The organism is Fischerella sp., from assembly GCF_013388695.1.
GTDB lineage: Bacteria > Cyanobacteriota > Cyanobacteriia > Cyanobacteriales > Nostocaceae > PCC9605.
In genome coordinates this window covers 1-57,671 of the sequence record NZ_JACAEU010000055.1, presented here as the reverse complement: position 1 = coordinate 57,671, position 57,671 = coordinate 1, and the positions used below count along the sequence as shown (strand labels likewise).

Below are 57,671 nucleotides of genomic sequence, written 5' to 3'. Positions count from 1 at the left end.
AATTATTTGGTCAATGCTATCGAAAACGGCAAGGCAAGACTTCGGCTATTCACCACGTTCATGTCAGCAGTGAATCAATTGCTGTTAATAACAGACCACTAATGGCAGTAAGCATTGAAGCTGGCGCTGAAAAATACAAGTTTGGTGCATTTAGTCCTGAACTCAGCGATGTTGAACGCGAATGGCTAGTTCGGGAAATTAAAGAATGGTTGGGACTCTAATCAGCACAGATTCACAACAAAGGTGGTAGTGCCAAAATTGCTTTCCATTCATCTTCAGAAAGTGGTTGCACAGTTAACTCTATACCAAAACAATCACTAGCAGCAGCTATCAAAACAGCGATCATCTGTTCAATACTTAGGTTTTGAGGAAGTTGCACATTGGTAAATGACTCAGCACCAAATACCTCAGTAAATAATTTTGTATCTGGTTGCAAACGCATAGAACCATGTTGCAAAATTGCCCCACTACGTCGCAACTGAGCGCTACCAATGAGTTTATAACCATCCACCGTCACTAAATCTGCGTCAGTAGCAGTACCAAAACAGTCAGGATTGTGGATATAACCTCGTCCAGCAGCACCGTAATGTAAGTCTACGCCAAGTTGACTCCATCCTAGAATCAAAAACTCGCAGATTTTTTGGTATGCTTCAACACGACTACCATTGAGTCCAGAGTTCACGACAGCGTAAGTCAAATCGCCTTGGTGCAAAACTGCTCTCCCACCCGTAGGACGCCTCACCAAATCTACTTTTTCACCTTGCCAAGTTAGATGCTGCCAATGTTCTGGATATTTTTTTTGATGATAGCCTAGAGAAATAGCGGGTGGCGACCAAGTATAGAACCGCAAAGTCGGGGGATGTTGTCCCGACAGATGCTGTTCTAACAACCACCGATCAACAGCCATCTGGACGTTACCAGTGGCTTCTAGTAAAGGAATTAGTCGCCAAATCTGCTTGCTATCCATTCCTATGCAGCAGACCCCATCTAAAATATCTAATCTAAAATTGCTTAAGCGGCACCAAACTCTGATTGTAAAGCTTCATCGTTGTTATCGGCGATCGTTGCCACAACGGTAATTAGGCGTGAGACTTCGCTAGCAGACAATTCTGCTAGGGCGCGTGTCGCTATCACAACTACCTGATTTTCAATAATGCCAAAACGAGACTCAAAGGTGCTAGAGCAGTTCATCTCTAATAATTTCCGCATCAGTCTGGGTTCATCTTTGGCAGGCAACTTTAGCACCGAAGACCATACTGTGATGGTATCTTCATCGGTTGTCCCCGTGAGTTGAACAAATACTTGCACCGTACCGTAGGTAAATTTCCAGAGATAACCACCCTCTGAAGGATGGCTAACCATCGCACTATCATTTTGTTCTAAAGTGTTAATAACGTTTTCGATTACTTCTACATGGTTGATACTTGTAGTACTTGCCACCATTTCATCGATTAGTTCGTCGGTAGAGATAGATTCGGTTGCGACTGTTTCTGGATCGGGTTGGTAAGTTGCCATACAGATTTTCCTCTAGATTGTGAATAACCCACCCCTACTTTATACCTTGGCAGCAAAGAGGGTGGGGAAGGTAAGGTAGATTGTTACATCCTTAATGGTCAGTAATGCCTAATAATTGCCAAATTTCACGCTTATATTCATCAGTCACTTGCAGGATATTGTGAGAGGTGACAAAAATTTATAGGAGCGATCGCATTTTCCACAAAGTAATACTGGGAACATGGTGCGATCGCTCTCTCAACCCTTTGACAAAACTTCACACATCATTATCTGGCTAGAGCAGGGCACAATAGAGACAGATATCTGTCAGTCCTCAACATGAGCTATTGCCTTAATCCCAACTGTCCCAAGCCCCAAAATACGAATGATGGAAAGTTTTGCCTAACTTGTGGTTCTAAGTTACTTCTCAAAGAACGCTACCGCGCCACCAAACCCATAGGACAGGGTGGTTTTGGCAGAACCTTTTTAGCTGTGGATGAGGATAAACCCTCTAAACCGTGTTGCGTGATTAAGCAATTTTACCCCCAAGCCCAAGGCACCAGCACCGTGCAAAAAGCGGTGGAGTTGTTCAACCAAGAAGCAATGCGCTTGGATGAACTGGGCAAACATCCACAAATACCCGAACTGCTTGCATATTTTACCCAGGATGACAGGCAGTATCTCGTACAAGAATTTATTGATGGGCAAAATCTGGCAGAGGAATTGGCAGAAAAAGGTGCTTTTAATGAATTACAGATTCGGCAACTGCTGAATGATTTATTGTCGGTGTTGCAATTTTGTCATGCTAGACAAGTCATTCACCGTGATATTAAACCAGAAAATATTATTCATCGCAGATCCCCCCTTAGTCCCCCCTTAAAAAAGGGGGAAGGAATGACAGCGCGTGAGGGGGATCTAGTTTTGGTAGACTTTGGTGCTTCTAAATTTGTAACCCACACCGCCCTCAACCGCACTGGTACAAGTATCGGTAGTCCAGAATATGTTGCACCTGAGCAAATGCGCGGACAGGCAATTTTTGCTAGTGATATTTATAGCCTGGGTGCTACTTGTGTGCGCTTATTGACTGAGCGATCGCCTTTTGATTTGTACGATATCAACAACGATACTTGGATTTGGCGACAATACGTGAAAAGTCCGGTAAGCGAAGAGTTAAGCAATATTCTGGACAAAATGCTACAAAGCATTCCCGCACAGCGTTACCAAACAACAGATGAAGTTCTTAGAGACTTGAACAAAAAATCTTCACTACCAAATAACCCAAAATTATCAGTTAAACCTATTACTACATTACCGCCTACATCTGGTTCTGCTTTTGTTAAGAACCCAATAGAGAAAGATTTAGAAGAAGTTAAAACTACATTCCTTGGTAGTAAACCCCAAAATAACCAAGCGAAGCCATCAAATCAATCAGCAGCAAGCCAATCTTCTGGTAACAGCAAAATAGATGAAGAATTAGAAGAATTAAGAGCTAAATATCTTGGTAAAAAGAATTTACCGAATTCATGAAATATTACTAATTAAGAAAAACAGCCCACAGGCTAAAGCCTAGGGCTATACGAATTCAGCGGAAGCATCCCAATTTTGCTGATGGTAAAGAGATGAGATGCACCCTACTAAGCCTGTTTACCTTTGGGAAGCCGGAGTGTCTATGCAGGCTTAGTGTGTGTAGCTGTACCCTTGCTTTAGCGTAACGATTACCGAAATTTGGACGAAAATTGACTACGACTTCTCAGTAATGGGAACCCATTCGGTATGGAAAACACCTGGTTTATCGATGCGTTCGTAGGTATGAGCACCGAAATAATCGCGTTGAGCTTGAGTGAGGTTTTGGGGCAAGCGATCGCGGCGATAGCTATCAAAGTAATCTAGAGATGCACTAAATGCTGGTGCGGGAATACCTAATTTGGCAGCAGTTGCCAATACTTCGCGCCAAGCTGCTTGGCGATCGAGAATCGTTTGCTTAAATTCCGGAGCCAACAATAGGTTAGGCAGCGCTGGATCTTCATTAAAAGCATTCTTAATCTTGTTCAAGAATCCAGCGCGAATGATGCAACCACCCTTCCAAATTCGCGCCAATTCACTCAGCTTCAAATTCCAGTTATATGTCTGTGAAGCTTTGGATAGCAGTGCCATTCCTTGAGCGTATGAACAGATTTTTGAGCAATAAAGGGCATCCCTGACCATGTTGACAAAGCCCTTAATTTGCCCATCATACTTACCAGAAGGGCCCGTGAGTACCTTGGATGCAGCCACCCGTTCTTGCTTGTAGGAAGAAATAATTCGGGCATTTACTGCTGCGGTGATTGTCGGTATAGAAACTCCCAACTCCAACGCTGTCTGCACTGTCCAGCGTCCGGTTCCCTTTTGCCCAGCTGAGTCTACAATCAACTCAACCAAAGGTAAATTGGTATCTGGGTCAATGTAGGGGAAAATATTGGCAGTGATCTCAATCAAAAATGAATTGAGTTCGTCGGTAGTGTTCCATTCCGCAAAAACTTCGTGTAGTTGTTTGTGATCTAGTCCAGCGGCATTCTTCAGCAAATCGTAGGCTTCAGCAATCAGTTGCATATCGCCGTACTCAATGCCATTGTGTACCATTTTCACATAGTGACCAGAACCACCAGGGCCGACATAAGTCACACAAGGGCCATCATCGACTTGAGCGGCAATTTTATTGAAAATTGGCGATAGATACTGATAGGAGCTTTCAGTACCTCCTGGCATTAGAGAAGGGCCGTTGAGCGCCCCTTCTTCACCACCACTCACGCCCATACCAATATACCGAAATCCAGCCGGTTCTAATTCTTGCGTGCGTCGATCCGTATCTTCAAACCAAGAGTTGCCACCATCGATAATGATGTCACCTTCATCAAGCAGAGGTTTGAGCTGGCCAATCACTGCATCCACAGGCTTACCAGCTTGCACCATAATTAAAATTCTTCTGGGACGTTCCAGAGAAGCGACAAACTCTTCCAAGGTAAAAGCAGGTTTGACGTTTCTACCCTGAGCGCGCTCCGCCATGAATTTATCGGTTTTTTCGCGTGAGCGATTGTAAACTGCGATTGGGAAGCCATTACGCTCAACGTTGAGAGCGATATTCTCCCCCATCACGGCTAACCCAATCACACCGAAGCTTTGTAGTGTCATAAAGTTTTTGGCTAACTCTTCCAGATCCTTTTATCTTTAGGGTAGTTCGAGATCATCACTTCTCCCCTAAAGAAGACATTAAAAGTTCGGGAATAGAGTATAAATACACAATCTACACAGATAATTAATTTTAATTTGTATTGAAATCAACAATGTTTGGCAAAATCTGCAAAATTAGTTAGTGGTTAGTAGTTAGTAGTTAGTGGTTGTAGAGACGTGCCATGGCACGTCTGTACATTGGTTAGTGGTTAGTAGTTGGTAACTAATGACCAATGACCAATGACCAATGACCAATGACCAATGACCAACAATCCATAGTCCAATGACATAGTAAGGAGAAACCACAAAATGCTGGCACATGTCCTGGCGTTGGCAGTCGGCCTCGGTAGTATAGCGATTTATCTAGCAGCTTTCTTTTTTCCGGAAATCCACCGCAAGAATGATTTTATCTGGAGTGGTGTAGGTCTGTTCTATGCGTTAATGTTATGGGTGTTTGCACCACGCATTACAGGGGGTCTTCTGCTGGGCCATGTGGCAAGTGTGGCGCTTTTGGGTTGGTTTGGTTGGCAAACACTTTCATTGCGTCGTCAACTCACACCAAAGGTACAACAAACCCCAGTACCCAGTGCGGAAACTGTGCAAACGGCTATTCAGGAGCAGGCTACTAAGTTATCGCTTCCACAACGGCTTGCCCAGATACAAAATAGTATTGGTGGTATCTTCTCTGGTGTGAAAGACCGGGTACAACAGACTACAAGCAAAAAGACACCTGCAACCCCTCAACCCTCAGAAAAACCAGCTGTTGAGATTGCCGATCATCGTACTTCTACAACTGAACAACTACCAGAAGCAGTCACCACTACAGAACAACCCACAGAGACACCTGCAACTACAGACACAGAAGCCAAAACCGAGAGCGTACCAGAAGCAATTCCACCCCATCCCCCATCACCTGAATTGGTAGAAGCTGCTAAAGAAGCTGCTGCTGAAGCAGAAGCAGTAGCAGAAGAAATAGAAAAAATTCCTGTGGAAGAAATTGCTCCTGATGCTGAACTTGCTCCGCCAGCGGAAGCACCGCCTGAGCAAACTGAGCAAACTGAGCAAACTGAGCAAAGACCGCACAACGATCGCACTAGTTAAATGAGTACGAAAAGGCAGAAAGCAGGAAGCAGAAGATAATAAGCTCATAAAATTGGCTTTTTGGCTTTCTGTCTCGTAGTAAAGAATGCTTGAATTGAGTTGCATCAAAATATTTGACGCTTTTAGTCAGTTGAGTCACGAGTATTTCCCCGATCGCCAGCCATAATTTTGTCGATCGATTGTTTATGCTGACATGTATCGTAAAGTGGGCAATTACAGGTTTTCGGTTTCGATGATGACTTTGAGCGTGGCAGAAACAGCAGCACAAAACCAATGACAAGCCCGACCACGATTATTGTTTCCATAATCGCAACAATTAGGTGTGAGTGACTTAATTGTTAGTCTAGCGAAAAACAGATACTTGGAAGTATTGCCGTGAAATTCGTAGACTCGATATTACTGAGTAGAGTGCGAAAAATTATTTTTCGTACAGTTAAAATACGCATGATATCAGATTGATGCAGATAAAATAGACTGCTGAGCGATCGCATTGGCGATCGTGGGTTTGTCGAGTACCACTTAGCCGTTCTGGACGCATGGATTCTATAATTATTGGAACATCCTTTGCTGCTAATTCAGGCATGAAGCTGTGACAGAAACTGGAAGCTACAAAGATACTGTAAACTTACCCAAGACGAAATTTGATATGCGGGCCAACGCCAGCAAGCGTGAACCCGAAATCCAAAAATTCTGGGAAGAGAATCAAATTTACGATCGCCTCTCAGAAAACAATCCAGGTGAATTATTTATACTGCACGACGGGCCACCCTACGCCAACGGCTCTCTGCATATTGGTCATGCTTTAAATAAAATTCTCAAAGACATTATTAATCGCTACCAATTGCTGCGCGGGCGTAAAGTTCGCTACGTACCTGGCTGGGACTGTCACGGATTGCCGATTGAACTCAAAGTTTTGCAGAACATGAAATCTGCTGAACGGCAAAACTTGACGCCTTTGCAACTGCGACAGAAAGCGAAAGAATTTGCCCTCAAAACCGTAAATGAACAGCGCGAATGTTTCAAGCGCTACGGTGTTTGGGGAGATTGGGAACACCCATATTTGACCCTAACGCCGGAATACGAAGCTGCACAAATCGGTGTGTTCGGGCAGATGGTGTTAAAAGGTTACATCTATCGCGGCTTGAAACCAGTTCACTGGAGTCCCAGTTCTAAAACCGCCCTGGCGGAAGCTGAGTTGGAATATCCAGAAGGGCACACTTCCCGCAGTATCTATACTGCTTTTGAGGTGATGAGTTTAGCGGAGACGGTAAAACCTGCACTGGGTGAATTTTTGCCGGAGTTGGGTGTCGCAGTCTGGACGACTACACCTTGGACAATTCCCGGAAATTTGGCGGTAGCACTAAACCCAGAACTGAACTACGCGGTTGTTGAGGTTGAATCCCATCCCCCGCAACCAGAAAGAGGGAGTGAGGGGGTGAAGTTCCGCTACCTCATCGTTGCTGCTGATTTGGTGGAACGCCTCTCAGCCACTTTCGGAACTCAATTAACCGTAAAAACCACATTCAAAGGGAAAGATTTAGAACATTCTACCTACCGCCATCCCTTGTACGATCGCGAAAGTCCGATTGTGATTGGCGGTGATTACGTTACCACTGAGTCTGGTACTGGGTTAGTACACACTGCCCCCGGTCACGGTCAAGAAGACTACATGGTTGGTCAGCGTTATGGTCTGCCTATCCTCGCCCCAGTGGATGACAATGGTAACTTTACTGAGGAGGCAGGACAATTTGCTGGGTTGAATGTGCTTGGTGATGGTAATCAGGGGGTAATTGATGCACTAACGGCGGCGGGTTCCTTGTTGAAAGAAGAACCCTACGTTCACAAGTACCCCTACGATTGGCGGACAAAGAAACCAACAATTTTCCGCGCGACAGAACAGTGGTTTGCTTCTGTGGAAGGATTCCGAGAACAAGCGCTAAAAGCGATCGCCACTGTCAAATGGATTCCGGCTCAAGGTGAAAATAGAATTACGCCGATGGTTGCCGATCGTTCAGATTGGTGTATCTCCCGCCAGCGCAGCTGGGGTGTGCCAATTCCTGTATTCTACGACGAAGCCAGCGGGGAACCACTGCTGAATGAGGAAACGATCGCCCACGTGCAAGCGATCATTGCCCAAAAAGGTTCTGATGCTTGGTGGGAACTTCCCGTAGCGGAGTTGTTACCAGAGAAATACCGCCACAACGGCCGCACCTACCGCAAAGGTACGGATACGATGGATGTGTGGTTTGATTCTGGCTCATCCTGGGCAGCTGTGGTCAAGCAGCGTCCAGAATTGCGCTACCCTGCGGATATGTACTTAGAAGGTTCAGATCAACATCGGGGCTGGTTCCAGTCGAGTTTGCTTACCAGTGTGGCGGTTAACGACATTGCGCCCTACAAAACCGTGTTGACACACGGCTTTGTCCTAGATGAACAAGGGCGGAAAATGAGTAAGTCGTTGGGGAATGTGGTCGATCCAGCAATTGTGATCGAGGGAGGGAAAGACCAGAAAAAAGAACCAGCTTACGGCGCTGATGTGTTGCGGTTGTGGGTGTCGTCGGTAGATTATTCCTCCGATGTGCGTTTGGGTGGCAATATCATCAAACAACTTGTCGATATCCGCAATAAGTTTCGCAACACCGCCAAAAACCTCTTGGGTAACTTGCACGATTTTGACCCAGAAAAAGACGCGATACCCTACGATCAATTGCCGCAGCTAGATCAATACATGCTGCACCGGATGACGGAAGTATTCCAGGAAGTTACAGCAGCTTTCGACAGCTTCCAATTCTTCCGCTTTTTCCAAACAGTCCAGAATTTCTGCGTGGTGGACTTATCCAACTTTTATATGGATGTCGCCAAAGACAGGCTATATATCAGTGACGCTAATGCTTTACGCCGTCGCAGTTGTCAAACAGTGTATTGGCATGCGTTGGAAAATTTGGCGAAGGCGATCGCGCCTGTGTTATGTCACTTAGCAGAAGATATCTGGCAATATCTCCCCTACAAAACTCCTTATAAATCAGTGTTTGAAGCTGGTTGGGTGCAGTTCGACCAAAAGTGGCATAATCCAGAACTAGCAGCATTCTGGCAACAACTGCGAGAAATCCGCATTGATGTCAATAAGGTGTTAGAACAGGCTAGAGTAGAAAAAATGATTGGTTCTTCTCTAGAAGCGAAAATCTTACTTTATGTAGCTGATGAGCAGTTACGTGTGGCGATAAAATCACTGGATACGGGCAGCAGCAACGGTGTAGACGAACTCCGCTACTTGTTCATCACCTCCCAGGTAGAAATTGTGGATGCACCACAAAAACTGCAAGGCTCAAAATATAACTTGCAGGCAGATGCATGGGGAATTGGTGTACTGGAAGCAGAGGGGCAAAAATGCGATCGCTGCTGGAATTACTCCACCCATGTGGGAGAGAATGCCGAACATCCCCTGATTTGCGAACGGTGCGTTGCTGCATTAGCAGGAGAGTTTTAATATTGATCGAAAAGGCTCAAGCATTTCTACTTGAGCCTATACTAGATTCAATTAAGTGCTCTTACTGATGGATCTAGAAACAGCACCTGCTCTCTTACATTGACGCAGGCATAAAGCGACAGAAATATTCTGACCGCTTGTGCCAGCAGCAAAAAGGAGCTAAAAGAGAAAAGCCTATATTCTTTTTAGTAGCGATCGCGGAAGTTGTTATTTCTGCGATTACCACCACCAAACGAACCTCTGTTTTCTCTGGGCTTAGCCTTATTTACTTTGAGATCGCGACCCATCCATTCAGCGCCATCAAGAGCTTCAATGGCAGCTGATTCTTCAGCGTCTGTACTCATTTCGACAAAACCAAAGCCGCGCAGACGACCTGTTTCACGGTCAGTGGGCAGCTGAACCCGCTTTACAGAACCATATTCTGCAAAAACAGCATTCAGAGCCTCTTCCGTAACATCATAAGAGAGATTGCCTACATAAACTGACATAAATTGTCTCCAAAATCACAAGAGTGTATAGATTTAGATTTCGGAGACAAGTCTGTAAATACCAAAAGGGAAAAGCCTGTCAATACCAAAAACAAACACATCACCGAATCAATTCTCACCTTCCATGATGACATATTAGTTAACTATCAAGTAGGGAATTTTAAAAATTGTTATAAAATGTTATAAAAAGTTATGTTAGCAATTGACAGCTAAGGACGGGGGATATCTCTAATCTTCGTCTATGGTGTGAGTCTTGGAAATTGATTTTTCTTGGTGTCTTTGTGTCTTGGTGAGTCCAGCCCCCGTCTTGGCTTCTGCCGAGATGGGGGACTGGCGAACCCGGAGGGTGGTGAAAAAAGAATGATTGAAACACTAAGACACTAAGACACTAAGACACAAAGAGGAAAATAGCCTTCTCTACTAAGATTTACGATCGTTTTTTATCCACCTTGACAGGGCTAACCCCTACACATAGTTTTACTCTGATCGCCTGCTCTAAAATAATCAAGATGCAAGGTTTCTAGCTGCACGCTATCTGTGTGATACTTGCGTAAGCCTCATATTTAATCAAACAGTATTAGAAAGTCAATGCGTAAGTTTTACCGATATACGCGGTTTTCAGGTTTTGTTTTTTATTTGTGCGTTTCTGCATTACTATTTTGTAACCAAAAACAGGTATCTGCTAGCGTTGTCTTACCCTTACGCGCGAAAAAGGGAATGGTGGTGTCTGCACATCCTCTCGCTAGCGATGCAGGATTACAAATGTTACGCAAGGGTGGTAATGCTGTTGATGCAGCGGTAGCGACGACTTTTGCCATTTCAGTGGTAGAACCGTTTTCTGCGGGAATTGGTGGGGGAGGCTTTCTGCTGCTGCGTGATTCAAAGACAGGGGAAATTAAAGCCTTAGATTTTCGTGAACGCGCACCTCTAAAAGCAAGAAAAAATATGTATTTGGATGCTAAAGGCAAGGTGCGTCCGAATGCAAGTGTGAATGGTTATTTGGCTGTGGCGACACCAGGAACAGTGGCGGGACTGTACGAAGTTCATCGTCGTTATGGTAAACTGCCGTGGCCAGAGGTGGTAAAACCGGCGATCGCCCTGGCAAAAGATGGCTTTATCCTTAGTTCTCAGGTAACTTGGCGTTCCATACCAGAGTATGAAAACCGCAGGGATGTAATTCTTAGCAACCCAGCAGCGCGAGCAATTTTCACTCGTCAGGGAGATTTATATCAACCAGGAGAAAAACTGGTGCAGCGCGATCTAGCGCGGACTTTAACAGAAATTTCTCGTAATCCGCGCAGTTTCTACACTGGAAATATTGCCCGTGCCATTGCTGCCGATATGTCCAAAAACGGTGGTTTAATTACTTTGGCAGACTTGAAGTTATATAAACCCATCTGGCGCAATCCTGTGTGTGGCAATTTTCGTCAAGCGAAAGTTTGCTCAATGCCACCTCCTTCATCGGGAGGCGTTCACCTATTAGAAATGTTAAATATTATCGGTACAACCAATTTAAAATCTTTGGGTTGGCGTCATCCAGATGCGATCCACCTGATGGTGGAAGCGATGAAAATTGCTTATGCCGATCGCTCAAAATTTTTAGGCGATCCTGATTTTATCAAAGTACCAGTACAACAACTGATCGCTCCCGCTTACGCCCGACTGCGCCGTGCAGAAATTAATATGAATCGGGCTAGGGCTGCTAGTGAAGTGAAGCCAGCAGATATAAAGATGCTACAGCAGAACCTCACCCCCCAGCCCCCTCTCCGCAAGCAGAGAGGGGGAGTAGTTTTTCCTCTACGCAAGTCTCTACACAAGCACACAGAGGGAGTAGTTTTTCCTCTACGCAAGCAAACAGAGGGAGCACTTCTTCCCCTCCCCGCCAGCGGGGAGGGGTTAGGGGTGGGGTTCTACACGCCTCGCCACGAATCTACAGAAACCAGTCATCTGAATGTAGTGGATGCACAACGCAACGCTGTAAGTCTTACCTTCACTATTAACACGGGATTTGGAGCTGGCGTTGTTGCGGATGGAACTGGAATTGTACTCAACAACGAAATGGATGATTTTGTTGCTGCGCCGGGAGTGCCGAATGCTTTTGGTTTGGTGGGTAATGAAGCTAATGCGATCGCACCACGCAAAACACCCCTATCTAGTATGACTCCGACAATTGTCACGGAACACAATCGCCTCCGTCTGGTAGTGGGTGCGCCTGGTGGTGGAACTATCATCACCCAAGTGCTGCAAATCATCCTGAATGTTCTGGAATACAAGATGGATGTTGGTGCAGCCGTTTCTGTCCCCCGCTTCCATCATCAATGGCTTCCCGATGAATTGCGACTAGAACCTTTTGCTTTCGATGCTCTGACTTTGGTAGAGTTACAGCGCCGGGGGCACAAGTTTAAACAAGAAACCGAACCTTGGGGTAATATTAATGCGATCGCACTTACACCAGAGGGAACCTTAGAAGGAGCAGCCGATCCACGTGGCGAAGGTTCTCCCAGAGGCTTTTAAAATTATGAACTATAAGTTATCAATGGCAAAGTTTTTCGGGATACATAATTTCTGACTCCATATCAAGTTTGTCTCATTACTCATCATTCAAAAACGATCGCGTTCCCAGATTAATCGCAATGATAAGTATGTAACTAAACCTGATATTACAACTCTACTGGAGCGACTGATGCAGAAAACTCATTTGCTAGTGCAGTAGGTACTAAAGTCCAACCAGCTTTCAAAAGTTTTTGGTAAGTTGCCCAGCCTTTAGAACCGCCTGGTATGTTGTAATCTGGCACTGCAAATTGGCGAAAAGTCGTATAAGGACGCCACGGTTCATTGGGTGCAGTTTGCAAATGCAAAACCTTTTCCCCATTGTCACCAGATGCAGATAACCAGCACATTCTTCGATGCATGGCAAACTCCTTTATGTTTTGCTTTAGATGCATAATAGCAGAATTTTGTCAAGCTCAACTTCACCCCAGTGGGATAGCTTTTGCTTTATTTTAGATAGATGCGTAACATCAAATACTTCTTTCCTAGGTTTGAGTAATAATCAAAACTTCTTCATAGAAAACAAGTAGCAATAACGAAACAACTATGTTCAAATCATGTTAAGTGCTGTAAAAAAACTTGGGTGTATCAACAACTACGATTTATTGATAATAGCTTTATATAAAGCTATGTGATTTTATTATCTGTTAGTTTTGAAAATGCTATGGACGCCTAAAACAGGCGGGCAGCGAGGTTAATTGGAAAGAGAAATAGCCCTTGTCGCTGCTTAAAGATATAGCTGCACTTTCAAGATGATGCAAATTCTGCCTGGAAATAACTTATGCAACTCCTAGCTTCAGTCTTCTGAATGCTGATTCAGCAAGAACTCTGTCTGCTTCAGACGCATGGCGCATAGAACTTGTCACCGACGATATCGCGAATTTCGGTTACTAACTGAGAGTAAGTGGAATCCGATAAAACTGGTTCTGCTTCTCGTATATCAATCGGTTGAGCTAAATCAATCCATGACTTACAACCTCCATATTCAGAAAGATAGGGAATTTCCTGAACTTGGGATAGTTTGTAAGCCCGCAACAACAGAATATACAATGGTTGGCGCACTTTCCATTTCAGGCGATCGCTAATAAAATGCTCGTTCCAAATATGAAACGGAAGCAAGGCGCTAACTATTGCTTCGTCATTGACAGGAAAAATATCGGTGATTTTTGCCCAACTGCCAATGCGAACTTTTTCTGGACGCCAGCCTGGTGTCACAGGATAAACAAGATTGGCATACTCAGGTTTTAGTAGAAAAGGCTGTTGATGTTCGTAAGTCGGGTAGAGCAAAATCCGATCGTGGGCAACTTTGTATGCCTTAGTCTAAACTCCAGTAATAACCTTTTAAGCTTCACGCATATAATTTCCATCTTTTTCACTTTAGAGAAAACGTGTCTACCTTCTCCCACTCTCCCACTCTCCCACTCTACCCAAATGGGTAAATTAAAAGCCTCACAGCTTACCATCATTTGCCCAGCGCCAATAATAGCGATTCCATTCGTACACGCCTTGAATTTCATATTCAGCGCCGTTATTGAAGCGGATGATGCAGTTAGTAAAGGAATCATGGCTATTTTTAACTTCATCTACCTGAATGACGACGCAGGGAAACCATTCACGAGTACACGGGCCATCGTCTTGTACCCATTCCCACAGCGCATTGCAGATTTCAATGCGATCGCCCACCTTTAGTTTTAATGTGTCCTCAAAAGAAAACCGATTAAAATGATATGGCTGAATGCGATTGAGCCATTGCAAACCGTAGCGATCGCGAATAAATTGTACCTCTTTGGAGTCATTTTCTTGTAGCCAGTCATTCAGTAACTTAACTTTCCATGAAAAATTTTTTTCCTCTTGGGCTTTGACAAAACGTAAAAATGCTTGTAACTCTTGCGATGTCAATTCATCTAGGGGATTGTTACAATCAGACACTATAGCATTGGGGTTTTTCTGAATTTGCTCAACTACTTGCAGTAATATCTGTTTCTGCATATCAGTGAGAGGGCAGCTAGCTGTTTCACAGCGATTAAACGCTGCTTGCAAGGCTACTTCAATCTCATCTGGTGTCATAAGTTAATAGCAATTGCAGGGCTATTTTTCTAATTATTACAAAATTTGTATAAACTGAAAATTGAATGTTTATACAATCGCAAAGAGGTTTAGCAGTACACTAGGGGCAAGTTTTATTGCTCATCCGTAGCTCCCAACGAGAATGTATCAGCTAAACTGCCCTTGCGATCATCTAGTTAATTCGATGGACATGATATAAATTGGTGTGAATCTAAATACAGTAAATATTATGTATTTTCCAAAACATAGAAATTACGAAAAATCCCTATTCCTCAAAAAGTATATGTCAGCTTCATAAGTCAAATCCTGACAGCCAAAATAGTATAAGCTGGGTTTTACGTTAGCTCTTGTTCTATTTATTGATGGTGTCTTTTATGCTGTTGCGATCGGTCACGGTTATTTTCTTTTCCTGCGTTTTTGGGGTATTATCGTGGGTGCTCACTCCCCCCGCTGTAGCGCTGACACAAATTAAACTATCTGACATAACTTACAAACAGTGTCCACCAGAAATCGCAAAAGGAGCTGTTACTAGTGGCACTACGATGGCAGCTAATTGCTTTCTTGTCACCGGCAAAGCTGAAAATTCCACTAATAAAATAGTCTACGACGCAGATATTTTTGGACGCATCTATGATGCTAATAATGACCCAGTTATGCAAAACCGCACCCGTCTTGGTTCAATTGCGGAAGTACCACCAGGCATTAGTGATTTTGAGTTGAGAATTTCTGTACCAGCAAATCAGCCTACTCCTTTAAAGCTGAAGCAGTTTAAAGCAGCTGGGTTTGGTGCTCAAGTTCGGAAGTAATATGAATTATGAAGTATGAATTATGAATTATGAAATTTTCAGCATTCATAATTCATAATTCATAATTCCCACCCAATTCCCAATCCCCCCTTCAGGTGAGTCTAAATATTCCATCACCAAAAAATTTTAGTAAGCATACCATCCAGCAGGAACTTGTGGTGCAGAAAAACTATTAGCAGTGGTGCCATCCATCAGCCAAACAACATCATCACCGGTTGTGTTGTTGCGCCAGAAGACATCTGTTTTACCATCACCGTTAAAATCGCCGATGCTAGGCTGCCAAGCTAAGTCAGTTGCAGGTAGAAAAGCCGCAGTACCAATTGATGTGCCATCCATCAACCAAGCGGTATTCTCACCAGTATTCTCGTTGTGCCAGAAGACATCTGTCCTACCATCGCCGTTGAAGTCGCCAATAGAAGATTTCCAAGCAGAGTCCATATTTGATAGAGAACCTCCACTGATGAAAATGCCATTCATTAGCCATACGCTATTTTCACCAGTTTCAGCATTGCGCCAGAGGATATCAGTCCTGCCATCGCCATTAAAATCACCACTGCTAAAATCCCAAGTACCTTCTAATTTTGCCAAACCGTATTCCGACGCATTTGTACCATCCATAAACCATACTTTATTTTCACCTGTGATATTGTTGCGCCAAAAAACATCGTTCTTGCCATCGCCATTAAAATCGACAATGCTGTAATTCCAAGTTGCGTCAGCTGAGGGTAAAAATGCCGCAGTCGTAACTGTTGTATCATTGATAAACCAAGTAGCATTCTCACCAGTTTGAGCATTGCGCCAAAAAATATCACTCTTACCATCGCCATTGAAATCTGCAATGCTAAAAGTCCAGGATGGATTTATTGTCTGTAATGAAGCCTGAGTGGCAATATTTGTGCCATCCATCAGCCAAATGACTGTTTCACCACTGTTTTTATTCCGCCAGAAGATATCGGTTTTGCTATCACGGTTGAAATCAGCATAAGCAAAGTCCCAGGATGCATCAACAGCAGGCAGAGAAACTGCATTGGGGTTAGTGCCATCCATCAACCAAACAGTGGTTTCACCAGTTTCCGGGTTACGCCAAAATTTATCAGTTTTACCGTCGCCATTGAAATCAGCAACAATTGCTGCATTGCTGAATCTGGTATTAGGATTGGGGTTTTTTGCAGCTGCTAAAGGCTGCTTTTCATCTATAGATTCTGAGGAACGCCCAAGGCTGAAATTAGTATTGGGGACAACCTTGTCATCAAAAGTATTTGTAGCAATTTGAGCATATTTTGATGCACTAGTATCTACAGACAAACTCAAGGAATTGTTAGAGGCAGACATAGTGTTTGTTCATGACCAGTGTTCACATAGCAATTCTCGATTGCGTCCATTAGACAATAGGGGCGCAAGGTATTGCGTCCCTACTAATATCTCTGGTCAACTCAATTTAGAACTGCTATAAATCTTTTACATTTTTTGTATTATTTTTTTTGTCAAATATTAACAAATAGTGTTTTTTTAACTGTTGTTGATGATTAACAATTGCTCTTTTTTAAGATGTAAGGGCACGTAAAAAAGTTGTAATGAATTTTTAAACACTCACTACAAATACAGATTTATGTGCATAGCATTACCAAGTTGCATTCAATTACAAATTAAAAATGACATCTTTGAAAGCAACTTGATATCTAACTGTTTATTTACGGAATAAGCGGGTGGTAGATGCACTTGTATATGCACAAAATCGCGCGATCGCTCTAGTCAAACTCGATTTGGCTTTAAGTTGTGAGATGCTTCACTACGCTGGCGCTTCGTACCCTTCGGGAAGGCTTACGCCTACAGCATGACATTTTACACTTCTCAGACATCCTCTAAACAACTACCCGCTATCAATGAAAATCCTTGGGCAGATTTGATTTTTGTTTCAGCGCTTACTGTTAATGAGTGCGACATTGGCAAGCAAATTGACAACAAATAAGGTTTATCTACACATGAAGGTACAGTTGTCGCCGATTAGCTTTATTGTCATCTTCTAGAAAGTGTACCATTCTTTACCAAGTGTTGGTAGAGTTGAAGGCTGAGGATCGGTACTATCAATCGTCACAATGGCGTTTTCACCTGTTTCGTAATTGCGCGAGAAGATGTCGGTTCTACCATCGCCATCTACATCAGCTATACTGGATTTCCAGGAAGCGCTAGGTGCATTCTTTTCAGTTTCACTGACAACATTTGCGCCATCCATTAGCCATACCTTGTTCTGACCAGTTTCCTGGTTAGACCACAAGATATCGGTCTTGCCATTGCCGTCAAAGTCACCAATCAGTGGTTTCCAACCTGCACCCTCAAGTGTAGGTAGAACAGCTTCAGTACCGACATTTCCACCATTGATTAGCCAAACTTTGTTCTCACCCGTTGTTTTATTGCGCCAGAGTACGTCAGTTTGGTAATTGAGGTCAAAATCGCCAAATGTAGCTTCCCATTCAGAACCAAGTGTCGGCAAAGCAGACGCGGTAGCGTTTGTGCCATCCATTGTCCATAAGGTATTTTCACCTGTTGCTTGATTGCGCCACAAGATGTCTGTCTTGGCGTCGCCGTTGAAATCAACGATGTTGGCTGTCCAGTTGGTATCGGTAGTTTCTAGAGAAACTGGAGTGGTAACTGTTGTGCCATCCATCAGCCAAACAGAGTTCTCTCCTGTGTTCGTGTTCCGCCAAAGGACGTCAGTTTTTTTATCTCCATTGAAATCTGCAATACTAGCTGTCCACTCCGGGCCTAATTGCGCCAATGAAGCCTCAGAGGCGATTGTTGTGCCATCCATCAGCCAAACGACGTTTTCACCTGTTGATTTATTGCGCCAGAGTACGTCAGTTTTGTTATCACCGTTGAAATCGGCAATCCTAAAATCCCAGTCTGCACCCATTGTTCGGTTGCTACCATCAGCATTCTTCACAAAATCACTAGAGCGAACTTCTCTACCGTTCATGAACCAAATGGCGACTTCACCAGTTTGAGAGTTACGCCAGAATTTATCATCTTTACCATCACCATCGAAATCTGGCGAAATAGCTGCACTGTTGAAGATGGGATTTGGATTTTCCAAACCAGGAACAGGAATTGCAACCGCAGAATCTGCTCCTGAAGAACGCCCATAGTAAGACGGAGTACTTAAATCAGTCTTGCTGGCACTGTTCTCTGTTGTTGAGATTGGAGCTGATTGGATTGCACTACTACGAGTAGAAATAGAATCCAACATGGCGTGTGTTTATGACAAGTGGTCATAAACCTTTTAACTGTTTTTTTATTGTGGATTCAAGTGTTAATTAATAACATATTTATCTTCTTAAGATTTTTTTAATATTTGTTATGCTTCCCTTACAAAAAATAGGTTTATCTAGCTATTTTTTAGGAAAAATCAAGTGCGATCTAATAACATTTTGCAGTCTTAATTATTTTTGCTTCAATCAATTTGTTAGATAAACAAACACTCATATTTTTTCAACAGCTTTTATATGGATTGCCAAAGTTGAATAAGAAACTTGTACTAAAATAATCTGAGTGATTTTACGCCTTAAATGACTTTTAAGGCACCTAATACAGAAAGTATAAAATAGGTAATAAAAAACAGTAAAAAATTATGCACAAAGAATATCAACAGCGTCGGAAAGCATTGATGTCAAAGATTGGTAATGGTACTGCGATCTTTCGTAGTGCCCCAATGGCAGTAATGCACAACGATGTGGAATACACTTTTCGCCAAGATAGTGATTTCTTTTATTTAACTGGCTTTAACGAACCGCAAGCAGTAGCGGTTCTATCGCCTCATCACCCAGAACATCAGTTTGTGCTGTTTGTGCAACCCAAGGATCGGGAACAGGAAGTTTGGAGTGGTTATCGCTGTGGAGTAGAAGCAGCGAAAGAAGTGTATGGGGCGGATGAAGCTTACCCGATTACGGAACTAGATGAAAAATTGCCTCAGTATTTGGAAAAGGCAGACCGGATCTATTATCGCTTGGGGCGCGATCGCACTTTCAACGAAAAAATCCTCGACCATTGGCAACGCTTGATGCGGACTTATCCGAAACGGGGTACAGGGCCGATTGCCATTGAAGATACTGGCCCCATCCTTCACAGTATGCGACTTATCAAAAGTGATGCAGAACTAGAGTTGATGCACAAAGCTGCTGACATCGCGGTGGAAGCACACAACCACGCGATGAAATTTACTGCACCGGGACGTTACGAGTACGAAGTGCAGGCGGAAATTGAACACATTTTCCGCAAGCGTGGTGCAATGGGGCCTGCCTATCCTTCAATTATTGCCTCTGGTGCAAACGCCTGCGTGCTGCACTACATAGAGAATAATCGCCAGATGCAAGATAACGAGTTACTGCTGATTGATGCTGGCTGTGCCTATGATTATTACAACTCGGATATTACGCGCACATTTCCGGTAGGGGGTAAGTTTACCTCCGAACAAAAAGCGCTGTACGAGATTGTTTTAGAAGCACAAAAACAAGCGATCGCCCAAGTGCAACCAGGCAATCCTTATAATTTAGTTCACGATACCGCCGTACGCGTCCTTACAGAAGGCTTGGTAGAACTTGGTATTCTCAAAGGCGAAATAGACAAATTAATAGAAGAAGAGAAATACAAGCCAGTTTACATGCACCGTACTGGCCATTGGCTAGGCTTGGATGTGCATGACGTGGGAGTTTACCAACACGGCGACAACCCGCAAGTTTTACAACCGGGTCAAGTGCTAACAGTAGAACCGGGACTTTACATAGTGCCGGGTACTAAACTAGCAGAAGACCAACCAGAAATTGCTCAACGTTGGATTGGTATTGGTATCCGCATTGAAGATGATGTTTTAGTAACACCCACAGGACATGAAGTGTTAACTGCTGGCGTTCCCAAGGAAGTAGAAGACGTGGAAAGATAAACATCTGGGTGGGTAATGCTGCCCACCCAGGTGTTCTAGTCATATGGTAGTGTAAAGTTACATAGACAAATATTGCGATAAATAACTTTTACCCTCATGACTGGAGTGCAAACCCTTGGGAATAGAACTACGCAGTTTCGTATTTCTCGACAGCTTGCAACCTCAACACGCAGCATATATAGGAACGGTAGCTCAAGGTTTCTTGCCATTACCAGGGGATACATCGCTGTGGATTGAAATCTCTCCTGGGATCGAAATTAATCGGATTACGGACGTAGCGCTTAAAGCTGCTTCTGTACGTCCTGGAGTACAGGTAGTAGAACGATTGTACGGTCTATTGGAAGTGCATTCAGGCTCCCAAGGTGAAACGCGAGCCGCTGGTCAAGCTATTTTGGCAATGATAGGAGTCAAAAAAGAGGAATGTCTCAAACCGCGTGTCGTTTCTAGCCAGATTATCCGCAACATTGATGCTTACCAAGCACAACTAATCAATCGTACGCGTCGGGGACAGCTACTATTAGCAGGACAAACACTGTATGTATTAGAAGTTGAGCCTGCTGCTTATGCTGCACTGGCTGCGAATGAAGCTGAAAAAGCGGCGGCGATTAACATTCTTGAAGTCCAAGCTGTAGGAAGCTTTGGACGGCTTTACTTAGGTGGACAAGAACGGGATATTCTGGCAGGAGCAGCGGGAGCACGGACAGCGATTGAAAGTGTAGCTGGTCGGATCAATCCTCAGAGTAAGCGTCAGGAATAAAGGAAAGCAAATGGCAAATCAAGAGCATCTGGCTTTACTAAGAGCAGGTGCGCTCACATGGATTGAGTGGAGAAGTAAAAATCCCCAGATAGAACCAGACCTCAGCACCGCCAACCTCTGTGGGGATAACCTCAAAGGCGCGAACCTCAGCGGTGCTGACCTCAGAGGTGCTAACCTCCACAGAGCAATCCTCATTGAAGCTAACCTGAGCGTAGTTAACTTCAGTCTTGCTAACTTGAGCGGTGCTAAACTGACACGGGCAGATCTGAGTCATGCTAATTTGATCGGTGCTGACTTGAGTGAGGCGAATCTCAAAGACGCGGCGATCGCTGATGCTAACCTCATTGGGGCTGACTTGAGAAGTGCTAACTTGAGAGGTGCTGATTTAGGTGCAGCAAAGCTTCACCGCACTAACCTCTGTTTTGCCAATCTCATCGAAGCTAACTTGATTGCAGCTGATCTCAGCAAAGCCAATCTGTACGACGCGGAAATGATCGGAGCTTACCTTTACAAAACTGATCTGTACAAAGCTAATCTTAGTAATGCTCATCTCAGTTGTGCATACTTGTTGCGGGCTAACCTTGTGGAGGCTGAGTTGAGCAAAGCTGACTTAAGATGGACTAACCTTACAGGAGCGAACTTGGCAGGGGCTAATCTTAGAGGGGCTAACCTCAGCGGCGCGAATCTGAGAGGAGCTAACCTTAGCGGTGCGAATCTCCAGGAGACAATTATGCCTAAATCTTGATACCGAAGACTACTTTCCTCTTTGTGTCTTAGTGACTTGGTGTTTCAAAAATTATTTTTTCACCACAAAGGCACAAAGACACTAAGTACAGCTTTGCGTACAAGCATAGCGATTTGAAACGCACCAGGTAGCAAAGGTAACGCAGAGGGGCGCGGAGTTTTAGTGCAAAAGTTTCCCGCGCGAACTATGTCTGGTATCAAACAACAAACAACTACCAACAAATTACTGGGTCTTATCTCCACCTCACGCAATGCTTTGCTAACACCGCATCAGCATGGAAACAAGACCCAGTATCAAATTTAGTTGTTTAGATTTAGGCAATCTGAGTCGTAATTTTAGCGTCTGCTACCACCACGATTAGGCACTAAGCTCATGTAATCCAGATCGGCCGCACGAATGTTTTGAGCGTAGTTGCCTTTGGCATCAATTGCAGCTGCCATGTCAGCGTATTTACGCGGATCGCCTTCTGCCAGCCGCCGTTCTTGGGATTTGCGGCTGTAGAATTTTTCCACAGTAAAGCGCCAGTCAGTTGTAACAGTGCCAGCACTTTCTTGGAAGTCTTCGCCATAGCGAGGAGTTACCAAATTGTAGGGACGATCTACTAAGCGCTTGCGCTGGTAAGGTACGGTGTTGTCGCCAAATGCCTCGGTGTATTCATCGCTGTCGATGAGGGCATCAACAAAGCCGCCAAAACCTTTGGTACCAATGACAATTGACCAAGCGATTTCTTCTTCTTTGTTGTAAGCAGAACGACCTAAAAAGCGCTTCAGACAGATGTCTACGAGACGGTAATTGTTGTTAACCGAGACAACCAACCGGTAGAAGGCTTCAGATTTTGCTAAACCACGGATGAAGTCCCGTACAGTCAGTGAGCCATTTTTCAGCTGAGATTCGATGTGCTGCTGGCGATTGAACTTGAGAATCTCATGTTCGCTGAAAACTTGACGATAAGCCGCCCAAATGACGTTTTGCATGTCAGTGAAAGAGCTGACATCTTCTAGGCGGTAAATATACGGTGTATCTTCATTCCGGTCAGCTACTCCAAAGCTTTTTACCCGATGATTTTGACTGCTAGGTTTGTATTCAAGTAATGGCAGTGCCATTTGCGATTTTCCCCTTTAATTATCAACAAATTAAAAAGAGCTAGCTCTTGAAAACTGAAGGAGGCTTGATGATTACAATCCTCTTTCATTCTTTACTTAATTTTCCCGCATTTGGTTAGAAGGCAGAAGTATTTACGAACCAATTTAGTACAAGCAAGAAAGTGACGATTCCAGAGAGTCCAACTACTACAGCTGCGATCGCTCTAGAAATTACCAAGCAAATAAATCTTGAAACCTTCTAAACTGCGTGAACTAATGTTTGGATTTAGCAGACCCACTCTTAATTTTTGGTTGTTAGTTGTTAGTTGTTAGTTGTTGGTTATTAACCACTATCTACAGCTTAACGCACAGGAAAACTCGCGCTCGGACTGATAGAAACAGGAATACCCTGCGGTTTTGCCTCCCGTGTTGTATCGGGAATTTGGATGTTAGCAGTACTAACAGGGGTGTAGGAAACTGTCTTAATTTCAATGGACTTCGCCATATCCAAGAAGTTATTAATATCACCCCACTTGTAGCGCTCAGTTTCTTGTTTATCGCGCCAGTAATTACCGTAACGAGGTGTTACCAAATTAAAGGGTCTATCTTTAAAGCGACGGCGTTGGTAGGGAACAGTATTATCACCAAAGTTGGTTTGATACTCTTCAGAGTCTATCAAAGCATCAACAAAGCCACTAAAACCTTTGGTAGCAATTGTAATTGACCAAGCAATTTCTTCGTCTTTGTTGTAAGGTGCACGACCTAAAAACCGTTTGAGGCAAAGTTCCACGACGCGGTAGTTAGAGTTTGTCTCTACAACTAGGCGACGGAATGCTTCTGATTTTGCTAAACCACGAATAAAATCGCGTGTGGTAATTGCCCGGTTCTTTAACTGGGATTCTAAATTTTTTTGGCGATAAAATTGCAGGTTTTCGTGTTCGCTGAATACTTGCCGATACCCAGCCCAAATTAATTCTTTGATTTCGCTCTCAGTTGGGGAAGCTTCTAAGCGATAGATTCTGGGAGTATCTTCGTTAGGTACTTCGTAACCAGGAACACGCTGGTTCTGGGAACTCGGTTTATATTGCAATAGAGGTATTGACATTGTTAATATCTGTCCTTTGTTATTTGTCATTTGTCATTTGTTTTTTACTAATAACTAATGACTAATGACTATTGACTAATGACTATTTAGGTTGTTTTGTTACCAGGAATGTAACGATAAGGCAATGCAACTTGTACAGGTTTCACGGTTGGGGGCGGGGTTGCAGATTCGCGGGTTGTGTCAGGAATCTGTATACTAGAAGCAATATTTCTAGCGCGATCGCTCGAACGTTGATATTCTGCCCCGCCTGGTGTTACACTCGCAGCCATTGACAGAAAGTTGGCTGGAATTGCTTGACGAACTCCTCGCTGTACTGCTTGTCCTGTGCGTACAACTTGATAGAAGGAACGGCCTCCCAAGTATGTTTCCATCAAACGACCGCGCCAGTAATCGGTGTAGCGAGGGTTAACCAAGTTAAAGGGTCGATCTTTAAAGCGGCGACGCTGGAAGGGTACAATGTCATCGCCAAAGTTCTGGCGGTACTCATCTGAGTCTACCAGAGCATCAATAAAGCCATGTAATCCTTTGGTCGCAATCACGATCGACCAGGAAATTTGCTCGTCTTTACCGTAGGTAGCGCGTCCCAAAAACCGCTTAAAGCTAATGTCTACTAAACGGTAGTTCGAGTTGGTTTCTGCTACTTCGTCGCGGTAAACGTCAGATTTGCCCAATCCCCGAATAAAATCCCGGACGTTGATTGCCCGATTGCGTAATTGTGATTCTAGGAAGGGTTGACGATATTTTTCTAAAATGAGGTGTTCGCTAAATATTTGCCGATATGCTGCCCAAATGATGGCGTCAATATCCGCATCTGAGGTAGCATCGGCCAAGCGATAAATTGTCGGTGTGTCTTCGCTAGGTACTTCGTAGCCTTCGACACGCTGATTTTGCGTGGTTGGAGTAGATTGAAGTAATGGTATGGCCATCTTTAACTTCTTACCTTTTTTAGGGTTTCGCAGAGACTGGTTAGTGGATAGTGGATAGTGGATAGTGGTCCAATAACTACTAACTACTAACTACTAACTACTAACTACTAACTACTAACCAATACTTGTCTTTGAGCTAGATGCACGCGAGCACGGATAGCGTTTTCAGCATCAGTAGCTAGTATTTCTGCAAATTTCGCCTGGATTGGCTGTTGCAGTTCAGCTATTCTCGCCAAGGCTTGCAAACCAACGACAGCAGCATAACGAATTGACCAGTCCGCATCTCGGGAAATGAACATTAGGGTTTCCAATGCTTTTGCTTGCGCTTTTTGGCGTTCTGTGATATCTAGTTTTGAAAAGCGCAAGTTTCCCAATCCTTTGGCTGCGGCACGACGAACGCTAGGGGCAAAGTCAGTAGCAGCTGATGCTAGCAACACATCTAGGGCGCGAGGATCGGCGATCGCAGCCAAGGCACGAATCGAGTAAGCTCTTGCACCATAGTTATAATCATCAATCTGTGCTAGCAGCTGTGGTACAGCTACTTCTCCTAACTGCGTCAATCCGGCGACTGCTGCCACTGCTGCGGCTGGATTGTTATAACCAAACACAGCAATTAACGTCCCAATTGCCGCCTCATCTTTTGCAGCTGCCAATTTTTGTACTGCTGCTACCATTTGCGCTGGTGAGTCTGCTTGTGCAACGTCACGAATTAATTGTTGGGTGTTGGTCATTAGGTCAAGAGTTAGTAGTTAGTAGTTAGTAGTTAGTAGTTAGTAGTTAGTAGTTAGTTAGTAACCACCAACCACTAACCACTAACCAATCACTACAACAGTGAATCCATTAAGTTCATTACCCGAAGGGCATCCTCACCAAAGGAGGAAACATCTAACTCTTGTTGAAGTTGATGTTCTAGCAGCCCTTTGAGGGCAATCAGTTTAAAACTATTTTCAACCTTGGCATTGGCGATCGCATCTGCTGCTGGCAAATACCCTATAGCACCTAAGTCCCCTAAAGCAACGCGGCGCAATTTTAAATCGCTGCTGTCCAACACTTTCACTAAACGTTCTCCATAGGAGGTGTCTTGTGTGAGTTGGTACATTGCTCTTGCGGCTGCACACTGCACTCGTGGTACTGGATGCTCAAGGAAGGGTTCTATTAGGGAAACAGCCTCAGTAGCACCAATAGCTCCTAAGGCTTCTAACACCGCTTCGTAGGGCTGGGTTAAGTGTGGGCGTCCCGGTACTGTCACCGCAGCTGCTACACCCCCACCCAGCAATTGCATTAATGCCGGGGCTGCTGTTATGTCTCCCAGCATTGCTAAGGACTGGGCAGCTGCCTCACGCACATAGAAATCAGAGCATTCCAAGCATTGGATCAAGCCTGGTACAGCGCGAGTGTCACCCAATTTCCCTAATGCTCTGGCGGCATTGCGGCGTAGAGGATAGCCTCCCATTTCGGTTGTGTCAGCTTCATCCTCTAACGCCACAATCAAGGCATCGACAACAGCCCGATCGCGGACACGAAACTTACCCAACCACCAAGCGGCATAATAGCGGAGACTTAAATCTGGAGATTGCAGGTTAGCGATCGCCTGCTCTTTTGTCAGTGGCGGCGCGTTTTCTTGTAAATATTCTTCCGCACTCGGTTCTATCATCACCAAAGCGTTAACTAGCAGCTTACTCGCCCGCAGAGACTAAAGGTTCAATTTTGACGATTCTACCGCCCATACGAGTAATCCGCTGCATTTCTTCGTTCATGCGGTTGTATGGCACGGTGATAAATACGCTGCCACTGTTGCGGATGTCGTAATTATTCTTATCGTTTTCTTCGTTTTGCCGCAAGCCTACGACTTCATAGCGAAACATCCGGCTGTTTGCACTGGAAATGCCATTAGCACCAACTGTGGTTTGACCGAACATCCTTTTAACCTCTCCTGTAAATTTAGCTTTTAGGCAGTTGTTAGGAGCTAGGAGCTAGAAGTTAAGAGTTAGGAGTTAAGAATTATGGAGTTTTGAATTTATATTTTCTTCAACCCATAACTCATAACTCATGACTCATAACTCTTAACTCATAACCCCCACTCCTAACTCTTCACTTTGTTACGCTGGTGTGATGCTGACGATTCTGCCACCTTGGCGTTTAATTTGCTCCATTTTGTCCAAAAGGCGCTCATAGGGTACAACGACCGCATAGCTGCTACGACGGACGCTGGGGAAGCCAGGGTTGCGCTGTGCGGTGACTTCGATGCGATAAACGCGATCGCTCTCTCCTACAGCATTTCCCATATTCTTTTTGGGAGTCACATCCGCACTTGCACGGTAACTCCAGTTAGGATTACTACCTGATGGGCCGACAATTGAGGAAGTGCTATTGGTTGCTAGTTCGCGGGCGAGCCGGGTTTTAGTGCCTTCTACCTGGGCGCGATCGCTATTGGCATAGCCCCGATACAAGCGGAACATCCGCGTAAAGGCGGCAGTTTTTTGTCCGGTTTGAATTTCAAAACCGCGATAATAAGGGACTATATTGTCGCCGAAGTTATTCAGGTATTCAATTGAATCTATGTAGGAGTCAATTTCAGTATCGTACCCTTGGTTCTGGTATAAATCTAGGTGAAAAATCACCTCAGACTCATCGTAAGGAGCACGACCCAACAAATGCTTGTAGTTGAGTTCAATAAACCGGGTTTGGAAGCTGTTGTAGAAAAACTTCTTCTTGTAGATCTCTGACTTGGCAACGCTACGTACAAACTCCCGCACTGTCAGGTTCCCATCTCGCAGTAGAGATTCGGCACTGACAAGGCGTTCCGATGCCATGATGTAGTCATTGCCTAAAACTTGCCTATATACGGCGCGAATCACTGCTTCTACTTCATCTCTACTGGCATTGGGACGCAGTTCAACTTTAGCTGCATTAGTGCTGCTAAAAGCTTCTGTTCCCAACCTGGATGCTGCTGCTGTAATCGGCATTTTTCTTTCCCCCTATTTATTTACACGCTCAGATTCCTTTGCGTGTTTGATAAATATTTTTTATCAATCCCCAGATAAAACTATGCCCGGAGCGAGATTCAACTGCTAGGTAATTCCATACAGCTGCATCCCTCTCCGGGCCGGAGCGCTATCTAGCTCAGAGCGTTGATTGCGTAATCAATGTAGGTGTTGGCTTCGTTAGCAGCTTGACCAGACAAACCATGATTAGCTTTGATGTATTTCAAAGCTTCTACGTACCAGCTGGGGGACAAATCAAAAGCGCTGTTGATTTCATCCAAACCAGCAATTAGATACTCATCCATTGGACCGGTGCCACCGGCAACTAGGCAGTAGGTTACCATCCGCAGGTAGTGGCCGATGTCACGAGCGCACTTGGACTTACCGCGAGAATCAGCAGCGTACTGAGGACCGCTCATTTGGGTGGTGAAGGGGAACTTTTGATATACAGCTTGAGCTGCACCATCAATCAAGCGCTGAGCGTTGGAAGTTAAAGCGCGAGCCGCTTCCATGCTAGCAGCAGCACGCTGAAAACGACCGTTAACAGCTTGCAGTTCGGTGTTGCTCAGAAAACGTCCTTGGGTATCAGCAGCTGCGATTGCTTCGGTAATGGGTGTTTTCATGGTGTAAGATCTCCTTTACGTTTCGTAAACTTTTGCCTAGATACCTATTTTTAGGTTCTGGGCTTTTTTGCTGTGTTCTTAAAATTAGGCAACTGCGGCAGCAGCGCGATCGAAGTAGCTAGCTACTTCAGACATTAACTGACTGCAATCTCCCTTGGTGATACCGTTGGGGTCGTTAGCAATATTAACCGCAGCTTCTTTCATTTTCTGAACGCCAACTGCCACGGAAGAACCAGGAGTACCCAGAGCTTGGTAGGTTTCGCGCAAGCCATTTAAGCAACGGTCATCGAGAACGCTGGCATCACCTGCGAGGATAGCGTAGGTAACATAGCGCAAGATGATTTCCATATCGCGGAGGCAAGCAGCCATGCGACGGTTGGTGTAAGCGTTACCACCAGGAGAAATCAACTGGGGCTGTTCTTCAAACAAAGCACGAGCAGCGTTGGTAACTATGGTGGAAGCATTGCTGGTGATGCGGTTTACAACATCCAGGCGCTTGTTGCCGTCTTTTACCATATTGCTCAAAGCATCGAGTTGCTCGTTGCTCAGAAATTCGCCTCTGGAGTCAGCTTGAGAAACCACCTTGGCAAATGCGTCTAACATGGAATATTCTCCTAATTCCTTAGTTGAGTGCTGTCTTGATTAAAACTGGCTATTGTTTTATCAAATTGGATGCGGTTAATAACAGACATTGAACGAGAGTGTTTCTCTATATTGTTGTTCATTTTCCTTGTTCAAAAAATTTAACAAGAAAAATGAGAAACTGGGGTGATTTTATGAGAAACTGGCAAACTTTATGAATTGATTGCCACCTTTAAGTTTTACCTGTTATTTAACCCCTCCAGCTTATGTTTATACAACGCTACAGGGGCATTATCTGTTACAAATTATGAATAAATGAGATATACCAATAAGAAAAGCCTCAAAACCTTTACATGCAAGGGCTATAACTGAGATCGGGCTGTTTTTTTTGTAACTTAACTTAACAAAAAAGCAAAATCTGACGCAACTTTTCTTTGTTTAGATTTTTTTAATTTTTCATCAAACCCATATATAACAATCTATTCAAGTTCAACATGACTTTGATCGATCAACCACTGTATGTTAAGACTTTGTAACAAAAAAAATCTAAATATTGCCGCTAGTTGCAGAAATTTATCGCCTTAGCGGGAGAGTGGGAGAGGGGGAAGTATTGTGGAGACTGATTAAGTTTTGAAAGCAGAACAAGCAGGAGGAGAGGAAGGGGTGGGCAGAAAAATAAATTCCTCTCATCCTGCTGATTTTTTTATTTCCAGTCTGTAGTTAATGTGACAAATTTTTTTCTACAGATGTTGAGATGCGCGATCGCACAACTTTATCTGCTTCTTGATTAAGCCCCACCTGCAAGGCTGCTTTAGCTTCTGGTGTGGCAATTTCTTGCAAAGAAACAGCAGCCGCGTAACGTAGTCCCCAATCTTCTGGAGTGAGTAACGCCCAAGTCAATTTTTCAATAGCATGGTGGATCGTTTCTGGGTTGTCAGTAGTAATGCCAATCTTTCCCAGTCCGCGTGCAGCAATGCGCCGGACGTTTCCCTGACAGTGATTGGCTACTGCTGTACCAACAACTTCTGCTAACACATCAAATGCTCGGTCATCGCCAATTTGGGCTAAAGCTTGAATTATATAGGCTTGCAAGCCCTGATCGGTAGAACTGCGGTAGGCAGTAATTAGTGCTTCTACGGTTGCAGGTGCTAACTTTACCAACGCTTCAACTGCTGCCGTAGCTACAGCAGCATGATGATAGCTTAAAGCTTGGATGAGGGCAGAAATTGCTGCTGTTTCCGTAATTTCACTAGCAGATATGGCCGCAATTGCAGATATCGCATCTGTTGGCGATGAGCTGCGGTTTAATTGCGAAACTAGTTGCTCGCTATCTGTAAATTTCAGTTTATTCATGATTGTTAAGGATTGCAGACATCAAAAATGACTAGGTTAGTGGTTAGTAGTTAGTGGTTAGTGGTAAAAAACCAACTACTAACCAATGTACAGACGTGCCATGGCACGTCTCTACAACTACTAACGATTCCCTAACTCAAAGCTGAATTAACAAATCATCAATTGCTTTAAAAAGTAACTCGATTGTTTCCTGGTTGGGGCGATCGCTATCTAATAAAGCTTCGAGAATACGTTTCAAATTTAACAGTTTGAGACTGTTGGGAACCCGAGCAGTGAGAATCGCATCTATTGCTTGGCGATGCCCAACAGCTCCCAAATCAAATATGGCTGCCCAGCGCAAATACATATTGTCATGATTGAGATTATTGACAATACGTTCGATGTATTGGGGTTCTTGAGTCAAAAGATACAAATACCGCGCCGCAGCACATTGCACCCGTTCAGAAGGATGCTTGAAAAAAGGTTCTATCTGAGGACGAACAGACCAGACTTGCAAAGTGGCTAGTGCTTCAATCAAGGCTTCATAGGGTTGCTGTTGGCTAGATTGCAAGAGATTTAGCAATGGCTCAACAGCCCGCTTGTCGCCAATCGCTGCTAGAGCCTGAATCACCGCTTCCCGCAGGTGCAGATCGTCATCACATGCCAGTGCAGCAATTAACGCTGGCACTGCTTGGGGATTCTTCAGTTGCCCTAAAGCCCGTGCAGCTTGACGGCGCAGGGGATACCCTCCTGATGGAATGCGATAAAGTTCATCAAACAGGGCTTCACACAACGCCATACAGCCTGCTTGCACCTGATGCTTCCCCAACCACCAAGCAGCGTAATAGCGAATTTGGTTATCTTCGCCCTTGAGTGCGGCGATCGCTGCTTGGGGAGAAAGAATTGGTTCGGCAGAATAAGCAGCAGTCATTCGATTTTGGATTTTGGATTTTGGATTTTGGATTGGGATTAGGGATTAGGGATCGGGAATTAAGCATGATTAATAACCACTAACCATTACCCTTTCCCCTATCCCCTATCCCCTTTCCCCCTTTTTCTACGAGGCTGGCGCAATCTTAACTATCTTGCCGCCACGCTTGTGAATTTCTTGGTAGGTAGCAGAGAGTCGCTCGTAGGGTACGGTGTAAACTTGTCTGCTACGACGCACCGCTACTTTCGTGTTTAGTCCACCAGCGATCGCTTCGACGATAAACATGCGAGCATCTCCCAATACCGGAGAACTGATTAAGGTTGGTGCTAGTGATGCAAAGCCAAAACCTGGCGACAATGGTGCCGTAATCATATTTGACATGTTCATCGCGATTTTCGACCGCAAGCGCGAACTTTTACCACCAAACTGGGCGTTATCACTGTTACCCCTACCACGGTAAAGCTCGAAGATGCGGTTATATCCCACTGTTTTCATGCCAGGAATTGACTGAAATCCACGGTAATAGGGAACAATGTAATTACCGAAGGCATTGTCATATTCTGAGCTGTAAATGTAGGATTCTATTTCGGCATTGTAACCACCAGAAGCGTAGAGATCTGTGTGGTATGCGATTTCGGATTGATCGTAGGGTGCGCGTCCCAGCAAATGCTTGTAGTTCAATTCAATGAACCGCACTTGTGAGTTTTTGTAAAAGAAGCATTCTCTGTAAAATTCAGATTTTGCTAAAATCTCAACAAATTGTTTAACGGTGATTTTACCGTTACGCAGCATTGCTTCGGCGCTGGTGAATTTTTGGCTGGCATACACACCTTGACGACCAAAAATTTGCTCATAGGCAGCCCGAAACACCACCTGCAAATCATCTTCATCCCAATTTTGGCGCAGTTCTACTTTTTTGCCTATCTCATCTCTAATTGCTAGGCGTTCTGCGACTGAAGTAGTCATCTTTACAATCGCTCCATTCTATTCGTTTCTTTTTAAAACATGACGAATGGCTAATCGCCAATTGCTAATTGCACTGTTGTTAGTAGTTAGTAGTTAGTAGTTAGTAGTTGTTTTTTGACCACTAACCACTAACCACTATCCACTAACCACTAACCAGTCTCGATTAGCCATTAGCCATTAGCCATTAAATAAGGACAAAAGACACTAGTTGTGTAAATTTAGCTCAATGCATTAATTGCATAGTTGATGTATGTGTTGGCTTCACCAGCAACATCACCACTCAACCCATGATTATCACGGACAAATTCTAGAGCCGCTACATACCAGCTGGGAGATAAGCCAAGAGCACCGTTGAATTCCTTTAAGCCTGCAACTACGTATTCATCCAAGGGGCCAGTGCCACCAACTACGCAGCAATAGCTAATTGTACGTAAGTAGTGGTCAATATCACGTACGCACTTAGATTTGCCTTCTGGAGTGGAAGCGTACTGAGGCCCTTGCATTTGGGTGGTGTAGGGGAATTTTTGATATACATGATTGGCTGCTGCTTCCGCCCATCTCTTACCATTGTCAGCAAATGCTTTAGCAGCTTCTAAACCAGCACGAGCGCGGTTGAAACGACCAAATACTGCTTGCAATTCGGTGTTGCTCAGGTAAGATCCGCGAACATCAGCGGCGGCGATCGCTTCAGTCAATGGGGTTTTCATAATTTACTTATTCTCCAAAAATTGCCAACAAATTACTCAAAAATGTCTTGAAAAAATTCTGCAAACATGCCATGCATTTCACTTGCATCTTTAATTTTTTTGCAATTACAAATGACCAATGACTAATGACAAAGGACATTTTTAAAAAGTGCAATGCACGACGAGCAATATATTAAGCAACAGCAGAAGCAGCGCGGTCAAAATAGCTAGCTACTTCAGACATTAACTGACTGCAATCACCTCTGGTAATGCCATTGGGATCGTTAGCAATATTGATGGCAGCTTCCTTCATTTTTTGAATTCCAGAAGCCACTGCATCACCAGGAGTACCAAGAGCTTGATAGGTTTCACGCAAACCGTTCAAACAGCGATCGTCCATAACGCTGGCATCACCTGCCAAAACTGAATAGGTGACATAACGCAGAATAAATCCTAAATCGCGGATGCAAGCAGCCTGGTTGCGATGGTGGAAGCAAGCACCACCAGGATTAAATACTTGTGGACGTTCTGCAACTAAAGCACGATAAGCATTCGCCACTATGGAGGAAGCGTTGCTGGTGAGTCGGTTAACTACATCTAGGCGCTTATTGCTATCAGCAACCATTCCCTGGAGACTGTTGATTTCGTCACCGCTTAGGTAAGCACCTTTTTTATCAGCTTGTTCAACTACTCTAGAAAAAGCGTCAAGCATTTTTTTCTCCTCGTATTCACAGCAGCAAATTCAAGCATTAATTCAGCTTATTCTGAGTTAAAAGCAATCAGATCATCATGACAAATAGGCAATATAAAACATGGCAAACATTGCACATTAAAAAATCAAAAAAAATGATTGCTACGTGCAAATATGTAGCCCGAAAAAACCTTGATTGTCTTGATTTCTTTAAATTGCTTTTTAACCTAGTTCGTATTTTATATATGGCTGGCGATCTTTTTTTATGAACTTTATTTAACAAGTGTAAAACTCTAGATAATTCAACGAAATTTATGAATAGATAAGCTTATAGTCTTCTTAATTAAATTTTCCATTTACATTGTGTTACCTTTGTTTACTTAAGTTCACAAATATGCTGCTATAAGATTATTGGTTAGAAAAGCAACATAATATTTGATCCTGTTCCGGTCAAAACAAAATTTAGTTAGCTCTCTCACAAAGAGTACAAATAAAAAATCTGTATTGTATGTAACGGTTTTATCGCCTTGCTACATTAGTCAAAATACTTAAAATCCAAATCTGCAAATTTATCTCAAACATCCTGGGTAAAAGCAGATATTTCTCGGATGTAGGGAAGCTTTGACGCATATGACTACATGAAGATATGTAAAGGTGAGTTAAGAAAATTCTGTCAAATTTCTCAGCCTTTACTTTCTTTGGGAAGATACAGTAACTCGCCGCCTCAAAACTTCAAGAAGAGTCGTAAAGGTTTGGGGAGGAGACGCAGTTACTTCAATCCACTGTCCGGAAATTGGATGCTGTAACCTTAATCGCCAAGCATGGAGTGCTTGACCAGGTAAATTCACACCAACCGAATGACCGGAACTATAAACAGGATCGCCAACAATAGGATGACCCATGTGCGCACTGTGGACACGAATTTGATGGGTGCGTCCGGTTTCTAGTTGAAAGCGCATCAATGTATAGTTGCCTAAGCGCTCTAATATTCGCCAATGAGTGACTGCTGGTCTTCCGCCTTGTTCTGTTGAGACAACAGCCATTTTTTTGCGGTCTACTGGATGGCGACCGATAGGCAAGTTAACTGTACCGCTTTCTGTTTTCGTAACACCGTAGACTACCCCTAGATATTCTCGCTGTGCGGTTTTAGCTTTAAGTTGTGCTTGTAGGTGTTGATGGGCAAATTCAGTTTTAGCAATAGCGATCGCCCCTGTTGTATCCTTATCCAATCGATGCACAATTCCCGGACGCTGCACACCGCCAATACCGGGTAGGTTGGGACAATGAGCTAAGATGGCGTTAACCAATGTGCCATCGGGATGGCCGGGTGCAGGATGGACAACTAAACCCGCAGGTTTATTGAGAATTAATAGTTGGTCATCTTCGTAGAGGATGTCTAGGGGGATATCTTCTGCTGCAAGTTCGAGAGGTTCTGCTGGGGGAATTTCTAAGGAAATGCGATCGCCCACTTTCACCCCTGTCTTTTTAGATGTGCAGACTTTGCCATTGAGTTGCACTTGGCCTTGTTCAATTAACTGCTGGATACGGGAACGGGATAGATCTGTACACTTTTCGGCTAAGTAGCGATCTAAACGTTCTGCTTGTTCTTCTACTTGTAAACTAATTTCAGTCACAGTTGCGTTGCTTTTACTTCCAGTTTTTGTAGTTTAGCTTCTATTGATAATTGCTGTAAGTTTTGTTGAGTGGTTGGCGTTACGATTTTAACAAACTGCTATCACACACAGAAGAAGATTTTATAATCCTTTCGTTCTTGTTAAGACAAATGCCCATACTTATTTGGGCATAAAAAAGTATCAAAATCTCTCTTACGTTTCCCTCATGTTTCTTGAGAGGGATGAGGGGTGACAGCAATGCTGGCATAGCACCCATTGCCATACTCAACTTTAAAAGTTTATTGTTGTTGAACAAGAGGAAATATATTTAGTCATTTTGGATGTGGATAATGTTTAATTGCTGAGTTTCACATCTTACATATCAGTTTGCCAAAAGCTATATCACAAGCTGCTAGTTAAACTTGTGCAGTTTTAGAGATGCTTACTCAAAAACAACGTGTGTAACATCTCTAGACTTTTTTTGCTTATAACAATACATGACTTTTACCATGTAATCCGGAAAAGTTTGATTTTAGAAAAACTGAGCAATATTTTTTACTTTTACATTTGTTGACTAAACATACATTATTTCTTGTGTACAAAACCTATATATATATTCTTACGGTAATAAAACAATCATTGTTAATGTACAAATTTTATCTATGAGCTTGAATCTTTTGTAGTATGTATTAGCTGGTTGGTATTTTTTGAGATATCGCTGGTGCAGATACAGCCTATACTTCAGATGCTTGTCATTTTGACCTAAACATTTCATCCGGATTAAATTCGGATTTTAAGAATATATACCTCAGTAGTCAATATCATACTAAATCAGCTCAATTAAGCTCTTTGACAAGGTTCATCGTAAGTTGATTAATGCAATGGTGAGCCTAGAAAAGCCTAATAATGTGAGTAATAGAAAGCAGTTATTCTGACTTTTGAAGCCTGATAAGAAAGTAGCCATAAATATATAAATGTATCTAAACCCACAGAATAATTTGGTATATATTGATAGAAGTATTTATAGCAATACTAGCTGCTAAAAAGCAATTAATAAACTTTATCTTAAGTGTACATTTTTTGTACACTTAAGTATCAGCAGCTAAAAAAATAAAACTTTAAATATTCCTGACATTTTTTCGCATATGCCAATAACTTTAGTTTCACATTTTCTTTACTTAGAGATAGTATTTTTCACGTTGTTTTTAACTATTATCGTGAAATTATAGTAATCTAAATGTTAGGAAGATATTTCTATTTTTTAGGTATGCAGTATACTTGTTGAATTACAGCAAAATTATTTAATTAGGCAATTGTAATTCTTCAAGATGACTACTTATCCAGATCATCAGGGCAATCTTCCAGATCATCAGGACAAAAGTTTAGAGGGTGTTTTCAGAACTTATGAAGAAATTGCCTTCTTTTGAACCAATAGCAGTTGTATCTTGTACTCCATCATTGCTGAGCCAAGCATCTCCTCAGCCACAATTGGTAGGAGTTCGCTATTACTGTCGTGTCATTAAAGATTTCGCTGTGAGCAAAAGTAGGACTTAGCAGGGAAGCATTCAACCAACTAGCGAACCTACATTAGTTTTGGTGAGTTTAGATGGTTTGCATGAAGTGCAATTCTTTCGGGAAGTTGTCACGCATCCATAGTGCTAATTGCTTGCTACAAACTAATCAAAACTAATGACATGGTTCACTAAGTTAGAGGATACAACAATAGATATGCCAGCATACTTTTGAGCGTCCGTCTTCAGCTTGCAGATGTGCGATCGCGCTCCGAGCCTTGCTAATCTGATGCGCGTTGCTCTCCTATTGGAGAGCGTTATTAGTTTTCAAGTAGCTATCCGCTTCACGTACTCTTTATATGAGTGTACCTAAAGTTTAAGCTAATGTTAAGTAAGTGCAAGATACAGGCGCTGTTTCATGGCAACAAGTAGAGCCATTTTGCTATGTGGCAATAGCAAGGATATTCACCACTTGCATTTGTAAATCTTGATTTTATCTGAGAACCATAGCCATGAAGATACTTCCTATCAATAGATACAGATTTTATCAGACACTGCAACCGCTGTTTCTGTTGAAGAAAATAACTAGTAAATCCACTACTGGTTGTTTACAAGTGTTTACCGCTTCAGCTTCTTGGTCAATTTATGTAGAGGAGGGAAGACTAGTTTATGCTTGCTGTACAGATAAAATGTTTGAGCTGCTTTACAAACACTTGCAGCGTTTGAGTCAAAAAATTCCTACTCTTCATCATGGAATTAAAGAGCAGTTGCAGGCGATCTTTGAAACTGGGATTGAGAATCAGGCGATACCGAATCCAGATTATCTAGCGATTTGCTGGTTAGTCAATCAGAAGTATATTACTTCTGGTCAAGCCGGGATATTGATAGAACACTTGGCACTAGACGTATTAGAGCCGTTTCTACACTTGAAAGAGGGGAGTTACGAGTTTAATCCTGAGAGCTTTTTGGATGAGATGCCAAAGTTCTGTCACTTGGATATACGCTTGCTAGTCGAATGTTGTCAAAAGCGATCGCGCGGTGTGTCAAGCCCAGGCAATATTGATTCTTCACCATCAAAGCAACCCGCATTAGGGCGACACCATCCAAGCGATAACCAATCAGCTTCTGGATTTGCAGTTGCTAGTCTACGGGAAACCAGCCAAAGAGCGTCTTTCCAGCAACCCGCCGATAACCACCAGGAAGCCCCCCACCACAGACGCGCAGCATCTTCCCATGAGGGTAGGGCATCTACAGCAGAAGCCTCTACAACAAACTCCTCAACTGTTTCGGGACAGCAACAGCATCTTCATGTTGTACCTCCAGTTCAGCCACAATCTGCAATACCAACTCAGCAACCATTGCCAAAGCCACATTCTCCCAAGGTATTGCCTCATCCTGTTAACGCTAGCAACAATAACCATCCACTCATTTCCCAGCCACAAACAGAGAAAAAAATCTACACAATCTTCTGCATTGATGACAGCCCAGTAGTAGTGAATGCTATCCAAAGATTTTTAGACGATCAAATGTTTTCTGTTGTGGGCATCAACGATCCATTGAAGGCTTTAATGCAAATTATTCGCCTGAAACCAGACATAATTTTACTAGACATCGAGATGCCCAATTTAGATGGTTATGAACTGTGTTCATTGGTGCGAAAACATTCTCAGTTTAAAAACACACCAGTGATTATGATTACGGGTCGAACAGGCTTTATAGATAAAGCCAAAGCTAAGATTGTGAGAGCATCAGGCTATTTGAGTAAGCCTTTTACACAAGCAGATTTACTTAAAGAAATCTTTCAACACATTCAATAGCTGGATAAAAATAAGTATGATTCAGGAATGGGAAATGGAGCGAAAAACTTCACATCCATTTACACAGTTGACTATATTTTTGCTTGCATACAACTAAGATGATCGCGCCTATGTAAATAAACTCTAAATCTGCAAATCAATGCTGAGTGTGATTTGATCGGTAACAGCGGTTACTTTGACAATGGACAGTCCAAACACTAAAATTTTCATCAACCAAAACCCAAATAAATTGGGAGATGGCTATCTCAAGTTTAAATTGAATCAATCCACCTCTGCTGTTTTACCAATACGGCACACGCAAGAAGTAATGATTGTGCCAGTTGAGTCTATAGCATCAATGCCAAATATGCCTGCTTGTGTACTGGGATTAATGAATTGGCGCAGTCGCATAATTTGGGTTATTGATTTGCCAAATATGCTCAACCTAGAATCTATAAATAATCGATCGCTACAGTACAATCTCATCATTATTCATATAAAATCAGTACTGTTAGGTATAGTTGTACCAGAGATAAAAGGCATTATCAGGTTAATCTCTGATATAATTCAATCGCCTCATTCACAAATTTCCCACAGTTTGGTTCCTTATTTAAGTGGATTGATTTGGCAAGACACAGAAATTTTATTGGTATTAGATGCACAAGCTATTGTGCAGTCTCAGATTTTTCATAATAACTACTAGTACAAGATGGCAAGAATAGCATCCTGCAAATTCGCGTGAAACAGCGAATTTGCAGAACTGCAAGAAGTAGAAAGGAATTATGCATATATCATCAGCTTATTGCTTCCTTTAGACTGTACTAGTCTGTATCAAGAAAAAATATTTCATTTTCTGAACATAGAGATAATTTGATGGTTAATAGAATTAATTCCGAGAAGACAAACAGCAATTCTCGACAGCGTACATTTATGGTTTCACCTGAAATTGAGACTGTAATACAGCGCAGAAATTACTCTGTATATTCTCCCATCAATAGCCTCACAGCATTGGTAAAACAGGCAAGCTTTCGCACCAAAGCGATCGCGTTTGCTATTGCAATTTCTACTCTACCAATCTTGGGAATTGGGGCACTAAGCTATTACTTAATCAATCAATCCCTCACTAAGGAAATTAGTAATGTTAAACAAACTAGTGCCCTGAATTTATCAAATAATATTGAGCGATTTTTACGAAAGCGATATGGAGAAATTCAGTTATTTGCCAGTCAAAATTTCCTCACTAACTCTACACTTAGACAAAATTTAGATGCACAAGAGAAAGAAGCACGAGTAAACAATTGGCAGGAAATTTATCAAGTTTATGAAAGCATCGCCGTTTTGGATCTAAATGGAGATGTCTTTTTACAAACCAAAGGACAACCAATTTCTAACCAAAAAAATCAGGAATCTTTTCAAGCAGTTCTCACCACTAATCAACCTCATATCAGCCAGCCATTCACAACAACAAATCCACAACAATCTAAAATTTACTTGGCTGCACCTGTTAAAGATAGTGTCACGGGTAAGACTATTTATATTATCCAAGCAGTCATACCCGTGCAATCTTTAGCACAAACACTCAATAAACTTTCGGCAATTAAGGATGAATACCAGCTCATAGATGCTGCGGGAAAGATTTTTTTAGCTACAGACAAAAATCACTTGGGTAAAAACGCTCAAAAAGTGATTCCGAATTGGGAACAGCTGCAAACAGCCCAACGGGTAGTGACGCGTACATTACCCGATCGAAAAGGCAATGCTGAAGACTTAACAACTTTTGTTCCTTGGCAAAGAATAGAAGGTTTGCCAAACCTGAATTGGAAATTAGTTTTGAGTACCGATAAAGCTATTGCACTGGCGACTCAAAAACAATTATTGCTGATATTGGCAATTGGAACGATTGTAACGGCGTTGCTAGTAGGTGCGATCGCCGCCATTTTAGCGAACCGTCTGACTCTGCCAATTCAAACTGCTATTACGGTGGTGAAAAAACTGGCGAGAGGTAATTTTGATACTCGCATTACTGTCCAGGGTGAAAATGAATTTGCTACCCTCGGAGCCAGTATTAACCGCATGGCAGATCAGCTACAAGACTTGCTACACAAACAAAAAGCCGAAGCTGAGCGCTTAAGGATGTTCACAAACATCTTAACGGCAATTCGCCAGTCACTCAGTTGTGAAGATTTATTTAACACTGCGGTTATAGAGGCCAGACAAGCATTAGGAGCGCATCGAGTTGTCGTCTATCACTTTAATGCTCACGGTAGGGGGCAAGTTGTAGCTGAGTCCGTTGCTCCTGGATTACCCCTAACTTTGGGGGACACTATTGAAGATAGTTCCATTGCCAGACAACTCATGGAAGCCTACACCACTGGTGGGGTGCTCATTGCCAATAACATCTTCGAGGCAGAATTAACTCCTGAGCATCTCAAGTTGATGGAAAGACTGCAAGTCAAGGCGATATTGGCAACACCAATTCTCAAAGATAATCAAATCTTTGGCTTCTTGATGGCTCATTATTGCTGGGCTCCCCATGTTTGGCAACCTTTTGAAATTAATTTCTTAAGGCAGTTGGCTGTTCAAGTCGGACTGGCTTTAGAACGAGTGAGTTTATTAGAGGTGAGCCAGGTATTGAAAGACTTTGCCATTCACTTATCCGGAACTCTCAACTCTCAGGAAATTTACAATTTGGCAGTTCAAGATATCCGTAAAGCCTTAAAGGTGGATCGAGTCGTCATCTGTAAATTTGATCAGAATTGGCAAGGTAGTATTCTCGCTGAGTCCGTAGTTGAAGGTTTACCTGGCACTTTAGAAACAAGATTTCATGAAACGAGTTTGCAAGATTACGTAGAAAGGTATCGCCAAGGTGGTGTACTGGCTACTAACAACATTTACCAAGCCGGTTTTTCGGAGTTTTACATTAAACAGCTGGAATCATTTGCAGTCAAAGCCCATTTGGAAGCACCAATTTTGTTGGGGAGCAACTTACTAGGCTTGTTAATTGCCCATCAGTGTACTAGAACTCGTGTGTGGCAACAGGCGGAAATTGATTTATTTGAGCAATTCGCCAGACTGGTAGGACTGGCTTTAGAGCGAGCTAATCTTTTAGAGCAAAGCGAAAAAGCTACCCAAGAGCAACGTCAGCAATCAGAACAACTGCAACAGGAGCTAAACAAACTCCTAGATAATGTGGCTGGAGCCAAAAGGGGTGACTTGACAGTACGTGTGGAAGTCAGTAAGGGCGAAATCGGCGCGATCGCAGACTTTTGTAACTTCATTGTTGAAAACTTGCGAGAGATTGTCATCCAAGTCAGAACAGCTGCTACCCATTTGAATACAGCGATCGCCGAAAATTCTGGGGCGATCGGTCAACTGGCAATTGACACATTCAAACAAACACAGGAAATCGACCGTTCTCTCGATGCAGTTGATCAAATCAGACTTTCCATAAAAGGTGTAGCCAAAAATGCCAGACTAGCCACAGCAGTTGCTCGCACCGCCTCTCCAACCGTCGAACTTGGCGACGCAGCAATGGATCTCACCGTCGAGAATATCTTTAGCTTGCGAGAATCAATTGGAGAAACGGCTAAAAAACTCAAGCGTTTAGGGGAACATTCCCAACAAATTTCACGTTTGGCCTCCTTAATCAATCAAATTTCTTTGCAAACCAACTTGCTAGCGATCAACGCTGGCATTGAAGGAGCACGCGCAGGTGAACACAGTCAAGGTTTAGTCTCTTTTTCTGAAGAAGTGGCTGCACTGGCAGCGCAAAGCACCACAGTCACTAGTGAAATTGAAGGAATTGCTGCCAGTATGCAACTAGAAGTTGGTGAAGTAGTTAAGACAATAGAACTGGGAAGCGTACAGGTAGTAGAAATAACTCATTTGATTGAAGATAGCAAACACAGCTTGAATCAAATGCTCAATATTTGTTGCCAACTTGACAACTTGGTACAGTCAATATCTATCGCTACAGTATCTCAGGTACAAACTTCTAAAGAAGTCATCAATTTGATGAAAGAAATCGCCAGAGTATCTGAAATGACCAGTAGTTCCTATCGCAAAGTATCCGCGTCTCTCCAAAAAACATTAGAAATTTACCAGCAATTACAAGCCAGTGTTAGTAATTTCAAAATTGGGTAACAAGTTATTGATAAAGTAAATAATAATTTATTCGGTGCGCTAATTGACATGAATGCACCGAATAAACAAGATTTTGTATGTTACAACTTACCATAGATAATATCAATTCTCAAAACTATAACTACACATTGTTAGTAGTAAGCACTTAAGTGCTTACTACAAGCCAAGAATATTTGTAGTCATTTTTCAATAAACAGTATAAGTCGCTCACACCCTAATTTAATGAGTTATTAATAGATGTATATTTTATTTCAAAGCTTTATTTTTGAAATCATCGCTTCTTGTTGTGAAATTACTAAATCCTACTTTTTCCTCCGTAGACTCTGTGTGATATATGGTTAATTAAAAAATAGCTGTTTTTAGCTGGAAAGAGAGTAATTTTATGAATCTCTAATTAAGAAGCATCAAAATTATAAATAATCAATTCTGAAAGTTAAACTACAGAATCTACGAAAATTGCTAATTTATAATTTACTAATTTATTATTAGCCATGACCTGTATGTTACAAAACAGGGTTCTAGAAAGCCAAATACAGTTTCTGCAAGAAGTAAATGATAATCTCAATACTCTGGATTCTGTATTTTTGGAACTAAAAGCAAATCATCAAATTTCTACCCAAAACATCAATTTAGCCCTCAGAGCTACTCATTTAATTAAATATGGGGCGAACATCAGAGGATTTCGCTTACTGAGTGATTTTGCTCACCGTTTGGAAGATTCTTTGAATGTTTTAAAAACACGCCTTAACTCTCTAGAAAATGACCCTGAGTTACACAGTTTACTATTAGCTGGAGTTGATTGGCTGCGTCAAATAGTGAAGTTACTGTCAGATGGCTATGTTGTGGACGAACAATGGTTAGTGACTTTTTGTTTACCAATGTTTGAGGAACTACAAAAGCATTTGGATGACTCCGTTGTGACGCCAGCAAATGCGCTGCAAGATGTAATACCATTACTATTTCAAACAGAAGTAGAAGAATATTTGCAACGCCTAGAATCTTTATTGCCTGATGGCGAAAAATCTGATTTAAAACCAGAAATTGAGATGATAGCGGCTCAGTTAAGTAGTTTGGGCGAAATACTCCAATTAAAAGATTTTATCCAACTTTGTCAGTCAATTAGGCAACACTTAGACGCTGCTGTCTCCAATACAGATGTTACAGAAATTGCTCGATTGGCATTACTAGCATGGCGGCGATCGCAAACATTGATACTCACAAGAAAAATTGATAGCTTGCCTACGAATATTGCTCTCGACTTTGATCAAAAAGTTGACTTTAACAACCAAATCAAGCCAGAAGTGTTTGCAACTAAAATATCTACATTTACATGCCTGCTGGCTTTAGCAATTGTACAATTTTGGGTAATGGTCAGGTAGTGCTGTGAGTGCTAGCGAGTTGCTGGATTGGATTGCTAGCAGTCAATTATCATCCGCAGCAATAAATATCGCCTATTAAACGAGCAAGAATCAGGACGGCATTGTTAATTTTATTTTCCGAACTACGAGAAAGCGCGATCGCTCACCTGTAGATGAGGTTACAGTCGCAACTACAACAGACGACAACCAGATAAAATCTTATGCATATTCACCACTGCACCAATCACAACGATCGCAGGCGCACCAAATCCAGACTTTTCCACTTCCTCTACAATCGTCCCCAACTCACCAATTAATTCTTCCTGATCTGGTCGCGTACCCCAACGCACCAAAGCAATGGGAGTTTCTTCACTCAATCCCGCCTTTACCAACTCTTCGACAATATAAGGCAGATTGTGAATCCCCATGTAAATTACAATCGTCTCTGAACCGTGGGCGATCGCATTCCAATTTACAGCCGGTCGATACTTACCCGCTGCCTCATGCCCTGTAACAAATGTAACAGATGAACTATACAACCGATGGGTCAAAGGAATTCCTGCATAGGCTGGTGCTGCTATTCCCGATGTAATACCGGGTACCACTTCCACAGGTACTCCCGCATTGAGCAATTCTTCCATCTCCTCGCCGCCGCGACCAAAAACAAACGGATCGCCTCCCTTTAAGCGCACAACGATCGCATTATCCTCGGCTTTCTCAATCATTAACTGCGTTGTTTCTTCCTGCATCAGCGAATGACGCCCCCGCCGCTTACCAGCATCAATTTTCTCGGCTTGGGGATTAATCATTGCTAAAATTGCCGGACTGACCAAAGCATCATAGATAACGACATCCGCACACTCCAACAACCCCTTACCCTTAAGCGTCATCAACCCCGGATCTCCAGGCCCAGCACCCACCAAATAAACCTTTCCCAAAACTTTCTTCCCCTCTTCCTCTGCTTCCTCTGCGCCTCTGCGGTTCATTACTTTATTAAATCCCAAATCAGCTCAGCTAATTCTGTACTTACTCCCAAAGGCTCTGCCAGTTGCAAATTCACCTCCAGAAACTGTAATTGTAGCTTTTCTGTTGTCTGAGCGATCGCATCAGTTATTCCACCCGCGAATAAAAAGTATGGCAGAATTGCAATTTGCTTGTACCCAGCGATAATCAACTCTTGAACTTGCGTTTCTAAACTAGGAGGTACAGACCAATAAGCAGTCACTGCGCCTAAATTCTTTGCCATTACTTCCACTGGCTGTCGCGAACCCGGACGACGACTACCATGCGCTAAAAGAATCCTCGCTGTGGCTGTTGCACTCGCGAATTGCTTTGCTAACAAGCGTTCTAAACCAGGGTGACAACCTAAATATGGTTGCAACTCTATCAAGATATCTTGACCAAGAACTTGGCTTGCCAACCCTACCTCAGTCGGAATATCTTCCATCACATGCACTCCTGGTAGCAGAAATAATGGCACGATTTTGAGGCGAAACTTCTGCAAAGGAGCTATATTCCTGGCAAACTTGATGATTTGCTCGTGTAAAGGTTCTGGACTCAATTCTAAATATGCTGTACCTACTAAAGTTTCACACCTAGCTACAGAAGCAACACCACCAATTGCGGCAATATCAGCCAAATTACCTTGTGCTTGTTCAGATACTAGTTTTGCCAACTGCTGCATAGCAATTTCTGGGCGCGGATCTCGACTTCCGTGGGATATCAGCAGATATGCAGATGGCATTGGCAAAAGTGCAACTCAAAACTTCTACTCGTGTTATTTTAGCAAATCTTAAAATTAACTTTTATTTGTTGGTTGTTGTTTGTTGATAGTTGGTTGTTCCATCAACAAACAACAAACAACAATTCTGCCTGTAAAGTAGTTATTTTTTGGGTTTTAACTACTAAGCTTCAGGCTCTTGCTTCTGTCAAAAGATATTGATTTCGCAAAAAAAACGCGTGCCATATGCTACAGCGGAGGTAATCTCCAAGGGCACACTGGCTTCCCTAATAACTACAGACAGTCAGAACAAAATATGTTTACTTATGACGACCTATCTAAAAATGCTAAACATCACAGCAAATCTTCACCTTCTCCCAAAGAAAGAATTGCTGTTTAATTATTTCTAACTAAAGCTTTATTTTATTTTTGCAGATATTCTTTTAAAATAAGAATCTATACACTTATGTCATAGTTGATAAGATGTTCACCTAAAGCACGCTCAGTATTGCTATTATTGAGAACCACCGCTCCACATGCTTGATGGCTCGACCAAAAATGCGATCGCCCAATGTTTCTGTTAACGCTGTTCAGCTTTGTAAGTATAGAACTGGTCAAAAGCTCCCACTGTCTCAAATTTATAACCGGGTGTGGAAGGCAAAACAGAATCCAGAGCAGGTAGTAAAGAGCTAAGTTTTAAATCTGTACGGTAGATACTAAAAAGTATAAAATTTTGGCGTTCGGTACTTTCTGTAATTAGTTCCCGCATTTGCGGTTGAGTTGAAACTACTACTTGCTTGCAATTGAACTGTATGACGTTTTCTAAGAATTTTGGGGTTTTTTTGCAAACATTCGTTTTGAGATATCCTGTCAGCTGTTGCACTGCATACTCTTCATATTCAACCTGACTGGGATTCGTATGTGCCATTGCCACTCCCAAAGCGGCTAGTCCTACAACTCCCACACATGCCATAATATTTGAGACTTTCATTTTCCAAACAGTCATTTGCTCTGGTCTTTAGACTCCAGATTATCTTAGTCCGTTCCTTGAAAAAAAACTCTAGATCAATTCGCCAATAAAGTGCTATAATCAGAAACACAATGGCGAGCGTAGCCAAGTGGTTAAGGCAGAGGATTGTGGTTCCTCCATCCGTGGGTTCGAATCCCATCGTTCGCCCTTTTCTAGGGATGAAGCACAATCTTACCATTTCTCAATAACGGTAAAACTAATTGAATTTAGTAGCTCTTGTGACTAATTTCTCACATCCAATTTTTTAGTCTTCATCAAGAGCAGGGAAGAATTCCTCAAATTGCCATAAATTTTCTTTATTTTCAAGGAACCAAATACGAGCTTCTGGAGTTAATTTACTCCAAATGATTTCCACAGAGATATGGGGAGATGCATATCGATACTCCTGACCAAGGGCTTTGAGATTTTCTGCCACATCATCAGGAATACCGAATTCTTGCCAATCAACTTCCCTATGAATTCCAGACACTCCTCTCGCAGGATCAAAAACTAACTGTGCAGTTCTAATCAAATCGGCAAAGTGTACTGGTTTGAGTTTGTTAATTTCCTGAATTTGTGCTGCTTCGTTATTTTCGCGAGACATTGTTACGATCGTGGTGAAGGTTAATTAATCTGTGGGACTTACTCTCAGAGATCTCCACCCCGATGCCTCTAGTTTAGCGCATAGCAGCAAATCTGAGCGATCGCCCACCCCTAAGAACGCAGTTGTGCCACCATCGCAGCAGGATTCCAGTAAGCGCGAGTCGTTTGAATTTTCCCAGAATCGTTAATCTCAAAAACTGTTATTCCCTCAAATGTAACTGACTTATCACTTTTGCTGATTCCTTGCATAGTCCACTTTACCGCTGCTTCATTGCCTGCAACAAATATATGGTCTGTTGTTGGTTCTAATTTCTCAAAAACTGCTTTTAACTGGCTGATAAATGCACGAAAATTCTCATGGACTTTTGTTGGTGGTTCTCCAACTGGATCGTGACTAACAGCATCCTCGGCAAAATTTTCGATCCAGCCTTCAGGATTCATCGCTGCAATATTAGCAAAGTAGGCAGCAATCACAGTTTCAATTGCTTCCTTTGACATGGCATTAGTCTCCTAGATGATTTAGTCAAAATTTTAACTTGTTATCAATTTGCTAAATCATCATCAGCAAGATTTTAGGTATCAAAAATAAATGTTTGTAGAGTGAAATCGGTAAAACCAGAACTGTCATAATTGCGAATACCGCATTGCAATAAATTAGGATTTATCTGCCAATCCACCGCCGCTAGAAAATCTTGTCTACTTGCTATTTTTGGCGGACAAGTTATGGAAATGCCATCGGAGAAATATAAAGTCTGATAATCATCACCTAAATTTTCTAAGCGATTCCACGAAACATCGATTCGAGACGACACGAGCCAATCAGGTGTGATGGTTTTAGCTGTGCCTCGACCATTTCCACTGAATTCTTTTACAAATGGAGCATTTGGTTTTTCTGGAAAGGTATTTGAACTTTCGACAATAACTAAAATCATTTCTAAACTGCCAGCCTTATCATACATAATGACAACACTGGTACGCCGATCTTCGTATCTAAAACCTGTCTCAAAACCAAAATTTGAATCAGATTCTATCTTTGTAGAACCCCAAGAAAAACTGTTATCTAAAAACAAGCATCTGGTAACAGGTTTTTGATAAGGCCCAAAGGTTTTTGTCTCCTTTCTGCCATCAGCGTATGTATAATGATTTTGGTGATAAATCTCACTACCATCTGTGCTAATTTGGAAACTTCTTATACAATTAAAACTCTCGATTATCTTTCGTTGGGCAGAATATCTTGTCCAAGTCCCGTTCCAGTCGCTGTTAGCATGATATCGACAAAAATTATCCCAATTTTGTAGCTGTGCTGTGATGTTATCCGTATTCATAAATATTCCATTTGCTGCTCCAGTCATTCATTGTCAACTAGAACTGTAACGGCAGCGACAGCTATCAACATTTCGTCATTTTTGTCGTTGAGTTCGGGAATTGCTCTACCTTGTACAACCATTCCCCCAGACTCAACAGTTAGAGATTTATGACCAAAGGGCAGTACAGCTAGTACTTCCTCTTCCCGCACTTGCTGTGGGTACGGTACTGCAACCTGTACTTCCACAATCATGTCATTGGGGTCACTCAAATCAGCAACTTCCCACACACCAGGCAAGGCGTTGTTAGCAATAGCATTTCTGACTGCCCTCGCTGCTGCTACTGTCGGATCTTGTCCGTGCTGGTCGATACCCATGCCCATTTCGATAATTAAGCGTTTACGTGCCACAGTCACCTCTCATCGCATTTTAGGAAGACAGGAAGGAAAATTCAGCTTTGATATTCCATCGCCTGCCGTCGTGTCGTAGTAACGTTAATTTGTCCGCTGTAAACTCAAAATACAGTTCGCGCTGTTGAAATTCTGGCCAAGCAGCTTTAAAGTTCTGCCGTGTTAAGTCTTTAAACGCCACCGTCATGTGGGGAGCAAAGGGGCGAGTTTGAGAGACTTTGTCTACTATTGCGAGTTCGCGTTGCAAGTGTGTCATTAAAGCAGCTTGCAAAGCTAACAGTTCTGGATTTCTGACCACATTAATGTATATGACGCGGGGAACAAAAGCACCATAACCGCTGAGGGTAATTGGCACTGCCTTTTGCCTACTAGCAAATTCTTGCAAACACGCTTCTAATCCTGGTACATTTTCGTCTAGCCACTCAAAGGGTGGTTGTAGGGTAATATGAGGTGGAGATTTTTGAGCGTGCCGACTGGCGTACTGGTCAGCAAAATACTGCTTAATTTGGTTGGCGTAGTCCTGAATTTCTTGTGGTGGCAGTAGGGCAATGAAAAAAAGATTTTGTGATTTTTGCAAGGGTAGTTTATAAAGCAGACGATCGCTCCGAAAATATTACAACATAAGTTTTTGATTGGATGCAAGCAAATGCCCACTTTTGTGAAGATTGAAGAAGGCAAAGTTGATAAATCTACCTTTGACCTACACGTAAGTGCCCATAAAGCTTACGTACGAGATTTGATTGCCAAAGGACACAAAGCTAGAACTGGCTACTGGGCACAGATGGAAGGCGGCATGATGGTATTTGAAGCCGCATCAATGCAAGAAGCACAGGCGATCGCAGCCAATGACCCACTGGTCAAAAACGACTGTGTCAACTACAAATTATATGAATGGCGAATTGTAGTCGAATAACACACACTATAGAAATTTAATGCTATGCTATTTCTAGACCTGGATCTATGCGACTGTAACGCCCAAATCTTGTCAGGACCGGAAGGTAGCAGCAACACGGGATGCTTACAGTAGGCGTAGTCTCCGGGTCGCCCTATTTTTAGGAGCGTAAAAGCAGTAATGCCTGGTTTTGGAGATATTGTTAAAAAAGCTTTTTACCTCGGTGTTGGATTAGCTTCTTACGCGAGCGAGAGAGCGGGCGGAACATTATCCGAAGTGCGATCGCAAGTCCAAAAGCTGGCAGACGAAATGGTGGCACGGGGCGAAATGACAACAGAGGAAGCCCGCCGTTTTGTTGAAGATATGATGAAGCAAGCTCAACAGCAATCAACATCCGATCCAACGGTTGAAACAACCCCTCCCTCTGAACCGCGTCGCATTGAAATCATCGAAGATGATGAGCAGCCAACAGCGAAAGTTGCCCAAACCGATGAAGATGTAGATCAATTACGCCAGCAAGTTCTAGAACTGCAAGACGAGTTAAAGCGCCTGCAACGCGACAAATAATTGGCAATTCGTGATGGGTTGAGATTAGTAGTGCAATACTGATATCAACCCATTACTCTATGGCTTAAAATTTTAGTTAAAACCTGTTCCTCAGGGTGTGCTTCAGTGCTTCGGTGCTAAGTAGTACTGAACATCTACGGGCATTTGGTTGCGACAAGACAATAATACCCAAAGAGAAGTTGCTGAAAGGGTGTCTACGCAATGCTTACGTACCCACCCTCCGGAAAAACGTCTACTCTCAAGAAATCCAAAACAACAGGCAATTTCTGGCAAATACACCAGTGTTCTCTATTTACATAGCCAGTAAGGCGTTAGTTTTATGGAAAATTGGCAAAAAGAAATTTGGGAAATGGTACAAATAGTGGCTGATGAAGTAGAACACTTTTTCCAAGGGATGAGTGAAATGGTAGATACTTTTTTTGAAGTCACGGAAGAAATAACCGAGCAATTGCAAAATACAATTGCTACTGAGGTTGACCAGTATTTGCAAGATTTAGCTGAACAAATTTACTGGGAACTAGAAGATGTGGTAGGAGATGATTTAGATCCGGCTTTTCCTTACCCAGTTGAACCCTCGGTAGAACAAAATCCCGCCTGTATAGGTTGTTGTCATTACCACGGTCAAGTTTATGGTGGTAATTTATTAGTCTGCGGTATGCACCCCTACGGATGGGAGGGTGAAAATTGCCCAGACTGGGAAGCAGATGAATTACCAGATTGGGAAGCAGAAGATTTATAAGTCAAAAGTCAAAAGTTTAAATTCTAATGACCAATGACCCTTGATTTGAATTTGTCTATGAGCAACTCCTCACCTGAAACTGTATCTCAGCCAAGTCAAGAAATGAAGTATGGCGAACGCAATATTGCGGAAGGAAAACTAATTACATTTCCCAATCCGCGTGTGGGACGTCGCTATAAAATTGACATATCATTGCCGGAATTTACCTGTAAATGCCCATTTTCTGGCTATCCTGACTTTGCCACAATTCACATTACCTACATACCCGATCAACTGGTAGTGGAATTAAAGGCGCTAAAGCTTTACATTAACAGTTACCGCGATCGCTATATTTCCCACGAAGAATCAGCTAATCAAATTTTGGATGATTTTGTCGCCGCTTGCGATCCTTTGGAAATTACCGTCAAAGCGGATTTTGCACCACGCGGTAACGTGCATACAGTAATTGAGGTGCATCACGTGAAATCGTAGCTAAGGTGGTTAGTGGTTAGTAGTTAGTAGTTAGTGGGCAAAAACCTCTTCTTAAGACTTGTTCACATACTTAGTACAACATTACATAAGTTCATAGCGAAATTTTTGCACCAAGACTCTGCGCCCCTCTGCGCTTACTTTGCGCCCCTCTGCGTTTCAAATTGCTACTCTTTGCCGTGACATACTAGTTCAGAATTTGAGCTAACTTGATTGGCAACAACCAAAAATACCCCTGTTTATTGGGGTGAATATTGGCTTTCAACTTGTTTGCTTATTTTTAAATTGAATAATACAGCGGAAAAGACTTAGCATCCTTCGGTTTTACATACACCTTTTGCTGCGGTTCCAACTTCAATTGATCAAAGCGATCGCGTGTTAAGTGGGCTGTCACTACTTGCCCATCATCTAAAGATAATTCTGCTTGAATTTCCCAGCCTAAATGTATCAATCGACTCACCCTTGCAGGTACGGTGGTGCCATTGGGAGAGGTTTCTATAATTACATCTTGCGGACGCAAGAACATTTCTGGGTGTGCCGAATCGAACCCGTTACCTTGGAAAATTCGCGAAGTACTAGGTAACACGTTCACAGGCCCGATAAAACTCATCACAAATGCTGTGGCGGGATGATCGTAAATTTCCGCAGGTGTCCCCACCTGTTCCACACGTCCTTTATTCATCACCACGATTTCATCGGAGACTTCCATCGCTTCTTCTTGGTCGTGGGTAACGAAAACTGTGGTAACATGCACTTCATCATGCAACCGACGCAACCAAGCGCGTAGGTCTTTACGAACTTTGGCATCCAGCGCACCAAACGGTTCATCCAGCAATAATACCTTGGGTTCTGCTGCCAGTGCCCTTGCTAAGGCTACCCTTTGCCGTTGACCGCCGGATAATTGTGATGGGTAGCGTTCGCCCAGCCCACTCAGTTGCACCAATTCCAGCAATTGTTCTACCCGCATCTTGATTTTTGCTTTTGGAACCTTGCGAATCTCCAAACCAAAAGCAATATTTTGCCGCACTGTCATGTGCTTAAATAAAGCATAGTGCTGAAATACAAACCCAATATTCCGTTCTTGCACGCTTTGATAGGTAGCATCCTTGCCAGTCAGCAAAATTTTGCCGCTATCTGGCATTTCCAAGCCAGCAATTAACCGCAACAGAGTAGACTTTCCTGAACCTGATGGTCCTAACAAAGCCACAAGCGAGCCACTTTCAATCTCCAGACTCACCCGATCAACCGCTTTGAAACTGCCAAACTGTTTGGATACGTTTTCAACTACTATGCCCACTGGTAGGAACCTCTGCAAATAATCTACGGCTTTTTGATGGGTTTTTCGTATATTATATATACCATAAGCAGCATACTCTTGGGTGTAAAAGTTTTAATACTCTGTTGTTGTAGTTAGTGTTTAGTAGTTAGTAGAGACGCGATTAATCGCGTCAGTGGTTATTTTTTTGAACACTCCTCCCCCAATCCCCGATCCCCGATCCCCACTCCCCTACTTTGCGAAACATTAAGGAATATTGCAATTCCGTGAAATCCTGAGAGTGACAGAGAAATCCGCTAAAACTCCGTGATACGATGCTTTCGGTAAATGTGAAGATTGGGAGTAGACCTTTGACACTACGGGTTGCTGTTGTTGGGTCAGGCCCAGCTGGCTCATCTGCCGCAGAGACTTTGGCGAAAGCTGGGATTGAAACCTACCTGTTTGAGCGCAAGCTAGACAATGCCAAGCCATGTGGCGGTGCAATTCCCCTGTGCATGGTCAGTGAATTTGACCTGCCCAAGGATATCATCGATCGCCAAGTGCGGAAGATGAAAATGATTTCACCCTCCAATCGTGAGGTTGATATCAATCTCGAAAAAGAAGAAGAATATATAGGAATGTGTCGTCGCGAAGTGCTAGATGGTTATCTGCGAAATCGCGCGGCAAAATTAGGCGCACATTTAATAAATGCCACCGTTCATAAACTTGATATTCCCACAAACAACACTGACCCCTATACCATCCATTATGTAGACCATACAGAAGGTGGTGCCCAGGGCATTACCAAAACCCTGAAAGTTGATTTAATTATCGGGGCGGATGGAGCCAATTCCCGTATTGCCAAGGAAATTGATGCTGGGGATTACAATTATGCGATCGCTTTTCAAGAGCGCATTCGCCTACCCCAAGAGCAAATGGTCTATTACAACGACCTAGCGGAAATGTACGTCGGTGACGACGTTTCTACCGATTTCTACGCTTGGGTTTTCCCCAAATACGACCACGTAGCTGTTGGCACCGGCACGATGCACGTTAACAAAGCCAGCATCAAACAATTGCAAGCTGGTATCCGCGCCCGTGCTGCCCGCAAGCTGATAGGCGGCCAAATTATTAAAGTAGAAGCACACCCCATTCCCGAACATCCCCGTCCCCGCCGCGTTGTCGGTCGTGTGGCTTTGGTTGGAGATGCTGCGGGCTATGTTACCAAGTCTTCTGGCGAAGGCATTTACTTTGCTGCCAAGTCCGGGCGGATGTGTGCTGACACTATTGTGGAAATGTCCAACGGCGGTACTCGCATCCCCACGGAAGCTGACCTCAAGGTTTACCTGAAGCGCTGGGATAAGAAATACGGACTCACCTACAAGGTTCTAGACCTCCTGCAAACCGTCTTTTATCGTTCCGATGCCACCCGTGAGGCATTTGTGGAAATGTGTGCTGACCTTGATGTGCAGCGGCTGACTTTTGATAGCTACCTGTATAAAACGGTTGTGCCAGCTAATCCCATCACCCAGCTCAAAATTACTGCCAAGACAATTGGTAGCTTAATTCGCGGTAATGCTCTCGCTCCGTAGTCGGAAAATACAGAGACTTAGGGAATTAGAAAAAACACAAGATGCACCTGATTCGGGGGAGTTCTCCGCTTTAGGTGCGTCTAGTTTTCAGAAGCTCCAGTTTCACTGCACTCCCACAACATCCACCTAATACCATTTCTCTAAAAGATTTTTAGACTTGACCTATTGACCTATAAATTCTATAGAGTTACAATTCTCCTTAAGAATTTGTTTATAAAACTATGTTCGTAAAGCAGCTATCTCTACAACTATTTTCTAGCCTTCTATTAGGGCTAGGGCTGCTATTGCGCCTTGGGCGCAAATAGATTTTACATGTTCTAAATAAGTTTTTGTTGATTGAAATCAGCATGTAATTCTTTTGAGGAATCGCTACTGGTGGATTAAACAGATAATGCTTAATTGCCAATGATACTAATTTAAGGATGCAAAGATTTTGGAATGCGGCAAAGTGCTTGACGCAAAAAGTTCTCTGTCATTTCAACCTTTGCTTATACCACTAAGAATACATATTGAAACAATACTTGTTGGAGATTTTTATGCAACTACATCTGCTGCTGGAGGCATTTCTACGACTACCTGTGGGTTCTCAGGTTTGGACAATGTGGCAACCTGACAGCCCAAATTTTTCTGTAATACCTTATGCCACCACGCCTCATAACAACGATCGACAACAAAGGAAAAAACGAACGTGTTGAAGAATCCTGCAACAAAATATCGCCCATTTGCACCGATTAATTTAAGCGAACGCACTTGGACAAATAAAATCATTACTCATCCTCCCATTTGGTTGAGTACCGATTTACGAGATGGGAACCAGGCGTTAATTGAACCGATGAATGTAGAGCGTAAGTTACGCCTGTTTAATCTTTTAGTAAGCATTGGTTTCAAGGAAATTGAAGTTGCTTTTCCATCCGCTTCGCAAACCGACTTTGATTTTGTTCGATACTTGATTGAGCAGGAATTAATTCCTGATGATGTCACGATTCAAGTTTTGACACAAGCTAGAGAAGACTTGATTCGTCGCACCTTTGCAGCTTTAAGAGGAGCAAAAAGTGCGATCGTGCATTTGTACAATGCAACTTCTCCTGTATTTCGTCGCACCGTTTTTGGCTTAGATCGTCTGGAAACAATCAATCTGGCAGTTTCCGCAGCCAAACTATTTACTGAATTGGCAGCAGAACAACAACAGACAAATTGGCAATTTCAGTATTCGCCCGAAACCTTTACAGCAACAGAACTTGACTTTGCCAAAGAAATTTGCGATGCAGTTTTGGATATCTGGCAACCCACACCGCAGCACAAAGCCATTATCAATCTGCCTGCAACTGTAGAGATAGCGACACCGAATATATTTGCCGATCAAGTAGAGTGGATGCACCGCAACTTACAACGGAGAGATAGCATCATTATTAGCGTGCATCCGCATAACGATCGCGGTTGTGCAGTAGCAGCAGCAGAACTAGCCCAAATGGCAGGCGCAGAGAGGGTTGAGGGTTGTTTGTTTGGCAATGGCGAACGCACTGGTAATGTCGATTTAGTCACCCTGGCTTTGAATCTCTATACCCAAGGCATCCATCCTGGTTTGGATTTTTCCAACATTAACGAAGTGGCAAGAATTATTGAAGATTGTACGCAACTACCCATTCATCCCCGTCATCCCTATGTTGGTGACTTAGTGTTCACCGCTTTCTCCGGTTCCCATCAAGATGCAATCAAAAAAGGCTTTGCCGTACAAAAACCAGATGCCTTCTGGGAAGTTCCATACCTACCGCTCGATCCAGCAGATGTCGGACGCACATATGAATCTGTGGTACGGGTAAACAGTCAGTCTGGAAAAGGCGGGATCGCCTTCTTGCTGGAACGGGACTATGATTTAGTGCTGCCTCGACGCTTGCAGATAGAGTTTAGCCAAGTAGTACAAAGGGAAATGGATGCTTCTGGCAGAGAAATGTCCTCTTGCGATCTTTGGCAGTTGTTTGAGCAAGAGTATTTACAGGCATGTGCGCCGCTGAAATATTTAACTCACCAGTTATCTGAAACTGATGATTACAGTGGAGTGCAAAACATTTCAGTAAGATTGCAACTAAATGAGAAAATTATCACAGTTCACGGTCAAGGCAATGGGCCTATTGATGCTTTTGTCAATGCTCTAGGTTTGGGTGTGCGAATTCACCATTACGAAGAGCGATCGCGCAATGGTGGTAGTAATGCAAATGCGATCGCCTACATAGAGATTGCAGCTGATTTTATTCCAGGTTCATTATACGGAGTAGGTATTCACTCTAATATCGTTACAGCCTCGCTGCTTGCAATTTTGGGTGCAGTCAATCGCGCATTGCAGCGTATGAATGCACAGATGCAAGCAGAGATACTTTTGAGGCTGGGAGCAAGCTAGAGCTGTATCTTTAGCTATCTATTTGTCAATTGAGGGCGATCGCTTATGAAGTATTGTGGCTGTTTTCCAGCCTAAAAGAGCTATCGCTTGTCCTTTACAATCAGTGGTAACATCATAAAACTCAGCCACAGATGTCTGTTCTGGTAAATATCCAGCAACATCGCTTCGTCAGAGGAGTAGATAATGAAACGGAAAGTAAGTGCGATCGCTTATCTTAGTGCCATTCATCTTGCAAACTGTACCTCACCTCAAGAATCCGCTCAAAGTCCCTCACTAACGGCAAAAAGACCATGAGTGACTATATTGCTCAAGACGAGCTTATGTTATTCATTATGAAATTATGTTTAAAAACATACCATTGAGAACAAAAATATGGCAGGAAAAGAAATCCCTGATAGCGCTATTGAATTAGTCGCAAAACATATCAATACGCGAAGCAATAAAAACTATGGTATTCCTGTAATCGGACATGAAGAAAATATAGAAACTCCTCAAATATTTGAAATTATTCCCTTTGACCAGATTGATAATAGTAATAGACGATTTTATGCAATAGATGGTAGCTACAATAGTGAGCAGTTTTATAATGGTTTGTCCATTGCGATTTATGCTGCTGGCTACATCTGCTTTCATCCAGGGTAAGCTCATCTAATTTGGTATAATTTAAGCTTGACAAATCAATTAAGATAAGCATAAGCAAAGATGTAAAAAACGCACTTGACTCAAGAGCAAGATCAATGAGATGACTTCAAT

General features: G+C 42.9%; 54 protein-coding genes, 1 tRNA gene, 1 other RNA gene and 1 pseudogene (1 of these 57 running past the window's edge). 23 read left to right on the top strand and 34 right to left on the bottom strand.

All coding sequences use genetic code 11. The features are described from left to right. Positions 1–221, top strand: partial view of a serine/threonine-protein kinase gene (locus HXY43_RS08105; protein WP_290882023.1) — the 3' portion only. 1,123 nt of this gene lie to the left of the window's left edge; 221 of the gene's 1,344 nt are visible here — the last part of the coding sequence; the start codon falls outside the window, past its left edge; it ends in the stop codon at positions 219–221. A gap of 11 nt (positions 222–232) precedes the next feature. Here HXY43_RS08105 and HXY43_RS08100 read toward each other — a convergent pair whose 3' ends face one another. Both HXY43_RS08100 and HXY43_RS08095 read right to left on the bottom strand, forming a co-directional pair. Beyond that, positions 233–967 carry a biotin/lipoate A/B protein ligase family protein gene (locus tag HXY43_RS08100; protein ID WP_290882021.1) on the bottom strand — a complete coding sequence of 245 codons (735 nt, stop codon included), beginning with the start codon at positions 965–967 and terminating at the stop codon, positions 233–235. A 44-nt stretch (positions 968–1,011) separates the two neighbouring features. After that, on the bottom strand, positions 1,012–1,515 hold the full coding sequence (locus tag HXY43_RS08095; RefSeq protein ID WP_290882019.1) for a YbjN domain-containing protein: 504 nt from the start codon (positions 1,513–1,515) through the stop codon (positions 1,012–1,014). Positions 1,516–1,833: 318 nt separating this feature from the next. On the opposite strand from HXY43_RS08095, the gene HXY43_RS08090 reads away from it, so the two are divergent. Then, complete coding sequence (locus HXY43_RS08090) at positions 1,834–3,021, top strand: serine/threonine-protein kinase (protein ID WP_290882017.1); 1,188 nt, start codon at positions 1,834–1,836, stop codon at positions 3,019–3,021. A 213-nt stretch (positions 3,022–3,234) separates the two neighbouring features. Here HXY43_RS08090 and gndA read toward each other — a convergent pair whose 3' ends face one another. Continuing rightward, the gene (gene gndA, locus HXY43_RS08085; protein ID WP_290882015.1) at positions 3,235–4,662 is read right to left on the bottom strand and encodes an NADP-dependent phosphogluconate dehydrogenase; all 1,428 of its coding nucleotides are present in this window, start codon (positions 4,660–4,662) and stop codon (positions 3,235–3,237) included. Between the two features lie 348 nt (positions 4,663–5,010). Between gndA and HXY43_RS08080 the strand changes: the two genes are divergently transcribed. Then, complete coding sequence (locus HXY43_RS08080) at positions 5,011–5,802, top strand: Ycf66 family protein (RefSeq protein WP_290882013.1); 792 nt, start codon at positions 5,011–5,013, stop codon at positions 5,800–5,802. Between the two features lie 433 nt (positions 5,803–6,235). On the opposite strand, the gene HXY43_RS08075 is transcribed toward HXY43_RS08080, so the two are convergent. After that, positions 6,236–6,385 (bottom strand): hypothetical protein, encoded by a 150-nt coding sequence (locus tag HXY43_RS08075; protein WP_290882010.1) that lies wholly within the window; start codon positions 6,383–6,385, stop codon positions 6,236–6,238. Positions 6,386–6,391: 6 nt separating this feature from the next. Between HXY43_RS08075 and ileS the strand changes: the two genes are divergently transcribed. After that, positions 6,392–9,289 (top strand): isoleucine--tRNA ligase, encoded by a 2,898-nt coding sequence (gene ileS / locus HXY43_RS08070; RefSeq protein WP_290882007.1) that lies wholly within the window; start codon positions 6,392–6,394, stop codon positions 9,287–9,289. A 185-nt stretch (positions 9,290–9,474) separates the two neighbouring features. Here the strand turns inward: ileS and HXY43_RS08065 are convergent, their stop codons facing one another. After that, a complete protein-coding gene (locus HXY43_RS08065; RefSeq protein WP_290882004.1) occupies positions 9,475–9,777 on the bottom strand; it encodes an RNA-binding protein in 303 nt (100 codons plus the stop codon). Positions 9,778–10,365: 588 nt separating this feature from the next. On the opposite strand from HXY43_RS08065, the gene HXY43_RS08060 reads away from it, so the two are divergent. Further along, entirely contained in the window at positions 10,366–12,291 is a 1,926-nt protein-coding gene (locus HXY43_RS08060) for a gamma-glutamyltransferase family protein (protein ID WP_290882002.1), read from the top strand. Positions 12,292–12,437: 146 nt separating this feature from the next. Here HXY43_RS08060 and HXY43_RS08055 read toward each other — a convergent pair whose 3' ends face one another. The 3 genes and pseudogenes from HXY43_RS08055 to HXY43_RS08045 all read right to left on the bottom strand — a co-directional run bounded on the left by HXY43_RS08055 (position 12,438) and on the right by HXY43_RS08045 (position 14,394). Then, on the bottom strand, positions 12,438–12,689 hold the full coding sequence (locus tag HXY43_RS08055; protein ID WP_290882000.1) for a hypothetical protein: 252 nt from the start codon (positions 12,687–12,689) through the stop codon (positions 12,438–12,440). A gap of 475 nt (positions 12,690–13,164) precedes the next feature. Further along, positions 13,165–13,638, bottom strand: a pseudogene (locus HXY43_RS08050) (DUF1802 family protein); the annotation flags it as partial. A gap of 138 nt (positions 13,639–13,776) precedes the next feature. Next, entirely contained in the window at positions 13,777–14,394 is a 618-nt protein-coding gene (locus HXY43_RS08045) for a hypothetical protein (RefSeq protein ID WP_290881998.1), read from the bottom strand. 374 nt (positions 14,395–14,768) lie between these two features. On the opposite strand from HXY43_RS08045, the gene HXY43_RS08040 reads away from it, so the two are divergent. After that, positions 14,769–15,200 carry a hypothetical protein gene (locus tag HXY43_RS08040; RefSeq protein WP_290881995.1) on the top strand — a complete coding sequence of 144 codons (432 nt, stop codon included), beginning with the start codon at positions 14,769–14,771 and terminating at the stop codon, positions 15,198–15,200. Between the two features lie 126 nt (positions 15,201–15,326). Here the strand turns inward: HXY43_RS08040 and HXY43_RS08035 are convergent, their stop codons facing one another. Together HXY43_RS08035 and HXY43_RS08030 are read right to left on the bottom strand one after the other, a co-directional pair. Further along, entirely contained in the window at positions 15,327–16,532 is a 1,206-nt protein-coding gene (locus HXY43_RS08035) for a VCBS repeat-containing protein (RefSeq protein WP_290881993.1), read from the bottom strand. A 691-nt stretch (positions 16,533–17,223) separates the two neighbouring features. After that, positions 17,224–18,444, bottom strand: coding sequence for a VCBS repeat-containing protein (locus HXY43_RS08030; protein ID WP_290881992.1), 1,221 nt, complete (start codon positions 18,442–18,444; stop codon positions 17,224–17,226). A gap of 381 nt (positions 18,445–18,825) precedes the next feature. Here HXY43_RS08030 and HXY43_RS08025 point away from each other — a divergent pair, with 381 nt between their 5' ends. The 3 genes from HXY43_RS08025 to HXY43_RS08015 all read left to right on the top strand — a co-directional run bounded on the left by HXY43_RS08025 (position 18,826) and on the right by HXY43_RS08015 (position 21,635). Beyond that, entirely contained in the window at positions 18,826–20,133 is a 1,308-nt protein-coding gene (locus HXY43_RS08025; RefSeq protein WP_290881989.1) for an aminopeptidase P N-terminal domain-containing protein, read from the top strand. A gap of 115 nt (positions 20,134–20,248) precedes the next feature. Then, positions 20,249–20,890, top strand: a complete 642-nt coding sequence (locus HXY43_RS08020) for a hypothetical protein (RefSeq protein WP_290881987.1) — start codon at positions 20,249–20,251, stop codon at positions 20,888–20,890. A 10-nt stretch (positions 20,891–20,900) separates the two neighbouring features. Further along, complete coding sequence (locus HXY43_RS08015) at positions 20,901–21,635, top strand: pentapeptide repeat-containing protein (RefSeq protein WP_026736675.1); 735 nt, start codon at positions 20,901–20,903, stop codon at positions 21,633–21,635. A 335-nt stretch (positions 21,636–21,970) separates the two neighbouring features. On the opposite strand, the gene HXY43_RS08010 is transcribed toward HXY43_RS08015, so the two are convergent. The 15 genes from HXY43_RS08010 to HXY43_RS07940 all read right to left on the bottom strand — a co-directional run bounded on the left by HXY43_RS08010 (position 21,971) and on the right by HXY43_RS07940 (position 35,177). Further along, positions 21,971–22,738, bottom strand: a complete 768-nt coding sequence (locus HXY43_RS08010; protein ID WP_026736674.1) for a phycobilisome rod-core linker polypeptide — start codon at positions 22,736–22,738, stop codon at positions 21,971–21,973. A gap of 340 nt (positions 22,739–23,078) precedes the next feature. Beyond that, positions 23,079–23,822, bottom strand: a complete 744-nt coding sequence (locus HXY43_RS08005) for a phycobilisome rod-core linker polypeptide (protein WP_290882039.1) — start codon at positions 23,820–23,822, stop codon at positions 23,079–23,081. An 86-nt stretch (positions 23,823–23,908) separates the two neighbouring features. Then, entirely contained in the window at positions 23,909–24,748 is an 840-nt protein-coding gene (locus HXY43_RS08000; RefSeq protein WP_290881981.1) for a phycobilisome rod-core linker polypeptide, read from the bottom strand. Positions 24,749–24,855: 107 nt separating this feature from the next. Next, positions 24,856–25,479, bottom strand: coding sequence for a HEAT repeat domain-containing protein (locus HXY43_RS07995; RefSeq protein ID WP_290881978.1), 624 nt, complete (start codon positions 25,477–25,479; stop codon positions 24,856–24,858). 92 nt (positions 25,480–25,571) lie between these two features. After that, complete coding sequence (locus HXY43_RS07990; RefSeq protein ID WP_290881975.1) at positions 25,572–26,402, bottom strand: HEAT repeat domain-containing protein; 831 nt, start codon at positions 26,400–26,402, stop codon at positions 25,572–25,574. A 22-nt stretch (positions 26,403–26,424) separates the two neighbouring features. Continuing rightward, a complete protein-coding gene (locus HXY43_RS07985; RefSeq protein WP_026736668.1) occupies positions 26,425–26,667 on the bottom strand; it encodes a phycobilisome linker polypeptide in 243 nt (80 codons plus the stop codon). 180 nt (positions 26,668–26,847) lie between these two features. Further along, positions 26,848–27,714: a phycobilisome linker polypeptide gene (locus HXY43_RS07980; RefSeq protein WP_290881971.1), complete on the bottom strand. Its 867-nt coding sequence runs from the start codon at positions 27,712–27,714 to the stop codon at positions 26,848–26,850. Between the two features lie 152 nt (positions 27,715–27,866). Beyond that, entirely contained in the window at positions 27,867–28,355 is a 489-nt protein-coding gene (gene cpcA / locus HXY43_RS07975) for a phycocyanin subunit alpha (protein ID WP_290881968.1), read from the bottom strand. Positions 28,356–28,439: 84 nt separating this feature from the next. Continuing rightward, positions 28,440–28,958, bottom strand: a complete 519-nt coding sequence (locus HXY43_RS07970; RefSeq protein ID WP_026736665.1) for a phycocyanin subunit beta — start codon at positions 28,956–28,958, stop codon at positions 28,440–28,442. 699 nt (positions 28,959–29,657) lie between these two features. After that, positions 29,658–30,290: a HEAT repeat domain-containing protein gene (locus HXY43_RS07965; RefSeq protein WP_290881965.1), complete on the bottom strand. Its 633-nt coding sequence runs from the start codon at positions 30,288–30,290 to the stop codon at positions 29,658–29,660. Positions 30,291–30,426: 136 nt separating this feature from the next. Then, positions 30,427–31,200 (bottom strand): HEAT repeat domain-containing protein, encoded by a 774-nt coding sequence (locus HXY43_RS07960; protein WP_290881962.1) that lies wholly within the window; start codon positions 31,198–31,200, stop codon positions 30,427–30,429. A 126-nt stretch (positions 31,201–31,326) separates the two neighbouring features. Next, positions 31,327–32,166 carry a phycobilisome linker polypeptide gene (locus tag HXY43_RS07955; RefSeq protein WP_290881961.1) on the bottom strand — a complete coding sequence of 280 codons (840 nt, stop codon included), beginning with the start codon at positions 32,164–32,166 and terminating at the stop codon, positions 31,327–31,329. Between the two features lie 218 nt (positions 32,167–32,384). Further along, positions 32,385–32,876 carry a phycocyanin alpha subunit gene (locus HXY43_RS07950; RefSeq protein ID WP_197036244.1) on the bottom strand — a complete coding sequence of 164 codons (492 nt, stop codon included), beginning with the start codon at positions 32,874–32,876 and terminating at the stop codon, positions 32,385–32,387. A gap of 169 nt (positions 32,877–33,045) precedes the next feature. Next, the gene (locus HXY43_RS07945) at positions 33,046–33,564 is read right to left on the bottom strand and encodes a phycocyanin/phycoerythrocyanin subunit beta (RefSeq protein ID WP_290881960.1); all 519 of its coding nucleotides are present in this window, start codon (positions 33,562–33,564) and stop codon (positions 33,046–33,048) included. A gap of 668 nt (positions 33,565–34,232) precedes the next feature. Beyond that, a complete protein-coding gene (locus tag HXY43_RS07940; protein ID WP_290881957.1) occupies positions 34,233–35,177 on the bottom strand; it encodes an RluA family pseudouridine synthase in 945 nt (314 codons plus the stop codon). Between the two features lie 2,002 nt (positions 35,178–37,179). Between HXY43_RS07940 and HXY43_RS07935 the strand changes: the two genes are divergently transcribed. The 4 genes from HXY43_RS07935 (at position 37,180) to HXY43_RS07920 (ending at position 43,985) form a co-directional block, all read left to right on the top strand. Next, entirely contained in the window at positions 37,180–38,484 is a 1,305-nt protein-coding gene (locus HXY43_RS07935) for a response regulator (RefSeq protein WP_290881955.1), read from the top strand. Between the two features lie 181 nt (positions 38,485–38,665). Beyond that, complete coding sequence (locus tag HXY43_RS07930; protein ID WP_290881953.1) at positions 38,666–39,166, top strand: chemotaxis protein CheW; 501 nt, start codon at positions 38,666–38,668, stop codon at positions 39,164–39,166. Between the two features lie 170 nt (positions 39,167–39,336). After that, positions 39,337–42,606, top strand: a complete 3,270-nt coding sequence (locus HXY43_RS07925; RefSeq protein WP_290881950.1) for a GAF domain-containing protein — start codon at positions 39,337–39,339, stop codon at positions 42,604–42,606. 500 nt (positions 42,607–43,106) lie between these two features. Continuing rightward, on the top strand, positions 43,107–43,985 hold the full coding sequence (locus HXY43_RS07920; RefSeq protein WP_290881947.1) for an Hpt domain-containing protein: 879 nt from the start codon (positions 43,107–43,109) through the stop codon (positions 43,983–43,985). Positions 43,986–44,155: 170 nt separating this feature from the next. Here HXY43_RS07920 and cobA read toward each other — a convergent pair whose 3' ends face one another. The 3 genes from cobA to HXY43_RS07905 all read right to left on the bottom strand — a co-directional run bounded on the left by cobA (position 44,156) and on the right by HXY43_RS07905 (position 46,675). Next, a complete protein-coding gene (gene cobA / locus HXY43_RS07915) occupies positions 44,156–44,950 on the bottom strand; it encodes a uroporphyrinogen-III C-methyltransferase (protein WP_290881944.1) in 795 nt (264 codons plus the stop codon). Further along, positions 44,950–45,708 carry a sirohydrochlorin chelatase gene (locus HXY43_RS07910; RefSeq protein WP_290881941.1) on the bottom strand — a complete coding sequence of 253 codons (759 nt, stop codon included), beginning with the start codon at positions 45,706–45,708 and terminating at the stop codon, positions 44,950–44,952. Before HXY43_RS07910 ends, cobA begins: the two co-directional genes overlap by 1 nt. A gap of 556 nt (positions 45,709–46,264) precedes the next feature. Beyond that, positions 46,265–46,675 (bottom strand): DUF4359 domain-containing protein, encoded by a 411-nt coding sequence (locus HXY43_RS07905; protein ID WP_026736651.1) that lies wholly within the window; start codon positions 46,673–46,675, stop codon positions 46,265–46,267. Positions 46,676–46,788: 113 nt separating this feature from the next. On the opposite strand from HXY43_RS07905, the gene HXY43_RS07900 reads away from it, so the two are divergent. After that, positions 46,789–46,861, top strand: a tRNA-His gene (locus HXY43_RS07900). A 97-nt stretch (positions 46,862–46,958) separates the two neighbouring features. On the opposite strand, the gene HXY43_RS07895 is transcribed toward HXY43_RS07900, so the two are convergent. The 5 genes from HXY43_RS07895 to HXY43_RS07875 form a co-directional block, all read right to left on the bottom strand. Continuing rightward, entirely contained in the window at positions 46,959–47,297 is a 339-nt protein-coding gene (locus HXY43_RS07895; RefSeq protein WP_026736650.1) for a hypothetical protein, read from the bottom strand. 110 nt (positions 47,298–47,407) lie between these two features. After that, positions 47,408–47,794, bottom strand: a complete 387-nt coding sequence (locus tag HXY43_RS07890; protein ID WP_290881938.1) for a nuclear transport factor 2 family protein — start codon at positions 47,792–47,794, stop codon at positions 47,408–47,410. Positions 47,795–47,868: 74 nt separating this feature from the next. After that, positions 47,869–48,648, bottom strand: a complete 780-nt coding sequence (locus tag HXY43_RS07885) for a DUF3598 family protein (protein ID WP_290881936.1) — start codon at positions 48,646–48,648, stop codon at positions 47,869–47,871. Continuing rightward, on the bottom strand, positions 48,645–49,010 hold the full coding sequence (locus HXY43_RS07880) for a Lin0512 family protein (protein WP_026736647.1): 366 nt from the start codon (positions 49,008–49,010) through the stop codon (positions 48,645–48,647). The genes HXY43_RS07885 and HXY43_RS07880 overlap by 4 nt, the downstream gene beginning before the upstream one ends. Positions 49,011–49,029: 19 nt before the next feature. Beyond that, complete coding sequence (locus HXY43_RS07875; protein ID WP_290881932.1) at positions 49,030–49,587, bottom strand: 2'-5' RNA ligase family protein; 558 nt, start codon at positions 49,585–49,587, stop codon at positions 49,030–49,032. A 54-nt stretch (positions 49,588–49,641) separates the two neighbouring features. Between HXY43_RS07875 and HXY43_RS07870 the strand changes: the two genes are divergently transcribed. The 5 genes from HXY43_RS07870 (at position 49,642) to queF (ending at position 51,679) form a co-directional block, all read left to right on the top strand. After that, positions 49,642–49,923, top strand: a complete 282-nt coding sequence (locus tag HXY43_RS07870; RefSeq protein WP_290882033.1) for a YciI family protein — start codon at positions 49,642–49,644, stop codon at positions 49,921–49,923. A 36-nt stretch (positions 49,924–49,959) separates the two neighbouring features. After that, positions 49,960–50,056, top strand: an RNA gene (ffs, locus tag HXY43_RS07865) — signal recognition particle sRNA small type. Positions 50,057–50,082: 26 nt separating this feature from the next. Then, positions 50,083–50,469 (top strand): phasin family protein, encoded by a 387-nt coding sequence (locus HXY43_RS07860; protein ID WP_026736644.1) that lies wholly within the window; start codon positions 50,083–50,085, stop codon positions 50,467–50,469. Positions 50,470–50,788: 319 nt separating this feature from the next. Next, positions 50,789–51,208, top strand: coding sequence for a hypothetical protein (locus tag HXY43_RS07855; protein ID WP_290881930.1), 420 nt, complete (start codon positions 50,789–50,791; stop codon positions 51,206–51,208). A gap of 57 nt (positions 51,209–51,265) precedes the next feature. Then, complete coding sequence (gene queF / locus HXY43_RS07850) at positions 51,266–51,679, top strand: preQ(1) synthase (RefSeq protein WP_026736642.1); 414 nt, start codon at positions 51,266–51,268, stop codon at positions 51,677–51,679. A gap of 277 nt (positions 51,680–51,956) precedes the next feature. Here queF and HXY43_RS07845 read toward each other — a convergent pair whose 3' ends face one another. After that, positions 51,957–52,973: a TOBE-like domain-containing protein gene (locus HXY43_RS07845; RefSeq protein WP_290881928.1), complete on the bottom strand. Its 1,017-nt coding sequence runs from the start codon at positions 52,971–52,973 to the stop codon at positions 51,957–51,959. 329 nt (positions 52,974–53,302) lie between these two features. On the opposite strand from HXY43_RS07845, the gene chlP reads away from it, so the two are divergent. From chlP to HXY43_RS07825, 4 genes are all read left to right on the top strand, one after another. Then, positions 53,303–54,523, top strand: a complete 1,221-nt coding sequence (gene chlP / locus HXY43_RS07840) for a geranylgeranyl reductase (RefSeq protein ID WP_367161469.1) — start codon at positions 53,303–53,305, stop codon at positions 54,521–54,523. 536 nt (positions 54,524–55,059) lie between these two features. Further along, positions 55,060–55,218 carry a hypothetical protein gene (locus HXY43_RS07835; RefSeq protein WP_290881924.1) on the top strand — a complete coding sequence of 53 codons (159 nt, stop codon included), beginning with the start codon at positions 55,060–55,062 and terminating at the stop codon, positions 55,216–55,218. Continuing rightward, a complete protein-coding gene (gene leuA / locus HXY43_RS07830) occupies positions 55,212–56,918 on the top strand; it encodes a 2-isopropylmalate synthase (RefSeq protein ID WP_290881922.1) in 1,707 nt (568 codons plus the stop codon). Before HXY43_RS07835 ends, leuA begins: the two co-directional genes overlap by 7 nt. A 372-nt stretch (positions 56,919–57,290) precedes the next feature. Further along, a complete protein-coding gene (locus HXY43_RS07825; protein ID WP_290881918.1) occupies positions 57,291–57,560 on the top strand; it encodes a hypothetical protein in 270 nt (89 codons plus the stop codon). The last annotated feature ends 111 nt before the right edge of the window (positions 57,561–57,671 follow it).

Excerpts from the sequence above, each read along its gene's own strand:
- HXY43_RS08080 (WP_290882013.1), top strand. The coding sequence starts at position 5,011 with ATGCTGGCACATGTCCTGGCGTTGGCAGTCGGCCTCGGTAGTATAGCG.
- HXY43_RS08015 (WP_026736675.1), top strand. The coding sequence starts at position 20,901 with ATGGCAAATCAAGAGCATCTGGCTTTACTAAGAGCAGGTGCGCTCACA.
- HXY43_RS07970 (WP_026736665.1), bottom strand. The coding sequence starts at position 28,958 with ATGTTAGACGCATTTGCCAAGGTGGTTTCTCAAGCTGACTCCAGAGGC.
- HXY43_RS07905 (WP_026736651.1), bottom strand. The coding sequence starts at position 46,675 with ATGAAAGTCTCAAATATTATGGCATGTGTGGGAGTTGTAGGACTAGCC.
- HXY43_RS08025 (WP_290881989.1), top strand. The coding sequence starts at position 18,826 with ATGCACAAAGAATATCAACAGCGTCGGAAAGCATTGATGTCAAAGATT.
- HXY43_RS07980 (WP_290881971.1), bottom strand. The coding sequence starts at position 27,714 with ATGCCGATTACAGCAGCAGCATCCAGGTTGGGAACAGAAGCTTTTAGC.
- HXY43_RS08075 (WP_290882010.1), bottom strand. The coding sequence starts at position 6,385 with ATGCCTGAATTAGCAGCAAAGGATGTTCCAATAATTATAGAATCCATG.
- HXY43_RS07835 (WP_290881924.1), top strand. The coding sequence starts at position 55,060 with ATGCAACTACATCTGCTGCTGGAGGCATTTCTACGACTACCTGTGGGT.
- HXY43_RS08090 (WP_290882017.1), top strand. The coding sequence starts at position 1,834 with ATGAGCTATTGCCTTAATCCCAACTGTCCCAAGCCCCAAAATACGAAT.
- HXY43_RS08045 (WP_290881998.1), bottom strand. The coding sequence starts at position 14,394 with ATGACACCAGATGAGATTGAAGTAGCCTTGCAAGCAGCGTTTAATCGC.
- HXY43_RS07885 (WP_290881936.1), bottom strand. The coding sequence starts at position 48,648 with ATGACTGGAGCAGCAAATGGAATATTTATGAATACGGATAACATCACA.
- HXY43_RS08065 (WP_290882004.1), bottom strand. The coding sequence starts at position 9,777 with ATGTCAGTTTATGTAGGCAATCTCTCTTATGATGTTACGGAAGAGGCT.
- HXY43_RS08010 (WP_026736674.1), bottom strand. The coding sequence starts at position 22,738 with ATGGCACTGCCATTACTTGAATACAAACCTAGCAGTCAAAATCATCGG.
- HXY43_RS07965 (WP_290881965.1), bottom strand. The coding sequence starts at position 30,290 with ATGAATAAACTGAAATTTACAGATAGCGAGCAACTAGTTTCGCAATTA.
- HXY43_RS07890 (WP_290881938.1), bottom strand. The coding sequence starts at position 47,794 with ATGTCAAAGGAAGCAATTGAAACTGTGATTGCTGCCTACTTTGCTAAT.
- HXY43_RS07825 (WP_290881918.1), top strand. The coding sequence starts at position 57,291 with ATGGCAGGAAAAGAAATCCCTGATAGCGCTATTGAATTAGTCGCAAAA.
- HXY43_RS08035 (WP_290881993.1), bottom strand. The coding sequence starts at position 16,532 with ATGTCTGCCTCTAACAATTCCTTGAGTTTGTCTGTAGATACTAGTGCA.
- HXY43_RS07945 (WP_290881960.1), bottom strand. The coding sequence starts at position 33,564 with ATGCTTGACGCTTTTTCTAGAGTAGTTGAACAAGCTGATAAAAAAGGT.
- cobA (WP_290881944.1), bottom strand. The coding sequence starts at position 44,950 with ATGAACCGCAGAGGCGCAGAGGAAGCAGAGGAAGAGGGGAAGAAAGTT.
- HXY43_RS07855 (WP_290881930.1), top strand. The coding sequence starts at position 50,789 with ATGGAAAATTGGCAAAAAGAAATTTGGGAAATGGTACAAATAGTGGCT.
- HXY43_RS07990 (WP_290881975.1), bottom strand. The coding sequence starts at position 26,402 with ATGATAGAACCGAGTGCGGAAGAATATTTACAAGAAAACGCGCCGCCA.
- cpcA (WP_290881968.1), bottom strand. The coding sequence starts at position 28,355 with ATGAAAACACCCATTACCGAAGCAATCGCAGCTGCTGATACCCAAGGA.
- HXY43_RS08040 (WP_290881995.1), top strand. The coding sequence starts at position 14,769 with ATGCTGTTGCGATCGGTCACGGTTATTTTCTTTTCCTGCGTTTTTGGG.
- HXY43_RS07860 (WP_026736644.1), top strand. The coding sequence starts at position 50,083 with ATGCCTGGTTTTGGAGATATTGTTAAAAAAGCTTTTTACCTCGGTGTT.
- HXY43_RS07920 (WP_290881947.1), top strand. The coding sequence starts at position 43,107 with ATGTTACAAAACAGGGTTCTAGAAAGCCAAATACAGTTTCTGCAAGAA.
- HXY43_RS08100 (WP_290882021.1), bottom strand. The coding sequence starts at position 967 with ATGGATAGCAAGCAGATTTGGCGACTAATTCCTTTACTAGAAGCCACT.
- gndA (WP_290882015.1), bottom strand. The coding sequence starts at position 4,662 with ATGACACTACAAAGCTTCGGTGTGATTGGGTTAGCCGTGATGGGGGAG.
- HXY43_RS07960 (WP_290881962.1), bottom strand. The coding sequence starts at position 31,200 with ATGACTGCTGCTTATTCTGCCGAACCAATTCTTTCTCCCCAAGCAGCG.
- HXY43_RS08055 (WP_290882000.1), bottom strand. The coding sequence starts at position 12,689 with ATGCATCGAAGAATGTGCTGGTTATCTGCATCTGGTGACAATGGGGAA.
- HXY43_RS07925 (WP_290881950.1), top strand. The coding sequence starts at position 39,337 with ATGGTTAATAGAATTAATTCCGAGAAGACAAACAGCAATTCTCGACAG.
- queF (WP_026736642.1), top strand. The coding sequence starts at position 51,266 with ATGAGCAACTCCTCACCTGAAACTGTATCTCAGCCAAGTCAAGAAATG.
- HXY43_RS07910 (WP_290881941.1), bottom strand. The coding sequence starts at position 45,708 with ATGCCATCTGCATATCTGCTGATATCCCACGGAAGTCGAGATCCGCGC.
- HXY43_RS07955 (WP_290881961.1), bottom strand. The coding sequence starts at position 32,166 with ATGACTACTTCAGTCGCAGAACGCCTAGCAATTAGAGATGAGATAGGC.
- HXY43_RS08030 (WP_290881992.1), bottom strand. The coding sequence starts at position 18,444 with ATGTTGGATTCTATTTCTACTCGTAGTAGTGCAATCCAATCAGCTCCA.
- HXY43_RS08095 (WP_290882019.1), bottom strand. The coding sequence starts at position 1,515 with ATGGCAACTTACCAACCCGATCCAGAAACAGTCGCAACCGAATCTATC.
- HXY43_RS08000 (WP_290881981.1), bottom strand. The coding sequence starts at position 24,748 with ATGGCCATACCATTACTTCAATCTACTCCAACCACGCAAAATCAGCGT.
- HXY43_RS07895 (WP_026736650.1), bottom strand. The coding sequence starts at position 47,297 with ATGTCTCGCGAAAATAACGAAGCAGCACAAATTCAGGAAATTAACAAA.
- HXY43_RS07985 (WP_026736668.1), bottom strand. The coding sequence starts at position 26,667 with ATGTTCGGTCAAACCACAGTTGGTGCTAATGGCATTTCCAGTGCAAAC.
- HXY43_RS07930 (WP_290881953.1), top strand. The coding sequence starts at position 38,666 with ATGGACAGTCCAAACACTAAAATTTTCATCAACCAAAACCCAAATAAA.
- HXY43_RS08005 (WP_290882039.1), bottom strand. The coding sequence starts at position 23,822 with ATGTCAATACCTCTATTGCAATATAAACCGAGTTCCCAGAACCAGCGT.
- HXY43_RS07995 (WP_290881978.1), bottom strand. The coding sequence starts at position 25,479 with ATGACCAACACCCAACAATTAATTCGTGACGTTGCACAAGCAGACTCA.
- HXY43_RS08060 (WP_290882002.1), top strand. The coding sequence starts at position 10,366 with ATGCGTAAGTTTTACCGATATACGCGGTTTTCAGGTTTTGTTTTTTAT.
- HXY43_RS07935 (WP_290881955.1), top strand. The coding sequence starts at position 37,180 with ATGAAGATACTTCCTATCAATAGATACAGATTTTATCAGACACTGCAA.